Below are 56,038 nucleotides of genomic sequence, written 5' to 3'. Positions count from 1 at the left end.
CATGAGCTGCGGAGAGCCGCACGAGACGGACTGCAGTGAGGTACTCGACCACCTCTACGAGTTCCTCGACCACGAGATGCCGGACGCGGACTGCACCAAGTTCGAAGTTCACTTCGAGGAGTGCTCTCCGTGCCTGGAGAAGTACGGGCTCGAGCAGGCCGTGAAGAAGCTGGTCAAGCGGTGCTGCGGTCAGGACGATGTGCCGACCGATCTGCGCGCCAAGGTCATGGGGCGCATCGACCTGATCCGGTCGGGGCAGGTCGTGCCCGAGCATGACGTGGCAGCGACTCCGCAGGAGTCCTGAATCCCGGTCCGGGCATCCCGCAGGATCGTCCGGTTATCACCCGAACGTGCTAATCCGTGGGCTCTGAGCCCACGGATTCGGCCGTTGGCGTCCCTGTGCCGTCCCCGCCGTCCTAGGCTCCGGAATCCTGGAGTCGGGGAGGGGACGAGGAGATGGGGTCGGTGCCGGCGTCGGCCCGTGCGTACGTGGCCTGTGTCGTTCTCGGTGCCCTGGTCTGTCTCGCCCCGCTGCCGACCGTCCGGGTCCCGTGGTGGATCGTCGCTCTGCTCGCCGTGCTGTACGCCGGGTGCGAGCGGATCACCCTTCCGCGTGGTCCCAGGGCCGCGGGTGCCCCCGGCCGCGAGGTCCCCAGAGGGATGGGCACCTTCCTCCCCGTGCTGCTGGCCGGGGCCTTTCTGCTGCCGCCCCCGGCCGCCGCGCTCGTCGCGCTGCCGGGGGCGCTGCTCGCCCGGGTCGAGCAGCGGCCGCGGTGGCTGCGGCGGATCTGGCGGGCGGCGCAGCTCGCCGTCGCGGTCTGGGCGGCTTCCCGGGTGCACTGGGCGCTCGGCGGCCGGGACGCCGTGGTCGCGCCCGACTTCCCCTACGCGCTCGTGCCCGCCGGGGCCGCGGTACTGACCTTCTGCCTCGTGCAGACCGTCCTCGACGGCGGGATTCTCGCGCTGGCCGAGCGGGTGCCGGTGCGCAGCGCCTGGCGCGGGCTCTTTCCGCGCTCGCTCGCGCCCGTCGCCGTGCACGGGCTCGCCGGGCTGATGATGGCGGTGCTGTGGCGCAGTCCGTACGGGCCTGTCGCCGCGCTGCTCGTGCTGTTGCCGATGTACGTGTCCTGCTGGGTGTTCGCCCAGTACCACCGGGAACGGGCCGCCCACCAGGCCACCATTCGCGCACTCGTCCAGGCCGTCGACATCAAGGACGGGTACACGCGCGGGCACAGTGAGCGGGTCGGGCAGGCGTCGATGATGATCGCGCGTGAACTCGGCATGGACGACGAGCGCGTCGAGGTGCTGCGGTTCGCCGGGATCCTGCATGACGTGGGGAAGCTGGGGGTGCCCACCCGGCTGTTGCGGAAGGACGGGCCGCTGACTCCCGAGGAGCGGCGGGTCATCGAACTGCATCCCGAGTACGGGCACGAGATGGTGCGGGGAATCGGGTTTCTGGGCGAGGCCCGGTCGGCGATCCTGCATCACCATGAGCGGCTGGACGGGAGCGGATATCCGTACGGGCTGGTGGGGGCGCAGATCCCGGAGTTCGCCCGGGTGGTGGCTGTCGCGGACGCCTTCGACGCGATGACGTCCACGCGGTCCTATCGGCGGGCCCGGCCGGTGCCGGCCGCTCTTGAGGAGCTCGAGCGGTGTTCGGGGGCGCAGTTCGATCCGGAGATGGTGGGGGCGTTGGCGCTTGCGCTGGCTCGGTATGGGTGGCATCCCGCCGTTACGGCTGACAGCAGCCCGCCGCTTCGCGGCGGTGTTCGCCCGCCCGCTCCGCCACCCGTTTCCAGTCGGCTGGAAGGTGACCCGACAAGCGTCGTCGGTCGGAGTGGCCCATGAGTTCACCTCGCCCCCCACTCGCCCTCACCCTCGTCCGTGCCTTCGCCCTTCTCCTCGCCCTCGTTTCCCTTGCCGTCACCCTCTGGGCCGGTCTCGAAGACCGCCGTGTCGCCCTCGCCTTCGGTCTCCTCATAGCGGTGGGCGAGCTCACCCGCTGGAGCGGTGCCGAGGAGCGGGAGTCCGCTCCGCTCGGGGCCGCGGGGGCGCTGGCGTACGCGCTGCTCGGGGAGAACGCGGGGCAGGCGACGCACCACGGGGCGTTTCAGGTGGTCGCGGTGGTTGTGGCGGCCGGGCTGCTGGGGTGTGTGCCGCATGTGGCCAGGGGGCGTGGGCCGACCGTCGACCACCTCACACGGCGGGTGCTGACCGTCGGGTTCGCCGCCGTGTGTTTCCAACCTCTGTACAACCAGGGGGAGTTCCTGGAGTGGGGCGGTCCCGCGTACGCCCTGTTGCTGGTCGCGCTGCTGGTGCTCACCGCGCTGTGCGATGCCGTGCTCGCGGCGGCGATGGCGCACTCCCGGACCCGGTGGCCGTTCGGGCCGCTGCTGCGGGACGAGCTGCGGGCGTCGCTGGGCATCGGGTCGGCCGTGTGTGCGACGGGGGCCGTGATGGCGCTGGCCGTCGCGGTGGTCGGGCTCTGGGCGCTGCCCGTGTTCTCGCTGCCGTTGCTGCTCACGCAGCTGTCCTTCCGGCGGTATGCCGCCGTGCGCGTGACGTATCGGCAGACCATCGCCTCGCTGGCCCGGGCCACCGAGATAGCGGGATACACGCCTGCCGGGCATGCCCGGCGGGTGGCCGTGCTCAGCCAGGCCGTCGGGCGGGAGCTGGGCCTTTCGGAGCCGGATCTGACCGTGTTGGAGTACGCGGCGCTGATGCACGACATCGGACAGCTCAGCCTTCTCGACCCGGTTCCGGCCGGGGCCACCGCCGTACTCCCGGCGGACGAACAGCGGCGGATAGCCCTCCTCGGGGGAGCCGTCGTACGCCAGACCGGGGTCGACGCGGAGGTGGCGGTGGTGGTGGAGCGGCAGGCGGATCCGTACCGGGAGCAGCCGGTCACCGCACGGATTGTGCGGGCCGTGAACGCGTACGAGGAGATGGCCAGGGAAGCAGGGCCGGGAGGGCCGCTGACGGCACTCGAGAAGCTGCGCCTGGGGACGGCCCGCGACTATCAGCCCGAGGTCGTGGAGTCGCTGGCCAGGGTGCTGTTGCGGGGCGGCCTTAGCCTGCCCCAGGCTGGGTAACCCATGGGTAATGAGCGGCCGTCCGACGGTACGTGGTTGGATGCGAGGAAGAGGGTGTTCGGGGGCATGGGCAGGCCCAGGGCCGCGTTGTCCTCCAAGGACTCTTCAGGGAACTTTTCAAGGGACCGGCAGGCGGGAATCGCAAGGAACTGGCAGGCGGGAATCGTGAGGATCTTCGGCAAGGGACGACACCGGCCCTCCGCCTCATGGCGGCAGGCCACCGACCGTGCGTTCACGCTGATCGGCGACGGACGGTACGAGGACGCGGGCGCGCTGCTGACGCGCGCCGCGGACCTGGAGCCGTGGCTGTCCGAGTCCTGGTTCAACCTGGCGCTGCTGCACAAGTTCCGGCACGACTGGGAGCAGGCGCGGGCGGCGGGGCTCAGGGCCGTGGCTCTCCTCGACCGGGAGACCGGCGCACCTGACTGGTGGAACGTCGGGATCGCCGCCACCGCCCTCCAGGACTGGCCGCTGGCCCGCCGTTCCTGGCAGGCGTACGGGCTGCGGGTCCCCGGCGGGGCCGCTGTCTCCGGGGAGCCGGTGGGCATGGACCTCGGCAGTGCGGCCGTACGGCTGTCTCCGGAAGGTGAGGCCGAGGTCGTGTGGGGGCGGCGGCTCGACCCCGCCCGCATCGAGGTGCTGTCCATTCCGCTGCCGTCTTCGGGGCGGCGCTGGGGTGAGGTCGTACTGCACGACGGGGTGCCGCACGGGGAGCGGACCACCGCCGCCGGGCACGCCTACCCCGTGTTCGACGAGATCGAGCTGTGGGCGCCGTCGCCGGTGCCTACCTGGGTGGTCCTGCTCGAAGCGGCCACCGAGGACGACCGGGACGCGCTGGAGCAGCTCGCCGCCGACGCCGGGTTCGCCGCGGAGGACTGGTCGTCGTCCGTGCGGCTGCTGTGCCGGATGTGCTCCGAGTCGCGGATGCCGTCGGACGAGGGCGACGGGGAGCATCTTGATCCCCACGATCACAGTGAGCCCGGCCACCCGGGGCCGCTCGGCCATCGCACCGACGGGCAGCTGTGGGTGCCCGAGCGGGAGTGCGGGTTGGCTGCGCCGGCTTCGCTGGTGAGGGGGCTGCTGGACGGGTGGGTTGCGGACAGCCCTGACTCCAGGGACTGGCGGGATCTCGAAGAAGTTTGCTAGGTACGTGGACCGCTGCGGGGCGGTCGTGGCTGGTCGCACCCACGCGGCGGAGCCGCATGTCAGACACAGCCCCGCGCCGCCTGAGGCGCGTTCCCCGTACCCTGTATCAGCATCACACCCCCCGTTTTCCAGGAAGGCGTACGTCCGTCATGGCGCAGCAGGACACCGATCAGCAGCACGTGGGCGTGCTCCCCGTGGACGACGAGGGCTTCGTCATCGACATCGAGGACTGCGAGGAGCGCGAGGCCGCCTATCGCGAGCGCGGTACCTCGCGGCCGATCACCGTCGTCGGGAATCCGGTGCTGCACAAGGAGTGCAAGGACGTCACCGACTTCGGCGACGAGCTGGCGCAGTTGGTCGCCGACATGTTCGCCAGCCAGCACACCGCCGAGGGCGTGGGCCTGGCCGCCAACCAGATCGGCGTCGACCTGAAGGTCTTCGTGTACGACTGCCCCGACGACGACGGCAAGCGGCACACGGGCGTGGTCTGCAACCCCGTGCTCGTCGAGCTGCCCGCCGAGCAGCGCCGCCTGGACGACAGCAACGAGGGCTGCCTCTCCGTACCGACCGCGTACGCGCCGCTCGCCCGCCCCGACTACGCCGAGGTCACGGGGCAGGACGAGAAGGGCAATCCCATCAAGGTGCGCGGCACCGGCTACTTCTCACGCTGCCTCCAGCACGAGACGGATCACCTGTACGGCTACCTGTACATCGACCGGCTCTCCAAGCGTGAGCGCAAGGACGCGCTGCGGCAGATGGCCGAGAACGAGCCCCGCTACCCGATCGTGGCGAACGACTGACGACACGTCGTGACCGATGTCCGAGCGGGCACGTTGAACGACTGAGACAGAAAATGACAGGTGTGGCTCGCGGTCTCTCGTGAGGCACCTCCTCGAACCTCCTTGTACGGCGCCTGGTCAGGAACCTCCTGACCAGGCGCCGTTCGTATGTGCGTCGCACGTTCGATCCCATGTGCTCATTGAGTGATCCAGATTCAGTCATACAAGGGGAGATTCTCGGCATCTTAGGGTAGTGAGTGGAGCAAATCCGTTCCCAGAACGGTCAGTTGTGGTGCTGAATGGGAAGTGCGGGGATACGCAACGGCGCACGCCCGGCACAGCGGGAGGGGCGTGACGTCAACAGGCGGCTGAGAGGGGTTTGTTCGTGCATGCTTTCGCGCAGAGCACTTCTTCGACACCAACAGCGGTCGCGGTTCCACCGGCGCTCTCTCTCCCGGTGATCGAGGCTGAGTTTCCCCGTCAACTCCACCCGTATTGGCCCCGGCTACAGGAGAACACCAGGGCCTGGCTCCTCGAAAAGCGGCTTATGCCGCCCGACAAGGTCGAGGAATATGCCGACGGCCTGTGCTACACCGACCTCATGGCGGGCTACTACATTGGCGCCCCCGACGAGGTCATGCAGGCGATAGCGGACTACAGTGCGTGGTTCTTCGTCTGGGACGACCGCCACGACCGTGATGTCATCCACGGCAGGCCCGGCGCCTGGCGGAGGCTCAGGTTCCAGTTGCATGCGGCCCTCGACTCGCCGAGAAACCACCTGCACCACGAGGATCCCCTGGTCGCGGCGTTCGCGGACAGCATGGTGCGGCTGTACTCGTTCCTCGGCACGAAGTGGAACGAGCGTTTCGCACTCCACTTCCACGCGGTGATCGAGGCGTACGACCGGGAGTTCCGGAACCGGACCTCCGGCACCGTCCCGACGGTCGCGGAATATCTCGAACTCCGTCGGCTGACGTTCGCGCACTGGATCTGGACCGACCTTCTGGAACCCAGTGCGGGGTACGAACTCCCCGCCTCGGTGCGGAATCACCCCGCATATCGGAAGGCGGCGCTGCTCAGTCAGGAATTCGCCGCCTGGTACAACGATCTGTGCTCGCTCCCCAAGGAAATCGCGGGCGATGAGGTCCACAATCTCGGAATCAGTCTCATTCACCACGAGGGGCTGACTCTCGAAGAGGCCGTCACGGAAGTCCGGCGGCGCGTCGAGGAATGCATCAGTGAATTCTCGATCGCCGAAAGGGACGCATTCCGGCTCGCGGACACTCTCGCGGACGGGACGGTGCAGGGAAAGGAAACGAGCGTCGCCCTGAAGGCGTGTCTGGGCAATATGCGGAACTGGTTCAGTTCCGTGTACTGGTTCCACCACGAGTCCGGCCGGTACATGGTCGACAGCTGGGACGACCGCTCCACACCCCCGTACGTCAACAACGAAGCGGCAGGTGAGAAATGACCGTCGAGTCCGTACGATCTGACGTTCCTCAGACGCTGGAGCTGCCCACCCCGCCCCTCGCGGGAGGCGGTGTGCCCGGCCTCGGACACGGCTGGAAACTGGTCCGCGACCCGCTGGGCTTCCTGGCCCAACTGCGCGACCACGGCGACGTCGTCCGCCTGAAGATGGGCCCCAAGACGGTGTACGCGGTCACCACCCCCGATCTCAGCGGGGCTGTGGCGCTGAGCCCCGACTTCGAGATCGGCGGCCCGTTGTGGGAGTCCCTCGAGGGGCTCCTCGGCAAGAAGGGGGTCGCGACCGCCACCGGGCCGCTGCACAGGCGCCAACGGCGGACGATCCAGCCCGCGTTCCGGCTCGACATCATCCCCGAGTACGGGCCGATCATGGAGGAGGAGGCGCGTGCGTTCGCGGCTCGCTGGGAGTCCGGAGGGGCGGTCGACTGCACATCGGAGTCGTTCCGCGTCGCCGTCCGGATCGCGGCCCGCTGCCTGCTGCGCGGCCAGTTCATGGACGAGCGGGCCGAGCGCCTGAGCACCGCGCTCGCCACCGTCTTCCGCGGCATGTACCGGCGCATGGTCATTCCGGCGGGGCCGCTCTATCGGCTGCCGCTTCCGGCCCACCGCAAATTCGATCGTGCATTGGCCGATTTGCATGCACTCGTCGACGAGATCATCGACGAGCGTCGCACATCTGGTCAAAAGCCGGACGATTTGCTGACGGCATTGCTGGAGGCGAAGGACGGCAACGGCGACCCCATCGACGAACAGGAGATCCACGACCAAGTCGTCGCGATACTCACCCCCGGCAGCGAAACCATCGCGTCAACCCTCATGTGGCTGCTGCAGGTGCTCGCCGCGTATCCGGATCAGGCACGGCGCATCAGTGAGGAGGTCGAATCCGTCACGGGCGGCCGGCCGGTCGCATTCGGCGATGTCCGGAAGCTGTCGCACACGAACAATGTCGTCGTCGAGGCACTGCGCTTGCGCCCCGCCGTATGGATATTGACGCGGCGGGCGGTGACCGAAACCGAGCTGGGCGGCTATCGCATTCCGGCCGGGGCCGACATCGTCTACAGCCCGTACGCGATCCAGCGCGACCCGCGGTCGTACGAGCGGCACCTCGATTTCGACCCCGACCGCTGGCTTCCGGAAAGGTCCAAGGACCTGCCGAAGTACGCGATGCGCCCGTTCAGCGTGGGCAACCGGAAGTGTCCCAGTGACCACTTCTCGATGGCCCAGCTGACCCTCGTCACGGCCACGATCGCGTCCAGGTGGCGCTTCGAGCAGGTGTCCGGATCCAATGACGCGCCGCATGTCGGCATCACGCTGCGGCCGCACCGGCTGCGGCTGAAAGCTGTGCCGCGCTGACCCCGCGTCCGTACTGGTGCGCGTTCAGGCAGCCTGCGGGCCCCTGAACGTGCGCCGGTACGCCTGCGGGGTCGTGCCCAGACTCCGTACGAACTGGTGGCGCAGCGCCGCCGCGTTCCCGAAGCCGGTGCGGCCCGCGATCGCGTCCATCGTCTCGTCCGACGCCTCCAGCAACTCCTGCGCCAACAGCACCCGTTGGCGCAGGATCCAGCGGTACGGGGTGGTGCCCGTCTCCTGCTGGAAGCGGCGCGCGAAGGTGCGCGGGGACATGTGGGCGCGGGCCGCGAGCTGCTCGACGGTCACCTCCTCGTCGAGGTTGCGCTCCATCCAGATGAGCACCTCACCGACCGTGTCGCAGGGGGTGTTCGGCAGCGGCCGCTCGATGTACTGGGCCTGGCCGCCGTCGCGGTGCGGGGGCACCACCATGCGCCGCGCGATGGCGTTGGCGACCTCGGGACCCTGCTCCTTGCGGACGATGTGCAGGCAGGCGTCGATTCCGGAGGCGGTGCCGGCCGAGGTGATGACGGGGTCCTCGTCGACGTACAGCACATCCGGTTCGACGATCGCCCGCGGGTGGCGCCGGGCGAGCTCGTCCACCTGCTTCCAGTGCGCCGCGCAGCGCCGTCCGTCCAGCAGCCCCGCCGCGCCGAGCACGAAGACCCCGGAGCAGACGCTGAGTACGCGGGCGCCGCGCTCGGTGGCCCGGCGCAGGGCGGCGAGCAGTTCGGGCGGGTAGTTGCGCCCGATGTAGTCGTTCCCGGCCGGTACGACGACCAGGTCGGCCTCGTCGAGCCGGTCCAGGCCGTAGGGGGTGGAGACCGTGAACCCGGGGACATGGGTGGTGAGCGTCGGGCCCTCCGCCGAGACGACCGCGAAGTCGTACACGGGCAGGCCCTCGTCGCTCCGGTCGAGGCCGAACACCTCGCAGACGACGCCGAGTTCGAAAGGATGTACGCCGTCGAGCAGGGCGACGGCCACGTTCTTCAGCATGTTTACCAGTGTGCCTCAGAAGTGGCAGTAATTCGATGGTCTACGGCAGTCCTGCCACTGACCCCGGCGGGCGATCGGCGCGACAGTGGGGACATGAACGCAATCACCGACACACTCGTCGTCCTCGGAATCCTCCTGATCCTGGCCCTCCCCGCGCTGGTCGGATACGCCCACGAGCTGCGCGTCGACCGGCAGCTCCGGGCGGCCGGCCACCGGTCCGGCCAGGCCTCGGCCGGCCGGAGCCGGCGCGGCCTCACCACGCACGATGTCGTGCGTGCGGCGTGAGAACCGTCGAGTTGACCGTCCCCGCCCTTGCGGCCGGGGACGGTCACTGCGACTAGAAGTCCTCGTCCAGGTCGACGGTGCCCTCCACCGCGACCTGGTAGGCGGACGGGCGGCGCTCGAAGAAGTTGGTCAGTTCCTGGACGCCCTGCAGCTCCATGAAGGAGAACGGGTTCTCCGAGCCGTACACCGGAGCGAAGCCCAGGCGCTGGAGGCGCTGGTCGGCCACGCACTCCAGGTACTGGCGCATCGACTCGGTGTTCATGCCCGGCAGACCCTCACCGCACAGATCACGCCCGAACTGCAGCTCGGCCTCGACAGCCTCCCGCAGCATGTCCGTGACCTCCTGCTGAAGCAGGTCGTCGAAGAGCTCCGGCTCCTCCTTGCGGACGGTGTCGACCACCTCGAACGCGAAGGACATGTGCATCGTCTCGTCGCGGAACACCCAGTTGGTGCCCGTCGCCAGGCCGTGCAGCAGACCCCGACTGCGGAACCAGTAGACGTACGCGAAGGCGCCGTAGAAGAAGAGCCCCTCGATGCACGCGGCGAAGCAGATGAGGTTGAGCAGGAAGCGGCGGCGGTCGGCCTTGGTCTCCAGGCGGTCCAGCTTCTCGACCTCGTTGATCCACTTGAAGCAGAACTCTGCCTTCTCGCGGATGGAGGGGATGTTCTCCACGGCATCGAAGGCGGCCGTACGGTCCTCCGGGTCGGGGAGATAGGTGTCGAGCAGCGTCAGGTAGAACTGGACGTGGACCGCTTCCTCGAAGAGCTGACGGCTCAAGTACAGCCGCGCCTCCGGGGAGTTGATGTGCTTGTACAGCGTCAGCACCAGGTTGTTCGCCACGATCGAGTCACCCGTCGCGAAGAACGCGACCAGGCGGCCGATCATGTGCTGCTCGCCCGCCGACAGCTTCGCGAGATCGGCGACGTCCGAGTGGAGGTCGACCTCCTCGACGGTCCAGGTGTTCTTGATGGCGTCCCGGTAGCGCTCGTAGAAGTCGGGGTAGCGCATGGGGCGGAGAGTCAGCTCGAAGCCCGGGTCGAGAAGATTCTTCTGGGGGGTACTCACTGGCAGGCCTCGCAGGACTCGGGGTTCTCAAGGGAGCAGGCGACGGCGTCTTCGTCGGCGGTCGCCTGTACGGGGATGGTCTTTTCGGGCTGTGCCTGCGCCTGTGCCGCGCGGGCGATGCGGGTCGCCGGGCGGGAGCGCAGGTAGTACGTCGTCTTCAGGCCCGACTTCCAGGCGTAGGAGTACATCGAGGAGAGCTTGCCGATGGTCGGCGTCTCCAGGAAGAGGTTCAGGGACTGGGCCTGGTCGAGGAACGGGGTGCGGGCGGCGGCCATGTCGATCAGGCCGCGCTGCGGGATCTCCCATGCCGTGCGGTACAGGTCGCGGACATCCTGGGGAACCCAAGTGAAGCCTTGCACCGAGCCGTTGGACTCGCGCAGCGCCTCCCTCGTCTGCGCGTCCCACACGCCGAGCGCCTTCAGCTCGGCCACCAGGTAGGAGTTGACCTGGAGGAACTCGCCCGAAAGCGTCTCGCGCTTGAACAGGTTCGACACCTGCGGCTCGATGCACTCGTAGACGCCCGCGATCGACGCGATCGTGGCGGTGGGCGCGATGGCGAGGAGGAGCGAGTTGCGCATGCCGGTCGAGGCGATACGTTCCCGCAGGGCCGCCCAGCGCTCCGGCCAGGTGAGCTCGGTGTCGTAGTGGTCCGGGTGCAGCACGCCGCGGGCCGTACGGGTCTTCTCCCAGGCGGGGAGCGGGCCGTTGCGCTCGGCGAGGTCCGCGGAGGCCTCGTACGCGGCGAGCATGACGCGCTCGGCGATGCGGGTGGAGAGTGCCTTGGCCTCCGGCGAGTCGAAGGGGACGCGCAGCTTGAAGAAGACGTCCTGGAGGCCCATCGCGCCCAGGCCCACCGGGCGCCACTTCGCGTTCGAGCGGCCCGCCTGCTCGGTCGGGTAGAAGTTGATGTCGACCACGCGGTCCAGGAAGGTGACGGCGGTGCGGACGGTCTCGTCGAGGCGCTCCCAGTCGATGTCGCCGGCCGCCGTGTCGACGAACGCGCCGAGGTTCACCGAGCCCAGGTTGCAGACCGCCGTCTCGCCGTCGTCCGTGACCTCCAGGATCTCCGTGCAGAGGTTGGAGGAGTGGACGGTGTGGCCCGGCTCCGCCGTCTGGTTGGCGGTGCGGTTGGCGGCGTCCTTGAAGGTCATCCAGCCGTTGCCGGTCTGCGCGAGGGTGCGCATCATGCGGCCGTACAGGTCGCGGGCCGGGATGGTCTTCTTGGCGAGGCCCGCCTCCTCCGCCTTGCGGTACGCCGCGTCGAACTCGTCGCCCCACAGGTCGACCAGATCGGGGACGTCGGAGGGGGAGAACAGGGACCAGATGGCGTCCTCGTTCACCCGGCGCATGAACTCGTCCGGGATCCAGTGCGCGAGGTTCAGGTTGTGCGTACGGCGGGCGTCCTCACCGGTGTTGTCGCGCAGCTCCAGGAACTCCTCGATGTCGGAGTGCCAGGTCTCCAGGTAGACCGCGGCCGCGCCCTTGCGCCGGCCGCCCTGGTTCACCGCGGCGACCGAGGCGTCGAGGGTCTTCAGGAACGGGACGATGCCGTTGGAGTGCCCGTTCGTACCGCGGATCAGTGAACCGCGGGAGCGGATACGGGAGTACGACAGGCCGATGCCGCCCGCGTGCTTCGAGAGGCGCGCGACCTGGTGGTACCGGTCGTAGATGGAGTCCAGCTCGTCCAGCGGGGAGTCGAGGAGGTAGCAGGACGACATCTGGGGGTGGCGCGTACCGGAGTTGAAGAGGGTGGGGGAGGAGGGGAGGTAGTCGAGGCGGCTCATGAGCCGGTAGAGCGCCTCGACTTCGGTGAGGGCGCGCGTGGTGTCGTCCTCCGCCAGGCCGGACGCCACTCGGAGCATGAAGTGCTGGGGGGTCTCGATGACCCTGCGGGTGATCGGGTGGCGGAGGAGGTAGCGGCTGTGCAGGGTGCGCAGGCCGAAGTAGCCGAAGCGGTCGTCGGCCCCCTCGGCGGCGGAGGCGGCGATCAGTGCGTCGAGGCGGGGCGTGTGCAGGCGTACGAACTCCGCGGTGCGGTCCGCGATCAGGCCCTCGCGGTGGCCGACCGTGACCGATTCGGAGAAGGACCGCACGCCCTGTGAGGCCGCCTCCTCCGCGATGCTGATCGTCAGCAGACGGGCGGCCAGCTTCGAGTAGGCCGGGTCCTCGGAGATCAGGCCCGCCGCGGCCTCGGTGGCCAGCTCGCGCAACTCCGCGTCGTCCGCGCGGGCGGAGCGGCCGCGCAGCGCGGCGGCGGCCACCCTGCCGGGGTCGGCGTCGGGGAGGTCTGCGGTGAGGTCGGTCAGGGTCCGCAGCAGCGCGGCACCGGCACCGGGGCCTGCACCGGGGCCTGCACCGGGGCCTGCACCGGGGTCGGCCGTCGTGACCGGGTCCTGCTGCGTAAGGGCTGCGGCCGGATCGGCTGGCGCGATGGTCACGTGGGGGCTCTCCCTCGCTCGGCACGGGGCCTGTGGGAACGGGGGAGCGGGCGCACGCTTTTGGCAGCGGTGCGCCGCGTCCACCGGCCCATTCCGCGAGGCCCGGACGTCGTCGGCACCCGGGCCGGACGGCCGGGCGCGCTGTCGGCAGGTCCTCGGACTGGCCACGTGCGCGGTCGTGCGGGGCACGGGTGCGCATGAGTACACCGTTGCGGGACAGTTCCGGATTCGCACCGGATTCCCCTGCGGCGACAGCGAGCACGAGCATACATCTAGTGCCGGGTTGCGGTGGCACCCCCACATGTTGTGTCGTGTCGGCTTCTCAGGGTGTCAGAGGGGCAACTCGTAGGTGAGCAGCATGATGTCGAGGTGGGGGATCGGGTTCCAGTCGCGGTGGGGGGTGCGGGTGAAGCCGAGGCGTTCGTAGATGCGGTGGGCGGCGTGCATGGTTCGCTGGGTGGAGAGCACGATGCGGGCGCAGTCGTCGGTGGTGCGGGCGCGGTCCGTGCAGGCGCGGACGAGTGTCTCTCCGGCTCCTCGGCCGCGGGCGTCGGGGGCGACCGCGAGCATGCGGATCTCTGCCTCGCCGGGGCGGGCGATGTCGGCCATGGGGCCGCCGGCCGGTACGAAGGTGACACCGCCGAGTATCTGGTCGCCTTCGACGGCGACCAGAACTTCGGCCGCGGCGGCCCGCTTGGCGACGTCTCGCAGCTCGGTGAGGTATTCGTCGCTCTCCCCGAAGTCGAGCAGGCCGTCGCCGAGGTAGGCCTGTGCGGTGAGTTCGCCGACGGTCTCGTATTCGTGGGGCTGCGCCCGTCTGATGACCATGTCCATGGGAGCAGTGTGCCGCCGCCGGACATTCGTCGTGGGTCGGGGCCGTACCGGAGCATCCGTCCTCGGTCTGGCGCGGAATCGGTTGCTCACCAACGTGCCGGTGTTGACGCGCCAGCCGCTGCGGGCGGACGTTCCGGCACGTCCCCTTCGGTGATCTGGCGGGTGCGGGTGCGTGGGGGCTTGCCTCAGCCTGTCGGGTCTTGGCCCGTCTGGCGTTCGGGGGCGCGGTGGGGGCTGCGCTTTCAGCGCGGGCCAGGTATCTCCAGCCCGTCCGGCGTTTGAGGGTGGGGTGGTGCCGTCCCCCGATGCCCCGCCCGCCCGTGGCGGCTGCGTCTTCCAGCGCGGGCTAGGTGCCTCCAGCCCGTCCGGCGTTCGAGGGCGAGGCGATGCCGTCCCGATCCCCCACCCACCCGGCCGGGGGAGATCTTTCAGCCCGTCCGGCGTTTGAGGACGAGCGCGTCAGCGCGATGCGGGGGTCTGGGGGCGGCAGCCCCCAGGAAGCAAGGGACGGGTAGGGGCGGAGGGGGCGAAAAAAACCGCCTTCCCCCAGCCCCCACCGGTACCTAGTGAGTCGCCCCCGCCGTCGCCGGCGGGAGTTCTACCTGTACGCCCTTGTCGCCGGCGTCTGCCGTGTAGTCCTCGGGGGACGTTTCGTCGATGCCGTCGGGGGCGTTGACGGCTCGGAAGGCGAAGGTGAGGACGATGGTTACTACGGCGTTCAGGATGAACGCTGTGAGGCCGATGTAGCCGATCTCGCCGATGCCGGGGATTTCCTTGGCGCTGCCGCCGAAGTGTTTCTGGGTGGGGGAGGCTACGCCGTACGCGGCGAGGGTGCCGTAGAGCATGCCCACGGCCCAGCCGGTGAGCAGCGCCCAGCGGTGGAACCAGCGGGTGAAGAGGCCGCCGACCAGGGCCGGGAAGGTCTGGAGGATCCAGATGCCGCCCAGGAGCTGGAAGTTGATGGCGACCGTCTTGTCCATGGTGAGGACGAAGGCGAGGGCGCCGACCTTCACGAGGAGGGAGACCAGTTTGGAGATCTTCGTCTCCTGGGCGGGGGTCGCGTCCGGGTTGATGAAGTCCTTGTAGATGTTGCGGGTGAAGAGGTTCGCGGCCGCGATGGACATGATGGCGGCCGGGACCAGGGCGCCGATGCCGATCGCCGCGAAGGCCACGCCGGCGAACCAGGCCGGGAACATGGTCTCGAAGAGCTGGGGGATGGCCAGTTGGCCGTTCTCCACCTTGACGCCGGCCGCGATCGCCATGAAGCCGAGCAGGGCCAGGAGGCCCAGCATGAGTGAGTACAGGGGGAGGATCGTGGTGTTGCGGCGGATCACCTCGCGGCTGCGGGAGGAGAGCGTCGCGGTGATCGAGTGCGGGTACATGAACAGGGCCAGGGCTGAGCCCAGGGCGAGGGTGGCGTACGTCCATTGCCCGGCTTCGGCCGGGACGATTCCACCGGCGCCCGCTGCGGTGTACTTGTCGTTCGCCGCCTTGAAGATCTCGTCGAAACCGCCCAGCTTGATCGGGATGTAGATGATGGCCACCGCGATCACGATGTAGATCAGGGTGTCCTTCACGAACGCGATCAGGGCGGGCGCTCGCAGGCCCGAGGAGTAGGTGTACGCCGCCAGTACGCCGAAGGCGATGAGGAGGGGGAGGTCCTTGATGAACCAGTTGGTGTTCTCGCCGCCGCCTACGCCCATGACGTCCAGGACCGCCTGGATTCCTACCAGTTGGAGTGCGATGTAGGGCATTGTCGCGAGGATGCCGGTCACGGCTACGGCGAGGGACAAGCCCTTCGAGCCGAAGCGACCTCGTACGAAGTCCGACGTTGTCACGTAGCCGTGCTTGTGCGACACCGACCAGAGGCGGGGGAGGAACGTGAAGATCAGGGGGTAGACGAGGATCGTGTACGGCACGGCGAAGAAGCCGGCCGCGCCTGCCGCGTAGATCGCGGCCGGTACGGCTACGAAGGTGTAAGCCGTGTACAGGTCGCCGCCCAGCAGGAACCAGGTGACCCAGGTGCCGAACGAACGGCCGCCCAGGCCCCATTCGTCGAGGCTCTGCTCGTCCGACGCCCTGCGCCAGCGCGCGGCCAGGAAGCCCATGACCGTGACGGCCAGGAAGAAGAAGATGAAGACGGCGAGTGCCACGCCGTTCACGCCGTCGTTCATGCTCCGGCACCCCCCTTGCGGGCGCGCTGGTCACGCTGCCACAGCTTGTACGCGGTCATCGTGAGGGCGGTCGAGATGAGCACCCACAGCATCTGGTACCAGTAGAAGAACGGGATGCCGATGAAGGTCGGGTCCGTCTTCGCATACGAACCGACCCACAGCATCGTCACGAACGGGGCCAGCAGGCAGAGAGCGATCACTGCCCGGACCGGTGTGACCACCGTTGGCTTCACTTCAGGCACATCTGACATATGGCGACTCCGTCCCCTCACTGATCACCTGTGTAACGCGCAGGCAATCTAGGCGACGGAGTCACACAAGCGGAACCCCTGTCCGTATATCGGTCTGCAAACGGCTGCCGAATGTGTGTATTTGAGTCCTCAGCAGCAGCGGAAGCCTTGCCGGGGGTCCTTCTCCTGGCGGTTCGTTCGCATCCGCTCGAACTCGCGCCGGGAGGGTGTGGGGGTGTGGGGGTGGTTCGCTCCGGCGTGCGCGACATAGCGGTCGTACGCGGATTCGTCCGTCAACTCCCTTACGTACCAGCGCACTCCGTCAATGGCTTTGCGTAGCGCCGACCGCATCGAGTTCCTCTGCTTTCTCTTCCTTGGTCGGGATCAGTCCGGCCGGGGCGATGATCTTCGATTCCACGTACGGCGTCTCGGTCAAGGTGGAGAGCGCGGGACGGCGAATGTGACGGATGCAGACCCGGGTCGCGTCCGCGATCACTACGACGACGAGGATGGCGAGGACCGCTGTGAGGACGCCGTCCACCGTGGAGTTGGTGACGACCGTGTGCATGTCGTCCATGGTCTTGGCGGGCGCGAGGACCTCGCCCCTGTCGATGCCGTCCTGGTACACCGAGCGCTGCTTGAAGAAGCCCACTCGCGGATTGCTGGAGAAGACCTTCTGCCAGCTGGCGGTGAGGGTGACGACCGCGTCCCAGATCAGCGGAATCCCGGTTACCCAGGCCCACTTGAGGCGTCCGGACTTCACCAGGAGTGTCGTGCAGACCGCCAGGGCCACCGCGGCCAGCAGCTGGTTGGAGATGCCGAAGATCGGGAACAGCTGGTTGATGCCGCCGAGTGGTTCGTGGACGCCGACCCAGAGGAAGTAGCCCCACAGGGCGCACACGATGGCGCTGGTGATGAGGAGCCCGGGCTTCCAACTCACCGTCTTGAAGGGCCGGTAGACGTTGCCCAGCATGTCCTGGAGCATGAACCGGCCCACGCGCGTGCCGGCGTCCAGGGCGGTCAGGATGAACAGCGCCTCGAACATGATCGCGAAGTGGTACCAGAAGGCCCGCAGGCTCCCGCCCGTGACCTGGGAGAAGATCTCCGAGACGCCCAGGGCGAGGGTGGGTGCGCCTCCGGTGCGGGAAAGGAGGGTTGCTTCTTCTACCTGTTCGGCCGCCTTCGCCAGGTCCGCGGGCGAGATGGTGTAGCCGAAGCTCGCGACTGCTTGGGACGCGGATTCGACTGTGGTGCCGATGACTCCGGACGGCGCGTTCATCGCGAAGTACAGGCCCGGGTCGATGATGCAGGCCGCGACCATCGCCATCACGGCGACCGACGACTCCATGAGCATGGAGCCGTAGCCGATCATCCGGATCTGCGTTTCCTTCTGGATCATCTTCGGCGTCGTGCCGCTCGAGATGAGCGAGTGGAAGCCGGAGAGGGCGCCGCAGGCGATGGTGATGAACACGAACGGGAAGAGCGAGCCCGCGAAGACCGGGCCGTTGCCCTGGGAGGCGAAGTCCGTGACCGGGTCCATCTTGAGTGTCGGCAGCGCGATGACCACGCCCAGGGCGAGCAGTGCGATCGTGCCGATCTTCATGAAGGTGGAGAGGTAGTCGCGGGGGGCGAGCAGCATCCACACGGGGAGGATCGAGGCGATGAAGCCGTACGCCACCATCCAGATGACCAGCGTGGAGGGGGCGAGGGTGAAGGTGTCGGCCCAGGAGGATTCGGCGACCCAGCGGCCCGCGATCAGCGCGAGCAGCAGCAACGCGACGCCGATCAGCGACACTTCGGAGACCCGGCCCGGGCGCAACACCCGCAGGTAGAAGCCCATCAGCAGCGCGATCGGGATGGTCATCGCGATGGAGAAGGTGCCCCACGGCGACTGCGCGAGCGCGTTGACGATGACCAGGGCGAGTACGCCGAGCAGGATGATCATGATGGCGAAGGTGGCGACCAGCGCGGCGGCCCCGCCGAACGGGCCGATCTCCTCGCGGGCCATCTGGCCCAGCGAACGGCCGTCGCGGCGCGTGGAGAAGAACAGGACGACCATGTCCTGGACCGCGCCCGCGAAGATCACGCCGACGATGATCCAGATGGTGCCGGGCAAGTAGCCCATCTGCGCGGCCAGTACGGGTCCGACGAGCGGGCCCGCGCCCGCGATCGCCGCGAAGTGGTGGCCCAGCAGCACGCGCCGGTCGGTCGGATGGAAGTCGATGCCGTCGTTCAGCCGCTCCGCAGGGGTCGCCCGGGTCTTGTCGAGCTTGAGCACCTTGTAGGCGATGAACTTCGAGTAGAAGCGATAGGCGATGGCGTACGAGCCGAGCGCGGCGGCGACCATCCAGGCGGCCGACACCTCCTCGCCCCGCGACAGCGCGAGTACGGACCAGCCCGCGGCGCTCACCAGCGCGACGAGGGTCCAGATGACGATGGATCGAGTGTTCGCGGTGCGCACCGGGTCGTCCTCCCGTCCATGCGATGACGGGAGGACCGTAGAACAGGAAGAGGAGCAGCGCTACACCTCTTGCACCACGCCAATTGGTTTATTTCCGGGGGTGGTTGATATCGGTTACTCCTGCGGGCGCTTCAGTCGCGCGACGAACTTGTACCGGTCTCCCCGGTACACCGACCGCACCCACTCGACGGGCTCGCCCTGCCGGTCGATCGAGTGGCGGGAGAGCATCAGCATGGGCAGGCCGACGTCGGTGCCGAGCAGGCCGGCCTCGCGCGGGGTGGCCAGCGAGGTCTCGATGGTCTCCTCGGCCTCGGCGAGGTGGACGTCGTACACCTCGGCGAGCGCGGTGTAGAGCGAGGTGTACTTGACGAGTGACCTGCGCAGGGCGGGGAACCTCTTCGCCGACAGGTGGGTCGTCTCGATCGCCATCGGCTCGCCGCTCGCGAGGCGCAGTCGCTCGATGCGCAGGATCCGGCCGCCGGCGGTGATGTCGAGCAGGCCGGCGAGGGTCTCGTCGGCGGTGATGTAGCCGATGTCCAGGAGCTGCGAGGTGGGTTCGAGGCCCTGGGCCCGCATGTCCTCGGTGTACGAGGTGAGTTGGAGCGCCTGGGAGACCTTCGGCTTGGCGACGAAGGTGCCCTTGCCCTGGATGCGCTCGAGGCGGCCCTCGACGACCAGCTCCTGAAGGGCCTGGCGCACGGTCGTGCGGGAGGTGTCGAACTCGGCCGCCAGCGTGCGCTCGGGCGGCACCGGGGTGCCCGGCGGGAGCGTCTCCGTCATGTCGAGCAGGTGCTTCTTCAGGCGGTAGTACTTGGGCACGCGCGCGGTACGGATGGGGGCGCCACCCTCGTTCTCCGCACTGCTGACGTCGGTGCTCATGCTCTGCCTTCCCGGCTCCGGGTGCCGAAGCGACCGACATACCCGATCGGCCACGGCTCACATCGTGGCACGGCTTGCCGTGCGAGTGTCCCCCCGCACGCTCCGTGATCCCCTCTATATACCGTCGGCGTTCCTGGTTGGTCTAGTCCACCGCGCGGGTACCGGCCGCGTGCGTACGCGAACGGGGCTGCCTGTTATGCCGCTTACCTACTTAAAGGTCTCTGCATATGTCGGTCCCATAACGTCCGACTGGGCGGGCTTACACACCCTTGACACCCCTCTAGGTCTAGGCCAAGCTCCCCGTACTGGTCTACACCATTGGTCCAGGTCCCAGCCCCACGGGCAGTACTCGGCGTGTGTCACGCGGTGGGCAGGGGGGATTGTGGCATCCCTGAGGAGGATGGCGTGAAGCGCAAGCTGATAGCCGCGATCGGTATCGCGGGCATGATGGTTTCCATCGTGGCGTGTGGGGGAGACGACGGCGACAGTGGCGACAAGGCCGCTGCCGACGGTTTCAAGGGCGAGACCCTGACTGTCTGGGCGATGGACGGCTCGACGCCTCCCGGCTGGACCAAGGACCTGACGGCGGCCTTCGAGAAGCAGACCGGCGCCACGCTGAAGTTCGAGACGCAGCAGTGGAACGGCATCCAGCAGAAGATCACCACGGCGCTCTCCGAGGAGAACCCGCCGGACGTCCTTGAGGTCGGCAACACCCAGACCCCCGCCTACGCGGCCACCGGCGGTCTCGCCGACCTGAGTGACCTCAAGTCGGAGATCGGCACCGACTGGACCGAGGCCCTCAACGCCTCCTCCGTCTTCGACGGCAAGCAGTACGCGGCCCCGTGGTACTTCGCCAACCGCGTCGTCATCTACAACAAGAAGGTCTGGGCCGACGCCGGCATCACGGACACCCCGAAGACCCGCGACGAGTTCTTCAAGGACCTCGAGGCGATCGAGAGCAAGACCGACGCCGAGCCGATCTACCTGCCCGGCCAGAACTGGTACTTCTTCGACGGCCTGACCATCGGTCAGGGTGCCGACCTGGTCAAGAAGGACGGCGACAAGTACGTCTCCAACCTGGCGGACCCGAAGGTCACCGCGGCCATGGAGCTCTACAAGAAGTACCAGGCCTTCTCCAAGGCCCCCAAGGACAAGGACGAGGCGACCCCGCAGCAGGCCGAGGTCTTCGCCAAGGGCAACGTCGGCGCCTTCATCGGCATGGGCTGGGAGGCCGGCACGGCCATCACCGCCAACAAGGCCATCGAGAAGGACATCGGCTACTTCACCATCCCGGGTGAGACGGCCGACAAGCCCGAGGGTGTCTTCCTCGGTGGCTCCAACTTCGCGGTCGCCGCGGGCAGCAAGAAGCAGGAGCTCGCCCAGGAGTTCCTGAAGCTGGCCCTGTCCGACAAGTTCGAGGGCGCGCTCGCCAAGGAGAACGGCGTCATCCCGAACAAGGAGTCGCTGCAGTCCAACCTCACGGCCAACCCCGCTGCGGTGGCTGCCGCCCCGGCCGCGGCCTTCGGTGGCACCACGCCGCTGATCCCCGAGTGGGCCGCCGTGGAGAACGACCCGAACCCGATCAAGTCCTACATGACCGCCGTGCTGAACGGTAAGTCGCCCGCCGAGGCGGCCGCACAGGTCGAGGACGAGATCAACAAGCGTCTCTCGCAGACGAGCTGATCGCCCGCGCACCGGGGCGCCTCCCATCGGGGGCGCCCCGGCGCCGTGGTGCATGACCAGTAGGGCCACAGAGAGATGGCGAGCATGTCAGTGCAGACCGAACGCACGGACGCGGTCCCGGCGGCCGGGATCAGCAAGACCGATGCACCCCCTCCGGGAGAGGGACAGAACCGGACGGGTAAGCGAGGCGGCGCGTCCGCCCCCTATCTGCTCCTGCTGCCCGCGTTGGCGGCCACCGTGGTCTTCCTCGGCTGGCCCCTGGTGAAGAACGGCCTGCTGTCGTTCCAGAACCTCAACCCGCGGCAGTTGATCCTCCACCTGACCGAGTGGAACGGGATCGACAACTACCAAGAGGTCCTGTCCGGCTCCGAATTCTGGAAGGTCGTCGCACGGACGGTCGTCTTCACCGCCGTCAACGTCGTCCTCATCATGGTGCTCGGCACCCTCATCGGCCTGCTCCTGGCCCGGCTCGGCAAGCGCATGCGGCTGACGCTGCTGCTCGGCCTGGTCCTTGCCTGGGCGATGCCCATGCTCGCGGCCACCACCGTCTACCAGTGGCTCTTCGCCCAGCGCTTCGGCGTCGTCAACTGGATCCTGGACAAGCTCGGCTGGCACTCCATGGCCGACTACAACTGGTTCGGCACCCAGTTCTCCACCTTCTCCGTGGTCACCCTGCTGATCGTCTGGCAGTCCATCCCCTTCGTGGCGATCAACCTCTACGCCGCGACGACCACGATCCCCAAGGAGCTGTACGAGGCCGCCTCGCTGGACGGCGCCGGCGCCTGGACGTCCTTCACCTCGGTGACCTTCCCGTTCCTGCGGCCGTTCCTGTGGGCGACGACGTTCCTCGAGATCATCTGGGTCTTCAAGTCGTTCGCACAGCTCTTCGCGATCAACAGGGGCGGCCCCGACCGGCTCACCGAGACCCTGCCGGTCTACGCCTTCGTCGAGGGCGTCGGCAACCAGCACTTCGGCATGGGTGCGGCGATCTCGTTCCTCACCATCCTGACCCTGCTGGCCCTGACCGCGTACTACCTGCGCACCGTTATCAAGCAGGAGGAGGACGAACTGTGAAGCGTTCCCTGATCAGTCGTGTGTGGCCCAACGCGACGGCGCTCGTCCTCTTCGCGATCTGCGCGTTCCCCGTGTACTGGATGTTCGCCACGGCCTTCAAGCCGACCGGCGACATCATCTCCGAGGACCCCGTCTTCTTCCCGACCGACGCGACCCTCGAGCACTTCAAGACGGCCATGGACGCGGACCACTTCTGGACCCTGGTCGGCAACTCCCTGACGGTCACGGTGCTTTCGGTGCTGATGTCGCTCGTCATCGCGCTGCTCGCGTCCTTCGCGCTCGCACGCATGCGGTTCAAGGGGCGGCGCGGCTTCATCCTCACCTTCATGATCGCGCAGATGGCCCCCTGGGAGGTCATGGTCATCGCGATCTACATGATCGTGCGCGACGCCGACCTGCTGAACAGCCTGGTCTCGCTGACCTTCTTCTACATGATCATGGTGCTGCCCTTCACCATCCTGACGCTGCGCGGGTACGTCGCCGCAGTGCCGAAGGAGCTGGAGGAGTCGGCCATGGTCGACGGCTGCACCCGCACCCAGGCCTTCATAAAGGTGATCTTCCCGCTGCTCGCGCCCGGCCTGATGGCCACCTCGCTCTTCGGGTTCATCACCGCCTGGAACGAGTTCCCCCTGGTCCTCATTCTCAACAAGGACATCGAGTCCCAGACCCTCCCGCTGTGGCTGTCCAGCTTCCGGACGGTCTTCGGGGACGACTGGGGGGCCACGATGGCGGCGTCCTCGCTCTTCGCCATACCGATCCTGATCCTCTTCGTCTTCCTTCAGCGCAAGGCCGTCAGCGGTCTCACCTCAGGCGCTGTGAAGGGATAACGCCGCACGATGACGACAATCGCCAGTGGTACGGACACACTCACGCGCGATGCGCTGACCGTCCTCCAGCCCGGCTTCACAGGGACCACGGCCCCCGACTGGCTGCTCCGCCGCCTGGGGGAGGGCCTGGCCTCGGTCGGCCTGTTCGGCCGCAACATCGCCTCACCCGACCAACTCGCCGCCCTGACCGCCCAGTTGCGTGCCGAACGGGACGACGTGCTCGTCGCCATCGACGAGGAGGGCGGCGACGTCACCCGACTCGAGGTGCGCACCGGCTCCTCCTTCCCCGGCAATCACGCGCTGGGGGCGGTGGACGATGTCGTGTTGACACGTGACGTCGCCTTCGAGCTCGGCCGCCGCCTGGCCGCGTGCGGGGTGAACCTCAACTGGGCACCGTCGGCGGACGTGAACTCGAACCCGGACAACCCCGTGATCGGCGTACGTTCCTTCGGCGCCGACACCGACCTGGTGGCCCGGCACACGGCCGCCTACGTCACCGGCCTCCAGGCGGCGGGTGTCGCGGCCTGCACCAAGCACTTCCCCGGGCACGGTGACACGGCGGTCGACTCGCACCACGCGCTGCCGCGCATCGACGCCGACCTGTCGGTGCTCGACGCCCGCGAACTCGCCCCGTTCCGGGCCGCGATCGCCGCGGGCACACGTGCGGTGATGAGTGCGCACATCCTGGTCCCGGCGCTGGATCCCGACCTCCCGGCCACCCTCTCCCGGCGCATCCTCACCGGTCTGCTCCGCGAGGAACTCGGCTACGACGGGCTCATCGTCACCGACGGCATGGAGATGCAGGCCATCGCCGCGGTCTACGGCATCGAACGCGGCAGCGTCCTCGCCATCGCCGCCGGAGCCGACGCGATCTGCGTCGGCGGGGGCCTGGCGGACGACGACACCGTACGTCTCCTGCGCGACGCCCTCGTCTCGGCGGTCCGCACCGGCGAACTCCCCGAGGAACGCCTCGCGGACGCGGCGGCACGCGTACGGGCGCTGGCCCAATGGACCGCCTCCGCGGCTCGCGGGGCCTCGTCGGGTTCCGCCGAGTCGGGGGCGGCCGGTGACCCGGAGGGACACCGCGAGGTCGGACTCGTCGCCGCCCGCCGCGCGTTGACGGTGACGCACGCCGAGGCGTACGTCCCGATCACCGACGCGCCGTACGTCGCCGCCCTCACCCCCGTCGCGAACATCGCCGTCGGCGAAGAAACCCCCTGGGGCGTGGCCGCGGAACTCACCCGCCTGCTCCCCGGCACGGAGACCGGCAGCTTCACGGGCGAGGACGCCGGCACGGTGGCCCTCTCCGTCGCGGGCCCCCGCCGCATCGTCGCCGTCGTCCGCGACGAACACCGCCACCCCTGGATGGCGACGGCCCTCGACGCTCTCCTCGCCGCCCGCCCCGACACGATCGTGGTCGAAATGGGCGTACCTCAGGCCCCGCCGCGAGGCGCCCTCCACATCGCCACGCACGGAGCCGCAAGCGTGTGCGGCCGGGCGGCGGCCGAGGTCATCGCGGGGGAGCAGCGGGAGTAGCTGGAGCAGGCTGAGCAACTGGAGTCAGGGGACCAGCGGGGGGACGGGGTAGGGGAGTGACCTCCTACCCCGTATGCACGAAGAATGCCGGGCCGACCACAGGGGGGCGGCCCGGCATTCTTCGTGCAACTGCGTTCGTGCGGCATGCGTCCGTGCGGCCTGCGGCCGGGCAGGTGCTAAATGCCCTGCCAGTCCGGCTTGTTGGCGAACGTGTGCCGGAAGTAGTCCGCGAGCTTCAGCTTGGACGCGGCCGCCTCGTCCACGACGACGGTGGCGTGCCGGTGGAGCTGGAGCGCCGAGGCCGGGCACACCGCGGCGACCGGACCCTCCACGGTCGCGGCGACCGCGTCCGCCTTGCCCTCGCCCGTCGCGAGCAGCACCAGGTGCCGCGCCTCGAGAATCGTGCCGATGCCCTGCGTGATGACGTGGTGCGGCACCTGCTCGATGTCGCCCTCGAAGAACCGCGCGTTGTCGACCCGGGTCTGCTCGGTCAGTGTCTTGATCCGGGTCCGTGAGGCGAGTGAGGAGCACGGCTCGTTGAACCCGATGTGCCCGTCGGTCCCGATCCCCAGCAGCTGGAGATCGACCCCGCCGGCCGAGGCCAGTGCCGCGTCGTACGCCTCGCACGCGGCCCGCACGTCCTTGGCGGTGCCGTCCGGTCCCAGGAAGGCGTCCAGGCCCAGCCCGAGCGGTTCGAGCACCTCCCGGCGCAGCACCGACCGGTACGACTCGGGATGCTCGGCGGGCAGCCCCACGTACTCGTCGAGTTGTGCGATCCGCGCCCGCGAGACGTCCACCGCATTGGCGCCCGCCTTGGCCGCCAGCGCCTGGTAAATGGGCAGCGGGGTCGAGCCGGTCGCCACGCCGAGCAGGGCGTCGGGCTTGCGTCGGAGCAGCTCCGCCATGGCCTCGGCGATCAGCTCGCCGCCCGCCTTGGCGTCCGGGACGATGACAACTTCCACGCTGGGCCTGCCGATCTGGAGAGAAGAGAAGGGGACTCAACTGGGACCCGGAGGGGACACGTATGGTTTAGACCAATCTAACAGAGTTGCCTCCGAGGAGCCCGTGGGGCCGCCTTCCTTCAGAGCGACGCGCAGCCCTAGGTGAGCGAACCCCCGGTCGCGTCCACCCAGCTCCCCGTCACCCACCGCCCGGCGTCCGAGGCCAGGAACGCCACCACGTCCGCCACCGCCGCCGGTGTCCCCACCTGGCCCAGTGCCGATATCGCCGCGGCCTGCGCCCATGCCTCGTCGCTCGCGCGCAGGAACCCGGCGTTGCTTTCGGTGTCGATGATGCCCGGCGCCACCGAGTTCACCGTGATGCCCCGGGGGCCGAGGACCTTGGACAGGTCCCGGGTGAAGACATCCAGGGCGCCCTTCGTCATCGCGTACGCCATCTTGTCCGGCATCACCGCGGTCCGCGCGAGCCCCGAAGAGATGTTGATGACCCGCCCGCCGTCGCGCAGCCGGCCGAGGCCGTGCTTGACGATGAAGTGGGGCGCCTTCACGTTCACCGCGAAGACCCTGTCGTACTCCTGCTCGTCGATCTCGCCGAGCGCCCGTGACGTGCCTATCCCGGCGTTGTTCACCAGGATGTCCACGCCGTCCGCGTGCCGGTCGAAGGCCTCCCAGAGGGCCTCGGCGTCGCCCGGCCGCCCGAGCTCCACCCCGATCGTGAACGCCGATCCGCCGGCCGCCTCGATCGCGGCGACCGTCTGCTTCGCGGCTGTCTCATCGCTGCCGTAGTGCACGGCCACCCGCGCGCCGTCACCGCCCAGCCGCTCGGCGATGGCCCGCCCGATGCCCCTGCTCCCGCCCGTGACCAGTGCCGTCCTGCCCGTGAGCACACTCATGCCGACGCCCCCTTCGCATTTCACTAGTGGTCGCTACAGAAAAAACCGTACAACAGCCCGCCGACATTTCTCTAGTACCCGCTATAAAATCCATCCCATGGTGAGCAGGCAGGTGGACGCGCAGCAGACCGAGCGCGACGGCGGCACGGCCAAGGCGGCGACCAAGCAACGCGGCCGCCCCCGTTCCTTCGACCGCGAAACCGCGCTGGAGAAGGCGATCCTCGCCTTCTGGGAGCACGGGTACGAGGCGACCTCCGTCTCCGACCTCACCCGCGTCATGGGCATCGGAGCACCGAGCCTGTACGCGGCGTTCGGCGACAAGCGGTCGCTCTTCGACGAGGTCGTCCGTGTGTACGGCACGAGGTACGGCTCGTTCGGTGACCGCGCACTCGCCGAGGAACCCACGGCGCGCGCCGCGGTGGAGCGGATGCTGCGCGAGGCCGCCGCCGAGTACACCGACCCGGACCACCCGCACGGCTGCCTGGTCGTCCACGCGGCCACCAACTGCACGTCGCCCGAGGTCGAGGCCTCCCTGCGTGAGCTGCGCAACGCCAACATCGCCGCGTTCGAGACTCGTGTGAAAGCGGGGATCGCCGCAGGCGAGCTGCCCCCGGAGACCGATGCGTCCGCCCTCGCCCGGCACACCGGCGCGATGATCCAGGGGATGTCCCAGCAGGCCCGGGACGGAGCCACCAGGGAGGACCTGGAAGCCATCGCCGAACTCGCCATGGCGGTGTGGCCCCCGTCATGAACCTGGATGGCGCCAATCCGGCCCGTTCATGAACCGATGCGGGTTAGTCTGCGTGAGGGGCGATGTTGGATGTTGGACAGAAATACAACAAACATCGTCGACCCATGGACAGACGGCACCTGCACGCAGGACCATGGTCTAGTCCACAGTGCTCGGCCGTGGGTATCGTAGGCAGAGCATCGAACTGAACAAGCCTCCGTCTTCCCCGCACAGGAAGACGGACCGAGGAACCGGGCTCTCTGCCCTGACTGCTCCGGCTCCTCTCTTCGGCCGATCGGGACCGCACACCCCGTGGCCGTTGTTGCTCCGGGCTGCGGTGCCGGGAGGGCTGAGGGTCCCTCTCAGGCGCCGCGGCCCGCGGGTGTTTCCGGGCCCGGGCCGGCTCCCGGTGGTGCGTACTGGAGATGCTGGTCGCCCCCTGCGGGTGGCTGATTTCGGAGACTGTCGTATACGCCGGGTACGCTCGCACATGTGCCCTCCATGAACGACCTCGTACGCCAGCACACCGCCCTCGGTGACTCCGACCTCGAGTGGCTGCATCTGCTGGTCTCGGAGTGGCAGTTGCTCTCCGACCTCTCCTTCGCCGACCTCGTCCTGTGGGTCCCCACGCGCGACGGCACCCGCTATGTCTCCGTGGCCCAGATGCGCCCCAACACCGGCCCGACCTCGTACCAGGACGACATGGTCGGCCACCTCGTCCCCCGTGGCCGCCGCCCCCTGCTGGACGTCGCGCTCGACGAGGGCCGGATCGTGCGCGAGGGCGACCCGGAGTGGCGTGAGGAGGTTCCCGTACGGGTCGAGTCCATTCCCGTACGACGGGAAGGGCGCGTCCTCGGTGTCATCGCCCGCAACACCAACCTCCTCACCGTGCGCACCCCGAGCCGGCTGGAGCTGACGTACCTCCAGAGCGCCTCCGATCTCGCCCAGATGATCGCGGCGGGTTCCTTCCCCTTCCCCGACCAGCAGGTCGACATGGACGCCTCGCCCCGCGTCGGCGACGGGCTGATCCGCCTCGACGCGGACGGGATCGTCCAGTACGCGTCTCCGAACGCGCTGTCGGCGTACCACCGCCTCGGCCTGGCCTCCGACCTGGTGGGGCACAACCTCGGCTCGACCACGGCCGAACTCGCCCCGTCCAGGGGGCCGGTGGACGAGGCGCTGGCCAAGGTCGCCAGCGGCTGGGCGCCCCGCGAGTTCGAGATCGAGAGCGAGGACGGGGTGATCCAGCTGCGGGCGATCCCGCTCAAGCCCAAGGGCACGCGCGTCGGTTCCCTGGTGCTGCTGCGTGACGTGACCGAACTGCGGCGCCGCGAGCGCGAGTTGATCACCAAGGACGCGACCATCCGGGAGATCCACCACCGGGTGAAGAACAACCTCCAGACGGTGGCGGCCCTGCTGCGGCTCCAGGCCAGGCGGATCGAGTCGGACCGGGGCCGGGAAGCCCTGGAGGAAGCCGTACGCCGGGTCGGATCGATCGCGATCGTGCACGAGACGCTGTCCCAGAACCTGGACGAGCGGGTGGAGTTCGACGAGATCGCCGACCGGGTGCTCGCCATGGTCGCCGAGATCTCGCCCGGCAAGGTGATCGGCCGGCGCACCGGCCGCTTCGGGATCCTGGACGCCGAGGTCGCGACCCCGCTCTCCATGGTCCTCACCGAAATCCTGCAGAACGCCCTGGAGCACGGCTTCCGCGAGGGCGACCGCGGCACGGTCGAGGTCTCGGCGGTCCGCGGCGGCTCCACCAAGGACGCCCGGCTCCTGGTCACCGTCCAGGACGACGGGGTCGGACTCCCCGAGGGCTTCGACCCGCACCGCTCGGGAAACCTGGGGCTTCAGATCGTACGGACACTGGTGGAGGGCGAGTTGGGCGGAACCTTCGACATGGTCGCGGCACCGGAACGCGGTACGCAGGTGATCCTGGACATCCCGGTACGGGCGAACAAGTAGCCGACAGCGACACACAACCGACCCACACCTGCACGCAATCCACGCACACGCAAACAGGTGCAACGGCCCAGTGGCGCAAGGGCACATGACAGTGGCCCCGGACCGAAGTCCGGGGCCACTGCTTACGCTGCTATGCGCATTGGGGGTCCTGCGCGCTGCGGCTCGGGGGCGGGAGATGCGTACTCGCTGTACGCGCCGCCAAGCTCAGGCTCGTTGCGGGGTGGAACGTCAGGCGGTGGCCTGACGGGCTCGGTTGCGGGCGGCGCGGCGCTTCATCGCGCGACGCTCGTCCTCGCTGAGGCCACCCCAGACGCCGGAGTCCTGGCCGGACTCGAGCGCCCACTGCAGGCACTGCTCCATGACGGGGCAGCGGCGGCAGACGGCCTTGGCTTCCTCGATCTGCAGCAGCGCAGGACCGGTGTTGCCGATGGGGAAGAAGAGCTCGGGGTCTTCCTCGCGGCAAACGGCGTTGTGACGCCAGTCCATGGCTGCTACCTCTCCTTGGTATTACATGCACGTTGCTTGTGAATGTGAACGCTTTCACGAATCCCTCAACAAGTGAAGGGCCGACTGTCAGATGACCTGACGTGGTCCTGAGTTTTGAGGAGGGGTTCTGGCTCTCTGTGGGGCCGATGTTGCGGGCCGTCCCGAGCGCCACGTAGAGACTCGCAAACCTCAGCGGCGGATACAACCCCTTCAGGAAAGTTTTTTTTGATTCCTCGGTGTCGACTAGGTCACAGCCGTACTTCCATGGGGTGGACCCTGGTCTAAACGTTCGAGTGAAAGGACTTTGGGCCCTTCCGCTCACACAATCACACGCAGTGCACGGCGTACGCCTGTGAACGTCACGCTCGTACGCAGTCCGAGGTGGTCGCCGTCCATCTGGAGGGGGAGCGGCACCTTCGAATGCAAGGTGAAGTCCGTCAGATCGTGCAGGGACACCGCATGCCTGCCATGGGGTCCGCGCTCGGGGGACGAAGTGAGCAACTGGGTGGCATACCGGGCAACCGCGGCGGTCGACATGCGGCTGAGGCCGAGTACGTCGAGCCCGGTATCGAACGAGGCCTTAGGTGAGGCGTACACCGGACGATTGCCGAGAAACGTCCACGGTGAGGTGTTGCAGATTATGGACAGGATCAGATCGGTGACCGGGTCCTGGCCGGGACGCTCCAGGGTGATCGTGCCGTGCCTGCGGTGAGGATCGTCCAAAAACTGCCGTAGTACTTGGCGCAAATAGAGGGCGTGCGTGGAGCGCTTGCCGCGCTCGCGCTGCTGCTCGACCCTGCCGATCACACCCGCGTCGAACCCGAGCCCCGCGCAGAAGGTGAACCAGCGGGACGGTACGGACTCGTCCTCGGTGCCCGGGGTGCCGGCGGCGAGGCCCAGGCCGATCGTGCGCTCGCGCTCCTCGCGCAGCGCGTCCAGCAGGGCGCCGGTGGCTTCCACGGCGTCGTTGGGCAGGCCGAGGGCGCGGGCGAAGACGTTGGTGGAGCCGCCGGGGACCACCGCGAGGCGGGGCAGGCTCTCCGGATCGGGGCCGTTGTGCAGCAGGCCGTTCACGACCTCGTTGACCGTTCCGTCGCCGCCGAGCGCGACGACCAGGTCTATGTCCTCGCTGTCGGCTGCCTGCCTGCCGAGGTCCCTGGCATGCCCGCGGTACTCGGTGGTGACCGCCTCCAGCTTCATCTCACTGGCCAGCGCGTGGATCAAGACGTCACGCGTGCGCGCGCTTGTGGTGGTTGCTGCCGGATTGACCACGAGAAGTGCACGCATGAGTTGCAGCGTACCTACTGGGGGGTACTCGGCCCAGCCCGAGGTAGGGATCAAGTAAGAGTCCAGGCCGTGAGGCCTGCCACGTGGAGCGGGGGCGGGTCCGGGAGGGGGCTGGGGTGCGCGGAGGCCGACGGCTACTCTTCAGGGGTGAGCCGTGAGCAGAATCCGACCCCCGACGCCCCCACCGCAGACCCCCGTCCCGGGAGGCTGACCGCAGCGGCGGCGCTGGCCGCGATCGAGGGGCTCGCCCTGGCCGCGGGCGGTCTCTATGTGCTCGTACTGGGCCTCACCGGCGAATCCGAAGACCGGCAGCAGGCCGTCACCGGCGGCGTGACACTGCTCGTACTCGCTCTGCTGCCCCTGCTGGCCGCGCGCGGACTGCTGCTGCGCCGCAGCTGGAGCCGGGGCCCCGCGGTGGTCACCCAGATCATGGCGCTGCCCGTCGCCTACAACCTGCTCCAGGCCGACAGCGTCGCGATCCCCGCCGGCATCGCCCTGGCGGTCGTCGCGATCGCGGCACTGGTGCTGCTGGTGAACCCCGCGACGACCCGGGCACTGGGCATCCAGGGCCCCGGCCGCGCCCAGGAACCGAAGTAACGGACCCCTTAGGACCCCTGCCGCGGCAGGGGTAGGGGCTTTACTCCTCGACGAGCAGCTTCTCGCGGAGCTGGGCCAGGGTCCGGGCCAGCAGCCGGGAGACGTGCATCTGGGAGATGCCGACTTCCTGGGCGATCTGGGACTGGGTCATGTTTCCGAAGAAGCGCAGCAGCAGGATTCGCTTCTCGCGGGGCGGGAGGTCCTCGAGGAGGGGCTTGAGGGACTCGCGGTACTCGACGCCCTCCAGTGCCTCGTCCTCGGATCCCAGGGTGTCCGCGACCGCCGGGGACTCGTCGTCCGTGTCGGGGACGTCCAGGGACAGCGTGGAGTAGGCGTTGGCCGACTCCAGGCCCTCCAGGACCTCCTCCTCGGAGATGCCCAGCTTCTCGGCCAGCTCGTGGACCGTGGGGGAGCGGCCGTGCAGCTGCGAGAGCTCCGCGGTCGCCGTGGTCAGCGCGAGCCGCAGCTCCTGGAGCCTGCGCGGGACGCGCACCGCCCAGCCCTTGTCGCGGAAGTGCCGCTTGATCTCACCGACCACCGTCGGCGTCGCGTACGTCGAGAACTCGACGCCGCGCTCCGGGTCGAAGCGGTCCACCGACTTGATCAGGCCGATGGTGGCGACCTGTGTGAGGTCGTCCAGCGGCTCCCCGCGGTTGCGGAAGCGGCGCGCGAGGTGCTCGACGAGCGGCAGGTGCATGCGGACCAGCTGGTTGCGCAGCTCCGCATACTCGGCGCTGCCGTCCTTCAGCTTGCGCAGCTCGATGAACATCGTCCGCGCCCCGCTGCGGTCCTGGGGGTCGTGCCGGATCTGCTGGGCACTCGGCCCGTGCTGCGCGCCCTGCACGCTCTGCGCCTCCGGCTTGTCGTGCCGCTCGTGCTCGCTCATAGTCCCGCCCGTCACCATTCCCCGAGCTCCCGGCTCCGATCGGGCAGGGGAGGCCCCAAGCCGCCCGTCCGAGGACGTGCTCGGCGAGGCACCCTCCGGATCCCGTTGCCCGTCGCCCTGGCCGGAGAGCTTCTCCCGTTCGTCCTCGTCGGCCGGCGCCGCCTCGGCGGACGCCGCGCCGTCCTCCGGGTGCGGCCGGGCCTGCTCGGGGATGCCGTCGACGGCGTCCGCGGTGTGCCGCGGCCCGCCGACACGCTCGGCGGGAAGCTCCCGTGTGCCGCGCTCTTCTTCCCGCACCGGCCCGTCCCCGTTCCTCACGCCGGCCCGGGTCCCGCGCCGCGCTGTTTGTAGAGGCTGATCGTCACGGTCTTGTCCTCGGCGACAGTGGATTCGACCTTGCCCGCGAGGGCGGAGAGGACGGTCCAGGCGAAGGTGTCCCGCGCCGGGGCGTGACCGTCCGTAGTCGGCGCCGAGACAGTGACCTCCAGAGAGTCGTCGATGAGCCGGAAGACACAACTGAGCACCGAACCGGGGACGGCCTGTTGCAGCAGGATCGCGCAGGCCTCGTCCACCGCGATGCGCAAGTCCTCGATCTCGTCGAGGGTGAAGTCCAAACGGGCCGCGAGTCCGGCCGTGGCCGTACGCAGCACCGACAGGTAGGCGCCCGCGGCGGGCAGCCGGACTTCCACGAAGTCCTTGGTCGCGGGCTCGCCTGCGATCTGGGACACCCTCACCTCCATGGTGGTACAAGCTCTTTCAGGGGGCCGAGGGTCGCCCCCCGGGGTAACGCGCGATGTGGTTCAGCGGTGACGCTACCGCGCTCCCAAGTTTCCTGTCCCGGGGACCCCGCCCCTTGCTGTCACTCATAGTAAGCCTATGAGTACGGACAGTGGCTAGGGGTCTGCGGCCCCAATTAGGAAGAGCGCGCGCCGGGTTGACGTACCCAGGCGTCAGACGGTCGAACCGTCCGGATCGCGGGTCACACACGTATGTGATCCGCGAGCCCTGTCAGTATGCCGTCGACGCCGCAGTCGAGGGGTCATACGAGTACGTGGTCGACGAAGCACCAACGCCAGCTCTCACCGGGCTCGAACGTGCGCATGATCGGGTGCCCGGTGTCCTTGTAGTGCTCCGTCGCGTGCCGCAGTGGAGAGGAGTCGCAGCAGCCGAGGTGCCCGCACTCCAGACACAGGCGGAGCTGCACCGGGTGCGTGCCGGCGGCCAGGCACTCCACGCAGGTCTCGCTCAGGGGCTCGGGCTCGGGGTCCGGCAGCGCGTCGGCGTGCGTGCACTGTTTCATGATTGCCAGATTACGTCGGGTGTGCGGTAAGCCGCGCGGAAACGAGAGCGGGCGGAAAGACGATGCACATTTTGCCACTGCTTCTGCTGGTCGCCGGGAGCGCCGCCTGCGCCGCGGCAGCCCGCCGCACGCCGGTCCCGGCACCGCTGCTGCTCGTCACGGTGGGCCTGGTGATCTCGTACGTCCCCGGAGTGCCCGCGTACGAACTCGACCCCGACATCGTGCTCCCGCTGCTGCTGCCCCCGCTGCTGTACACGGCGGCCACCGACAGCTCGTACCTCGATCTGCGGGCGCAACTGCGCCCCGTCGCGCTGTTGTCGGTCGGCTATGTCCTCTTCGCGACGCTGGCCGTCGGCTGGGCCATCTATCTGATCGTGCCGAGCCTGCCGCTGACCGCGGCGCTGGTGCTTGGAGCGGTGGTGGCGCCGCCGGACGCGGTCGCGGCCACGGCGGTGGCGCGCCGGGTGGGGCTGCCCTCGCGGATCACCACGATCCTTCAGGGCGAGTCCCTGGTGAACGACGCGACCGCGATCACCGCCTTCAAGGTGGCGCTCGCCGCGGCGGTCGGCGAGGGCGCGACCTGGGCAGAGGGAATCGGCGAGTTCCTGCTCGCGGCGGTCGGCGGCGTCGCCGTCGGGCTGCTCCTGATGGTGCCGCTCCACTGGCTGCGCACCCACCTGAAGGAAGCACTTCTCCAGAACACCCTCTCCTTGCTGATCCCCTTCGTCGCGTACGGGGTCGCCGAGCAGGTGCACGCCTCCGGGGTGCTCGCCGTGGTCGTCGTCGCCCTCTACCTCGGACACCGCGCCTGGGAGGTCGATTTCGCCACCCGGCTCCAGGAGGAGGCGGTGTGGAAGATGGTCGCCTTCGTCCTGGAGTCCGCGGTGTTCGCCCTCATTGGCCTGCAACTGCCGGTCGTCCTGGAGAAGCTTGGGGCGTACGAGGGTGTCGACGCCGCCTGGTACGCGGTGGCCCTCTTCCTCGTCGTGGTCGTGACCCGGTTCGTGTGGGTGTATCCCGCGACCTTCCTGCCACGTATTTTTTCAGCACGTATTCGCAAGCGTGAGGACAACCCCACCTGGAAGGGCCCGTTCGTGATCGCCTGGGCCGGGATGCGGGGCGTGGTCTCGCTCGCCATCGCCTTCTCGATCCCGCTGACCATTGATGGCGGCGAAGACTTTCCCGATCGCAATCTGATCCTCTTCCTGACCTTCACGACGGTCATCGGGACGCTCGTCGTGCAGGGGCTGACGCTGCCTCCGCTGATCCGCCTCCTGAAGCTGCCGGGGCGCGATGTGCAGACCGAGACGCTCGCCGAGGCCAACGCCCAGGCGCAGGCCTCCAGGGCCGCCGAGAAGCGCCTCGACGAGCTCCTCGAAGACGAACGCAACGCCCTGCCCCCACCACTCGCCGACCGCCTCCGCACGGTCCTGGAGCGCCGCCGCAACGCTGTCTGGGAACGCCTCGGCGCGGTGAACCCGTTGACCGGCGAAACCGCCGACGACACCTACCGCCGGCTGTCGGGCGAGATGATCGACGCCGAGCGCGCGGTCTTCGTACGGCTGCGCGACCTCCGCTTCATCGACGACGAGATGCTGCGGACGCTGCTGCGCAGGCTGGACCTGGAGGAGGCGGCGGCGTACCGGGAGACGACGTGAGGGGCCCTCACGCCACCGTGAGCACGCGCCCCGCACATCCCGCGCATGTCATGGGGTCGGGTCGTCCGGTCGCCTGTCGCGAGGGAGCCGGATGGTGAAGACCGCCCCGTTGCCGGGCTCGCTGTCGGCGGTGATGGTTCCTTCGTGTGCCTCCACGAAGTGGCGGACGATGGACAGGCCGAGGCCGCTGCCGCCGGTGTGCCTGCTGCGGGACTTCTCGGCCCGCCAGAAGCGCTCGAAGACATGGGGCAGTTCTTCGGGTGCGATGCCGTTGCCCGTGTCCTCCACGGTGAGGACGGCCAGGTCGCCGCTCTGTCGGGCGGTGAGCGTGACCGTGCCGCCCGCGGGGGTGTGCCGGAGCGCGTTGGAGATGAGGTTGCCCAGGGCCTGGCGCATCCTCACCGGGTCGGCGTTCAGCCAGAGGCCGGGGTCGGTGTGTGTGCGCAGGTGGATGCCGGAGGTTTCGGCGCGGGTGCTGTGGGCCGACACCGCCTGGGTGAGGAGTTCGTCCGCGGGCATGGGCCGGCGGTGCAGTTTCAGGGTGCCGGCGTCGGCCGCGGCGAGGTCGCTCAGGTCGTCGATGATGTGCTGCAGGAGCAGTGCCTCGTCGTGCAGGGAGGCGATGATCTCCGGGTCCGGGGCGAGCAGCCCGTCGCGGGTGACCTCCAGCCAGCCGCGGATGTTGGTCAGCGGGGTCCGCAACTCGTGGGCGATGTCGCTGACCATGGCCTTGCGCTCGGCTTCCAGTTGTTCGCGGCGCGCGGTGAGGTCGTTGAAGGCGGCGGCCAGATAGCCGGTCTCGTCCTTGGTGGTGACGGCGACGCGGGTGTGCTGGTGCGGCGGCTGCTGGGCCGCGGCCGTCAGGGCTCGCAGGGGACGGACGAGACGGGTCGCGACCACGGCGGTCATGGCGACGGTGACGGCCAGGACCAGCGCCGTGACACCGATGATCTTGGTTTTGTTGGCGGGGGAGAGGTCGAAACCCGCGGGCTGCCCGCCCAGGTTGCCCAGGTAGAGCCTGGCCCTCGGGGCGACGTAGGGGTCGAGCTGGGTGCGGCGCGCGTTCTCGACACAGGTCGGCGCCTGCTGTCTGCCGCTGGAACGGCGGACCGCGTCACCCGCCGGCGAGCCGGGAACGAAGTCCATCCACGGTTGGAGGGCCTCGTCCCGCCCCTGGGCGAAGCAGGGCCCGGCCAGAGCGTTGAGTTCGCTCAGCGCCTTCTGCTCCGTGGGCGTGGGCGCGTCGAGCATGTCCCCGGGGCAGTCCCGCGTCGGGGATCCGTCGCCGGCGTCGGCGACGACCACCGTACGGCCGCTGGGAAGCTGTCGGAGGCTGCCTTGGAGCCCGTACATGTGCATGCACTTCTCGGCGACCGTCCTCACCTTCGCCCGTTCGATCGGGGAGAGCAGGTACGGTCCCACCACCCGCGGGTCGAGTCCGGCGAGTTGGGCCCCCGGCTCGGTGTACGTGTCGGTGGTCAGCGGGTCGATGGTGGCCGAGGCGCGGGCGGGCAGGGCGGTCTTGGGGGCGGCGGAGTCGGCGATGGTGCGGCCGGTCTCGGTCGTCAGGGCGATACGCCGTCCCGTGGTGCGGGAGAGCGAGCGCACCGAGGTCTGTACGCCCTTCCACTCGGCGTGCGTCGCGGCGAAGCCGCTGAGCCGGCGGAGGATGTCGGTGTCGTCGGAGAGCACCTGGCCGCGTTCCTCCTGGATGGCCCGTGTGGTGGTCTGTACGGCCAGCCAGGCGGTGGCGCCCACGGAGAGTACGGCGATGGTCATGGAGGTGAGGAGGAGCCGTACCAACAGGCTTTTGCGCCAGGGGATGCGGGGACCGGGCGTCATGACGGCGGTCCGGTGAGTTTGTAGCCGACGCCGAAGACGGTCAGCAGTCGGACGGGCGTGCGGGGATCGGGCTCGATCTTCTTGCGCAGGTTCATGATGTGTACGTCGATGGCGCGCTCGGTGGACGCGCGGTCGTGGCCCCGCGTGTGCTGCAGCAGTTGACGGCGTGAGAAGACCCGGTCGGGTTCCGCGGTCATGGCGTGGAGGATGGCGAATTCGCCGGGAGTGCACAGGACGGGGCTGCCGTCGCAGGTCACCTCGTGGCGTTCGGGATCGATGGTGATGCCGCCTGCGCGGAGCACGGGGGAGAGGTCCGTGGGGCGCAGGGTGCGGCGCAGCACGGTGCGGATGCGGGCCAGCAGTTCCCGTGGGCTGTACGGCTTGGTCATGTAGTCGTCCGCGCCGAGGCCCAGGCCGAGCAGCACATCGTCCTCGGTGGAGCGGGCGGTGAGCATGAGAACGGGTATGTCTCCGTTCTCCCGCAGCACCCGGCACACGCCGAGACCGTCGATCTTGGGCAGCATCAGGTCCAGGACGACCAGGTCGGGTCTGCGCCGGGCGGCTTCGTCTATCGCGGCCCGCCCGTCGTGGACGACGACGGGGGTGTGACCCTCCTGAAGCAGCAGCCGTCGTATGAGCTCGGCCTGCATTTCGTCGTCTTCCGCGACCAGGATATGTGCGCACACGCGGCCGACTCTAAGCGCGGGCAAGCGGCATTCAGGACCTTGTGCGGGCTATCCCACACCCTGACAACTTCCTGATATCCGCGAGCCAGGCTGGGCTGATGCCCTTGGGCGTGTTCGGCCCCGGCGGCGTCACGCCGGGTGACGGCCCGACCTCGTGAGTCGGCGCTGACCAGTTCCTCATATGTCCCTTCCAGGCTGAGGAACATGACTTCATCAATGCGCCGCCTGCCTCGATGGCGGTTTCTCCGTGCCCCGTTCGGGGACCGCCAGGCGGCCACTTTCGGCATCCCGGGCCGGAACCGTCTGGGGATACCGGCCGCCGTGCTGGCCCTGTCCGTCACCGTCGCCGGGTGCGCGGGCGCGGGGGCGGTGACGGGCGGCGAGGTGGCCGCCGCAGCGCCCGGTGCGTCGGCCGCCGCCCCCGGCACGACGCAGGCCATGCCCGGGCGGACATCCGCGGACAGCGAAGCGTCGTTCGCCCCGGCGGTACTGCCGGGCCTCGGTGCGCGGACGCGGGCCGAGATCCCCGCGAACGCGCGCCAGGTCCTGCTGGTCACCGGGCAGGGCAAGAACTCCTCGACCTCGCGGGTGGTGCTGTACCGGCGCACCGGCGCGGGCTGGGAGCCGGGAGCCACCTGGCCCGCTCACAACGCCCGCCGGGGCTGGACGGACGACCACCATGCCGGTGATCTCCGGTCGCCCATCGGCGTGTTCTCCCTCACCGACGCCGGCGGACTGCTCGCCGATCCCGGCGCCAGGCTGCCGTACAACCACTCGCGGGGCTTCACCATCGGCGGCACGGGCTTCGAGGGCGAGCCGCTCGAGGGCTCCTTCGACTACGTCGTCGCGATCAACTACAACCGCGAGGCCGGGACCTCACCCCTCGACTGGACCCGCCCTCTCGGCGCGGACAAGGGCGGCGGCATCTGGCTGCACGTCGACCACGGAGGGCCCACACACGGCTGCGTGAGCCTGAAGAAGGAGCACATGAAGGAACTCCTGCGCACGCTCGACCCCGGCCGGCACCCGGTGATCGTCATGGGGGACGCCGAATCCCTCGAACGGTGAAGGTGGGCTTCCCAGGTGATCAGAGGTGATCAAGGGTGATCAGGCGAGCGGTGCTCCTGTGATCACGGCCACCACCGTCGTTCCGCGGGGAAACCCGCCCTCCTCGGCCAGGGTGACAAGTCCGTACAGCATCTTGGCGACATAGAGACGTTCGACGGGCAGGCCGTGGCGGTGTTCGAAGTCCTCGGCGAATGTGTCGAGTTCGGGGGTGGTGCGGGCGTAACCGCCGAAGTGGAAGCGTTCGTCGAGGGACCAGTGGCCTTGGCGGGCGCCGAAGGCGGTGACCTGGAGGGCCTGTATGTCGGCGCTCAGGAAGGCGCCCTTGAGGACGGGTACGCCCAGGGCGCGCTGATCGGGAGCGAGCCCGGCGGCCAGGCCCGCGAGTGTGCCGCCGGTGCCGCAGGCCAGGGCGACGACGTCGGCTTGGCCGCGCAGCTCCTCGCCGAGTGCCCGGCAGCCGCGTACGGCAAGGGAGTTGCTGCCTCCCTCGGGCACGACGTACGCGTCCTCGGCGCCCAGCGTGCGCAGGATCGCGGCGAGTGTCTCCGGCTCGGTCTTGTGCCGGTACGTCGATCTGTCGACGAAGTGCAGCCGCATGCCGTCCGCCGCACACCGGGCGAGCGAGGGGTTGAGGGGGCGCCCGGACAGCTCCTGGCCGCGGACCACGCCGATGGTGGGCAGCCCGAGGAGACGGCCCGCGGCGGCCGTGGCCCGCAGGTGGTTGGAGTACGCCCCGCCGAAGGTGAGCACCGCACGGCCCGCTGCCGTCGCCAGGTTCGGGGCCAGCTTGCGCCACTTGTTGCCGACCAGCTCGGGGTGGATCAGATCGTCCCGCTTGAGCACCAGCCGGACGCCGTGACGCCCGAAGCGCTCGTCCGCGACGTCCTGCAGCGGCGACGGCAGCCGGGGCCGCAGGCCTGCGAGGTCGAGCGCTTCGGGGGCGCCGGTGATGCCGGTTCCCTCGGGGTCGTCTGTGCTGGTCACTCGGCCATTGTCGGACATACGTCCGGGACCCGGCCTCCGGAGGAGATGTCCGGAGTGGGGTGCCGCCGACCCCCGGGCGGGGCGGTCGCGGGCGTGGCTCTGCGGGGCAGGCGTGTCACTTCAGCCGGTCGCGGACGCGCTCCCTCATGGAGTCCATCGTGAAGCCGCGGGGGTCGATCTTGCCCGGCTGCCATTCCAGGTGGCCGATCACCGAGCGCTCCGTCCAGCCGTGGTGGCGGCAGATCGCGGCGGCGACCTTCTCGATGGTGCTCAGCTGGGCTTCGGGCCAGGGGTCCTCGCCGTTGCCGAGGTTCTCGCATTCGAAGCCGTAGAAGTGGCGGTTGCCGTCGGTGTTCGCCTCGTTGTCCGGGGGGAGTCTCTTCGCCGCGATCACGGCGCGCAGTACGTCGTCGTCACCGAGGCCCGCGTGGTTGACGCGGCCGTAGCCGACGAGATGGACGACACCGTCCTTGGTGATGACGCCGTGGCACAGCGGCCCGGGCAGCTCCGCGTAACCGTCCCGGCAGAGCTCGACGGTGGCCTTGCTGCCCGAGGTCACCGTGTGATGGATCATCACGCCGTACACCGGACCCCACGGGCCCTTGTGATTGCGGTTGTGACGTTCCCAGTCGCCGACCTCGACGACCGTGACGCCCGCCTCCCTGAAGCCGGTCCAGGAAACCGCCCGCGGACATGGGTGGGGCCATGACCGCCTCCTTCACGCTGCACGCCGGCCGCCTGTCGCGGCCGTCTCGTACCGCCGCTTGTACCCGGAACCCGGTGGCCGGGCCCAGTCGTTCGCACGGTGTGCGAGCCGATTCGGTCAGTGGCTCGCGGCGGTGCGCCGTGGCGCGAGGAGGAGCCCGGGATCAGCTGTGCAGGAAGCTGTCTCCGTGCGTCGCGATGTGGTTCTCCAGCGCCTGCAAGGCCTGTTGCGTCGCCTGCGGAGAGCCGCTGCCGCGCCGCTCCGCCAAGTACGCGGCGCCCAGTTTCTTCAACAGGTCGCCGCCCGCGCGCTGTGCCTGCACGTCGTCGATCTTCTGCTTGCCCTGCGTGAGCCCTCGCTGCGCCTGTTCTTTGGCGCGGTCCAGAAAGCCTGCCATGACCGTCTCCCGTCCTCGTATGTCGAAGCATCAGCCGAAGCGTCGATCGAAGCATCGGTCACAGCGTCAAACGGTTGGCTCGATCTTGGAGTTCCCGACCGCAACAACCGCGCGCTGTTCGACGAATCGGCGATTTTCGGCTGTGTGCCCACTCCGTCGTGATCCATTCCCCCTCATTCGTGTAATAGCACTGGCACGCTCCGTGATGAAAGGCTTCCTCTCGCAGATCAGTGCACGAATGGGAGGGCAATTTTCATGTCGGTAGGCGAAGAGGTCCGCGCGGGTCAGGGCAAGCCGCAGCAGAGTCTCGGCACATCCGCCGCGCGGAACCTGGCCACCACCACCAAGTCCGCACCGCAGATGCAGGAGATCAGCTCGCGCTGGCTGCTGCGGATGCTTCCGTGGGTGAATGTGCAGGGTGGTACGTACCGCGTGAACCGGCGGCTCAGCTACTCCGTGGGCGACGGCCGTGTGACATTCGTGAAGACCGGTGACCGGGTCCAGGTCATTCCGGCGGAGCTCGGCGAGCTGTCGGTGCTGCGGTCGTACGAGGATCAGGAGGTGCTGGGCGAGCTCGCGCAGCGTTGCCAGCAGCGGGAGTTCGCGCCGGGGGAGGTGCTCGTCTCCTTCGGCAGCCCGTCCGAGGAGGTGTTCCTCCTCGCCCACGGCAAGGTGGAGAAGATCGGCACGGGTCCCTACGGGGACGACGCGGTCCTCGGTGTCCTCGCCGACGGCGCGTACTTCGGCGAGCAGGCACTCATCGACCCGGACGCCATCTGGGAGTACACGGCCCGCGCCGTCACCGCGTGCACCGTGCTCACCCTGCCCCGCAACGACCTCGAACAGGTCGCGGAGCGCGCCGAGTCCCTGCGCGACCACCTCCAGGAGCTGCGCGCGATTCCGGAGCAGCGCGCCAACAAGTACGGCGAGAAGGAGATCGACCTCGCGGCCGGCCACACCGGAGAGCCGGACATCCCCGGCACCTTCGTGGACTACGAGGCCGCGCCGCGCGAGTACGAACTGAGCATCGCCCAGACCGTGCTGCGCCTCCACTCGCGCGTGGCCGATCTCTACAACCAGCCCATGAACCAGACCGAGCAGCAACTGCGGCTCACGGTCGAGGCGTTGAAGGAGCGCCAGGAGCACGAGCTCATCAACAACCGGGAGTTCGGGCTGCTCAACAACTGCGAGTACGAACAGCGGCTGCAGCCGCACGACGGTGTGCCCGGACCCGACGACCTCGACGAACTGCTCAGCCGCAGGCGCGGCACCAAGCTGCTCCTCGCCCACCCGCGCGCGATCTCCGCGATCGGCCGCGAGCTGAACAAGCGCGGACTCGTCCCGGAGACCATCGAGATGGCCGGCAACCGCATCCCGACCTGGCGCGGGGTGCCGATCTACCCGTGCAACAAGATCCCGGTCAGTGACACCCGTACGACCTCGATCATCGCCCTGCGTACGGGCGAGGCCGAACAGGGCGTCATCGGGCTTCAGCAGGCGGGCATCCCGGACGAGATCGAGCCGAGCCTGTCGGTGCGCTTCATGGGCATCAACGAACAGGCGATCATCTCCTACCTGGTGACGGCGTACTACTCGGCCGCGGTGCTCGTGCCCGACGCCCTCGGCATCCTGGAGAACGTCGAGATCGGCCGCTGGCGGTGACGACCGGTACGCCGGAGGTTGTGTCCTCGCCCGACCGGGCGGGTAGACCCGGTAGACCGGTGTCGCCGCAGAGGCCGGCCGAGAGCCTCGAAAGGCGGAGCTCCATCGGGAGGGCCATGGATGAGCAGGTCCCGCCAAGCCCGCGGTGGGGGTCTCCCCGTTCGAGCGAGACCGACAGTGGGGGAGGGCAGGAAGCGGCGGGGATCCTGGAGGGGGCCCGGGCGTCCGTCGACCCCGAGCTGCGCAGGGCCATCGACTCGCTGCCGGGCTCGATACGCCGGATCGCGCTCTACCACTTCGGCTGGGAGCACGCGGACGGTACGCCCGCGGCGGGCAACTCCGGCAAGGCGATCCGGCCCGCGCTCGTGCTCGCCGCGGTCCGCGCGCTCGGCGGACAGCATGCGAACGCCGTACGGGCGGCCGCCGCCGTGGAGTTGATACACAACTTCACGCTGCTGCACGACGACGTGATGGACCGGGACACCACCCGCAGGCACCGGCCCACCGCGTGGACCGTGTTCGGCGACGCCGACGCGATCCTCGCCGGGGACGCCTTGCAGGCGCTGGCTCAGCGGCTGCTCGCCGAGGATCCGCATCCGGCGTCCTCGGCGGCCGCCGCACGGCTCGCGTCCTGTGTCGTCGAGCTGTGTGCGGGGCAGCATGCGGACACCGACATGGAGAAGCGCGGTCCCGACGAGGTCACCCTCGACGAGTGCCTTGCCATGGCGGAGGCCAAGACCGGTGCGTTGCTCGGGTGTGCCTGTGCGCTGGGTGCGTTGTACGCGGGGGCGGGGGATGAGGACGTCGAGGCGCTTGACGCGTTCGGTCGTGAGGCCGGGCTCGCCTTTCAGCTGATCGACGATGTGATCGGGATCTGGGGGGATCCGAGCCGTACCGGCAAGGCTGCCGGGGCGGACCTCATCGCCCGTAAGAAGTCGCTGCCCGTGGTGGCCGCGCTCGCCTCGGGTACGCCTGCGGCGGTCGAGCTGGCCTCGTTGTACAGGGTTCCTTACGAGGAGGGGGAGTTGGAGCGGACGGTGCTGGCCGTCGAGCGGGCGGGGGGTCGGGACTGGGCGCAGGTCCAGGCGGCCGACCGGATGGCTCGGGCGATGCATGAGCTGTCTCGGGCGGTGCCTGATCCGGAGGCGGCGGGTGGGCTGCTGGCGCTGGCGGAGTTCGTGACGCGGCGCAGCAACTGACTCCGTCGGTGGGGTGGTTGATGCCCCCGGTGTCTCCGGGGTTCTTGGTTCTGTACGGCACCTGACCTCCGTACGGTTACTGGGCTCCGGTTGGTCCCGCACATCCCCACGGTGTGCGGGGCCTGTTTTTTCGCCCCCTCCGCCCCTACCCGTCCCTTGTTCCTGGGGGCTCCGCCCCCAGACCCCCGTTCGCCCGAAGGGCTCGTCCTCAAACGCCGGACGGGCTGAAGATTCCTCCCCCGGCCGGGCTGAAAGGTGCGGCCCCCACGGGTGGGTGGGGGATCGGGACGGCACCACCTCGTCCTCAGACGCCGGACGGGCTGGATTGTCCTCCCCGGGCAGAAGGGTGCAAGATCTCAACCGCCGTACGATCAGCGGCGGTTGAGGCTAAGGGGCTGAGGGCGTGGGCGTGGTGATCCGGACCGCGGGTGAAGGGGACCGGGAGTTTGTCATCCGGTTGTTGGACGAGGCGTTTCAGGATGACCCTGTGAGCAGTTGGGTTTTTCCGGACAAGGCGCATCGGATGGGTACGCATCACAAGCTGATGGGTGCCTTTGCTGATGTCGTGCTTGCCGAGGGGCGTGTCGATGTCACCGAGGACGGGGCGGCGTGTGCGCTGTGGCTGTCCGTGCCTGCCGATGAGCATGGCGACGAGGACGGGCCCGGGCAGTTGCGTGAGGCCGTCGACCCGGAGAATGAGCGGGTGGAGCTCATCGGCCGGTTGACCGCGGGGATCCACCCGGCGGGCCGGGCCCACGAGTACCTGTGGATGATCGCCGTGGCGCCGGGGCGCCAGGGTGAGGGGCTCGGCACCGCGCTCATCGAGACGGTCCTCGACCGTTGCGACCGCGAGGGGACGCCCGCGTACCTGGAAGCGAGCAGTGCCCGCAGCCGCAAGCTGTACGAGCGGCTCGGCTTCGAGCTGACCGACCGCCCCCTCGACCTGCCCTACGGCCCGCAGATGTGGCCCATGTGGCGCGAGCCGCAGGCCTAGGGCAGCCCTAGTCCTTCTCGGGAGCGCCGTCCGGCACGATCGTCGCCACGATCCGTTCCACCAGGCCGTCCGGGACGGTGACCTCGGGCAGGACGCCGTCCAGGACGCCCGGGAGTGTCAGGTGCTCCAGGAGCAGGCCGAGCATGGCGAGGTAGAGGACGGTCACGGTCTCGTCGCCGCCGGGCAGGCCGGCGGTGCGGTGGAAGTCCATGCCGTCCACCAGGTCGCCGCGTACCGACTTGGTGTACGAGGCACGCAGGGCGGGGCGGCGGGTGGCCTCCAGGCGCATTTCGAAGAGGGCGAGGTAGCCCGTGCGGTCGCGGATGGCGCGGGCCATTACGTCGCGCATGAACTCCAGGACCAGTGAGCGGTCCTTCGGGCCCTTCAGCAGCTCGGCGATCACCGACGGGTCGGGTGCGAGGCGCTGGTGGATGCGGGCGTCGACCTGGGCCAGCAGGTCGTCGCGGTCGGTGAAGTAGTTCGACGAGGTGCCCACCGGCACGCCCGCCCCGGCGTCCACCGCGCGGAACGTCAGTCCCCGCGCGCCCTCCCGTGCCAGCACCTCGACGGCCGCATCGACGAGAGCCGCCCTGCGCTCCGGGTTCCTTGCCATCCGGGTTTCCTCCCAAAATCTCGCCGGTGCCACCAAAACGCTTGCAACCACTACAGGTGAAGCACTATAACTGCAGTGGTTCAAGGGTGACCACCGGAGTCGCCATGAACGCCGACCACGAAAAGAGACCCGCTTGCGCAAGCTCACCTACTTCATCGCGTGTTCGATCGACGGCTTCATCGGAGCCCCGGACGGCGACGCGCAGTCCTTCATGCCGTTCGTCGACGCGGAGTACATCGAGGACTTCCTGAAGGCGGAGTACCCGGAGACCCTGCCGACCCACGCCCGCCGCCCGCTCGGCATCGACGACCTGGAGAACCGCAACTTCGACACGATCATCCAGGGCCGCGCCAGCTACGACCTCGCACTGGACCTCGGCGTCACCAGCCCGTACGCGCATCTGCGTGAGTACGTCGCCTCGCGGAGCCTCAAGGAGTCGCCCGACCCGCACGTCGAGATCGTCGCGGACGACGTCGTCGGGAAGGTCCGCGAACTCAAGGCGGAGGACGGCGAGTTCGGCATCTATCTGTGCGGCGGCTCGCAGCTCGCGGGCGCGTTGATCGACGAAGTGGACGAACTGGTCATCAAGACGTACCCGGTGGTCCTCGGCTCCGGTATGCCGATGTTCGGCTCCGGTTTCGACGTTGCCGAGTTCGCGCTCGACCAAGTGCGTGTGTTCAAGAACGGGGTGCTCGTGAGGACGTACAGCAGGAAGCGCTGAACGCCCTTCCGCAATACCCTGAAGGCATGGGCACCGATGAGTATGTTTGTTCCGCTTGCGGGCAGCCGGTCGCCACGGTCGTGAAGCGACACAAGACCTTGGGCGCATGGGTCCCCGTGTGGGTACCAGGACCCTGCCGGAACCCGGAGTGCAAGACGTATGCCGAGGAAGCCGAGGAGGAGCCCCGGGCCGCAGTTCGGCCCGAGGAGCCCGTCACGAAAAAAACCTGAGCGAGAGCGCGCGGCCGTGTAGAGAAACGCGGGCCGGCTCCGACGTCTCCTGCGAGAGCCGCCCGAAGCGGGCGGTCCGAACCGAGGAAACCCAGGAGCGGACTCATGAAGTACCTGGTGATGGTGCAGGGAACGCAGGCCGACCACGAGGGTATGCGGGGCAACCCCTCCCCCGGCTCCCCGGTCTGGAGCGAGCAGGAGATTCAGGCCATGTACGCCTTCATGGGCGCGATCAACAATGACCTCTCCGAGTCCGGGGAACTGCTCGACGTGCAGGGTCTGGCCGAGTACGACCGGACCCGGCTGGTCACGGCCGACAAGGACGGCAAGCCCGTCATCACCGACGGGCCGTACGGCGAGACCAAGGAGCAGATGGCCGGCTTCTGGATCCTGGAGTGCGAGAGTCTGGAGCGGGTCACGGAGATCGCCGCGCGCGTCGCCCAGTGCCCCGTTCCCGAGGGATCCACCGAGTACCCGGTGGTCATCCGGCCGATCCCGGACGGCTCCGGGGACATCTGAGGCGGATGAGCCGCCCGAGTCGTACGACCGAGGTCGAGGACCTGCTGCGCCTGCACGCGCCGGGGGCCCTCGGCGCGCTACTGCGGCGTTATGGGCACTTCGACGCCGCCGAGGACGCCGTACAGGAGGCGCTGCTCGCGGCTGCCGGGCAGTGGCCCGGCACAGGCGTGCCCGACAATCCGCGCGGCTGGCTGATCAAGGTCGCCTCGCGGCGGCTGACCGATGCCCTGCGCAGTGAGGAGGCGCGGCGGCTGCGGGAGGAGAAGGTGGCGGCGCTGACACCCCGGGACGCGTTCGTGGCCCCGCCACCGGGCGCGGCCCGGGCACCGAGCGAGGACGACACTCTCTCCCTGCTCTTCCTCTGCTGCCATCCGGAGCTGACCCCGTCCGGCCAGATCGCGCTCACCCTGCGGGCCGTCGGCGGTCTGACGACGGCGGAGATCGCGAGGGCCTATCTGGTGCCCGAGGCGACGATGGCGCAGCGGATCAGCCGGGCGAAGCAGCGGGTACGGGGGACGGCATTCGGGCGCCCGGAGGACTGGGAGGAACGGCTGCCCGCCGTCCTCCACACCCTCTACCTGATCTTCAACGAGGGGTACACGGCGACCTCGGGTGCGGCCCTCCAGCGGGCCGAACTCGCGGGCGAGGCCATCCGGTTGACCCGCTCGGTGCACCGTCTCCTCCCCGAGGACCGCGAGGTGGCGGGGCTGCTGGCGCTGATGCTGCTGACCGACGCCCGGCGCCTTGCCCGCACCGGCCCGCACGGCGAACTGGTCCCCCTCGACGAGCAGGACCGCGGCCTGTGGGACAAGGCGGCGGTGGAGGAGGGCGTGGCGCTGGTGACGGAGGCATTGTCGGTGTCGCGGGGGAGGGCGGGGCCCTATCAGCTGAGGGCTGCCATCGCCGCGGTGCATGACGAGTCGCCGTCGGCGGACGCCACGGACTGGCGCGAGATCCTCGGCCTCTACGACATCCTGGTCCGCCGGGTCCCAGGGCCCGTCGAGCGGCTCAACCGCGCGGTGGCGGTGGCCATGGTGCACGGGCCCCGGGCGGGCCTTGCCGAACTGGACCTGCTGGAGGGCGAGTCGGCGCTCGGGCATCGGCTCGACGCGGTACGCGGTCATCTGCTGGAGCGCGCGGGGGACGCGGCGGGGGCCCGTGCCGCCTACGAGTCGGCGGCCGGCAAGACCCTCAGCCTTCCCGAACAGCGGTATTTGCACGCGCGCGCCGCCCGCCTCAGGCCTTAGCGTTCGGGTATGCCCGAACCTCTCCTTCACATCACCGAGCGCTCCCTGTGGGACGCGGCGCGCGCGTCCGGCGCCTACCAGATGTCCACCCGTGGCCGGACCCTCCAGGAGGAGGGCTTCATCCACTGCTCTCTGCGCCACCAACTCCCCAAGGTGGCCGCCTTCTTGTACGGCTCGTACGCCGGCCCCGACGAGCTGGTGGTCCTGGTGATCGACGCCGAACGGCTGGGCGTCCCCTTGCGGTACGAGGCCGTGGAGGCCGGGGGCGAGGAGTTCCCGCACATCTACGGACCGATTCCGGTGGAAGCTGTCGTGGACGTCGAGGTGTGGGACTCGGGCGAGGCGGCGATCGGCTAGCGCAGGAGGCCGCCCGTTTCGGGGTCGCGGGGCGTCAGGCAGTACGTGCCGCCCGACGGGTCCCGCATCACCGCCCAGCGGGCGCCCCGGCCGATGAGCGTGGCGCCGAGGAGTTCGTGGCGGATGCGGACCGCGTCGATGTCGGAGCAGGCGATGTCGAGATGGGCGGAGGTGGGGCGCGCGGTGCCGAGGCGTTGCAGGAGGATGCGGATCGGGAGCGCGGCCGGCGGCTTGACCACATGGAACTCCTCGAGCGCGCCGGGCTGGGACTCCCATCCGGTGAGGGTGCTCCAGAAGGCGATCTCCGCCTCGTACGCGGAGGGCGCCAGGTCGATGCACACCTGGTCGAGGCGGCTGGTGACACCGGACGGCCCCTTGACCACCGGGGGCCGCGTCGACTCCCCGTGCCACGGCACCGCGCAGAACAACTGCCCACCGGGGGAACGCAGCACGGCCCACCCCGCGTGACCCGCGACGAGCTCGGCGCCCAGCAGCAGTGCCGACTCCACCATTCCCCGTACGTCCTCGACGGCGAGGTCGAGATGCGCGCCCCCGGAGACCGCCCCCACGACGCCCTGAACCTTCACACAGGCGTCGGCGCCCCCGTCGGGCAGCAGGGTCACGAACTCGCCGCGTGCGCCGCGTCGTTCGGACAGCTTGGTGCGCGTGACCGCGGTCCAGAAGTCGCAGGCGGGCCCGAACTTCTTCATCGGCCGGTCGACAAAGGCGTAAGTCCACCGGATCGGCCCCGTCATTGGGTCGCTCATGGGGGCTGTCATGGGGTCTTTTCTCCGATCAGGGCGTGCAACGAGGTCTTCACGCGCGCGACGAACGCGTCCCGAGCGGTGGGGGAGAGGACGTCCAGGGACAGATACGGGTTGAGATCCTCCAGCTCGACGAGGAGGAGCTCACCGCCGGGCGCCCGACAGGCGTCCACGCGCTGGATCCCGTACGCGATGTCGTTCCAGTCGACGAAGCGCTGCGCGAACTCCCGGTCCTGCTCGGTCGGTTCGTAGTGTTCCAGGGCCCACCGCTCGTCGGGGCGCGGCGCGTACAGGGCGTACTGGAAGGTGTGGTCCACGAAGTAGAAGGACACCTCGTAGCGGAAGTCGATGCGCGGCTGGACGAGGACGTCGCCGTACGCCGCCGGGTCGGTGAGCCGCTCGCGGGGCACGAACTCGAGGCCTATGGAGTCCGCCCCCAGCTTCGGCTTCACCACGTACGTGTCGACGTCGGGGAGCTTGCCGAGGTCCTCCGCGCGGTCGATGGTGGGGATGACCGGATATCCCGCGGCCGTGAGCTCCAGCAGGTATCCCTTCCCCGCCATGTCGCCCTTGCCCGACAGCTGGTTGTAGACGCGTACGCCGTCCGCGACCGCCTGCTCGCGGAAGGCGTCGTACCGCGCCTGGTAGTTCAGGACAGGGCCGCTGTTGCGTACGACCACCGCGTCGAAGGAGTGCATCAGCGCGGCCGCGTCCAGCGGATGGCACACGGCGAGGTCGAACTCCTCGCGCAGCCGGGAGGTGAGGAAGATGTCCTCGTCGCAGTACCGGCGGCCCTTGGCGGGGTAGGCCAGGTCGCTGACGTACAGGATGCTGCGGCGCGTGGACGTCATGAGGTCTCCCGGTGATCGTGACCAGCCGATGGTAGGCCCGGTGCGTCCGGAGGGGCCGAGGGGCCGTCCGCGGCGCGGTCAGGCGCGGGGGGACCGTTCGTTGAAGCGGAGGAGGTTGCCCGCCGGGTCGCGGAAGGCGCAGTCGCGGACGCCGTACGGCTGGTCCGTCGGTTCCTGGAGGACTTCGGCGCCGGCGGCCTCGACGCGGGCGAAGAGGGCGTCGCAGTCCGTCGTCGAGAAGATCACGCCGCGGAGCATGCCCTTGGCCAGCAGCTCGGCCATGGCCTGCCGGTCGGCCGGGGACGCGTTCGGGTCCGCCCCCGGCGGTTCCAGGACGATCTCCACATCCGGCTGGAGCGGCGAGCCGACGGTGACCCATCGCATGCCCTCGAAGCCGACGTCATTGCGGACCTCCAGCCCCAGGACGTCACGGTAGAAGGCGAGCGCCTTGTCGTGGTCGTCGACGGCGATGAAGCACTGGGACAGCTTTACGTCATCCATGGGTCCAATCATGGGTCCACGCTAGGGCCTGTCCGGCAGGATCCGCCCGACGGGCGTCAGAGGCGTGTGCCCGGTTCCGCTTCCGGGTTGCGGTGGCGGGACGGGCGGGTGAGGCGCTGGGCCACGCAGGACGGGATGGGGGCGCCGTGGTCGTGCGGCCGGGCGCGGTAGGCGCTGGGGGTCTCGCCGACAAGCTCCGTGAAGCGGGAGCTGAAGGAACCGAGCGATGTGCAGCCCACGGCGAAGCACACCTCCGTGACCGTCAGGTCGCCGCGGCGCAGCAGGGCCTTGGCGCGCTCGATCCTGCGGGTCATGAGATAGGTGTACGGGGTCTCGCCGAAGGCGGCCCGGAAGCTCCGCTGGAAATGGCCGGGCGACATCAGCGCGGTGCGCGCGAGCTCCGCCATCTCCAGCGGCTCGGCGTACTCACGGTCCATCCGGTCGCGGGCCCGGCGCAGCCGGACCAAGTCCTCCACCACAGTCACCCCACCAGGATGGCACGGGGCACTGACAGCCAGGCCGGCGGACAGCTCGTTAACCTACTCGGATGACGGCCGAGCTGATCTTCCTCTCGCGGGTGTCCCATCGCGGACGAGAGGTCGCAGGACCCCGGCTGCGCGGCCTGCTCGCGCTGCTGGCGGACGACCTGCGCACCGGATGCAGCACCGCCCGGCTCGTGGACGGGCTGTGGCCCGACGAGCAGCCGGAGAATCCGACGAAGGCGCTTCAGGTGCTCGTCTCACGGGCCCGTTCCCAGCTCGGCGCCGAGCTGATCGCCAGCACCGCCACCGGGTACCGGCTCACGCTCGGCGAGGACCAGGTCGACAGCTCCGCCGTCGTGCTCGCCGCCGGGGACAGCTCCCGGGCGGTCCAGGACGGCGACCACACCGCCGCCCTCGCACACGCCGAGGCCGGCCTCGCGCTCTGGGACGGCGCCGCCGACGACCTGGCGGCCGACCCGGTCTCCGCGCTGCGCGCGGCGCGCGTCCCGGCGTACACGGCTCTGGTGCGCGCCCGCGCGCTGTCCCTGGCCCGCCTCGGACGCCGCGCCGAGGCCACCGAGGCCCTCACCGCCCTCGTACGACAACATCCCCGCGACGAGGAGGTGCTCGCCGAGCTGCTGCGCTGCGAGGCCGCCACCGTCGGACCGGCCGCCGCCCTCGCCCGCTACGACACCTACCGCCGCACCCTGCGCGAAGACCTCGGCACCGAACCCGGCGCGGCCCTGCGCGCCCTGCACCAGGAGCTGCTGCGCGAAGAGGCGCCCGCCGTCCGGCGCGGTGTCCCGCACGAGCCCAACCCGCTGCTCGGGCGGGCCGAGGACATCGCGGCGGTCACGGACCTGCTCCGCGCCTCCCGGGTCACCTCGATCGTCGGCGCGGGCGGTCTCGGCAAGACGCGCCTCGCGCATGTCGTGAGCCGTGCCGCCGAGCAGAAGTCCGTGCACTTCGTGGCGCTCGCCGGTGTCACCACCGACGCCGACGTGGCCGCCGAGGTCGCCTCCGCACTCGGCGTCAGCGAGCCCCGGCTCGCCTCCGCCGGCCACCTCGCCGTCTCCGCGGACGTCCTCGCCGGCATAGCCGGGGCCCTCGGTCCTGCCGCCCTGCTGGTCCTGGACAACTGCGAGCACGTCGTACGCGGCGCCGCCGACCTCGTACAGGCCCTCGTGTCCACCACCCGCGACCTGCGCGTCCTCACCACCAGCCGGGCCCCGCTCGGCCTCAGCTCCGAATCGGTGTACCTGCTCCCGGAGTTGAGCCTCGCGACGACCGTCGAGCTGTTCGGACAGCGGGCCCGGTCCGCGCGGCCCGGCGTCGAACTGCCGACGGCCACCGTCGAGGAACTCTGCCGTCACCTGGACGGGCTGCCGCTCGCGACGGAGCTGGCGGCGGCCCGCGTCCGCGTCATGTCGGTCACCGAGATCGCCCGCCGTCTCGACGACCGCTTCGCCCTGCTCAAGGGCGGCGCGCGCGACGCCCCGGAGCGGCACCGCACCCTGCTCGCCGTCGTCGACTGGAGCTGGAACCTGCTCGACACCGAAGGGCGGGCGGCGCTGCGCGGGTTGTCGGTCTTCCCGGACGGCTTCACGGCGGAGGCGGCGCGGCATCTCGTGGGTGAGGGCGACGTACTCGACGTACTGGACGTCTTGGAGAACCTCGTCGACCAGTCGCTGCTCAAGGTCACGGACACCGCGTCCGGCGTGCGCTTCCGAATGCTGGAGACCGTACGGGAGTTCAGTGCCGCCCGTCGGGAGGAGGCGGGCGAGACGGACCGCGCGACCGGCCAACTCCTGGCGTGGGCGCGCGACTTCGGGCGGACGCGGCACGAGGCGGTCCTCGACGCCGACTCGGTCGCGGACCTGGACCGGATCCGCGCGGAGCAGGACAACCTCGTTCACGCGCTGCGGCTCGCGCAGGCCCGCGCCGACATGCCCACCGTCGCGGCGGTCACCGCGGTGCTCGCCGGTGCCTGGAACCTGGAGTCCAACTACGCCCGCACGGTCACGCTGTTCGAGGAGATCGGCCCGCTGCTGTCGCGTTTCCGGCCCGGGCCCGACGACGTCGAGGTCACCCGGACGGCGGCCGTGCTGTTCACGGCGAACCAGTTCATGCTGCACGGGCCGCGGACGCCCGCGGTGCGTTCCCTGGTCACCGTGCTCAGACTGCCCCCGGCCCCGCCGGACACCCTGGTCCGGGCCGCGGCGACGGTGCTGGGCGCCCTGCCGCAGGCGCTGCGCGGGGACCGCGTGGGGCTACGGGAGCTGTGCGACAGCCACGAGCCGCTGGTGGCCGGTGTCGCCAACGCCGTCGCGAGCTTCCTGGCGGAGAACGAGAACGACCCGGGGCAGGCCCTGGCGGCGGCCCGGCGGATGCTCGCCGCGCTCGACGGGCGGGGCGGCCCCTGGACCCTGACCCAGGCGCACGCCCGGATCAGCGAACTCTGCCTCCAACTGGAGCGGGGCGAGGAGGCGCTGAGCCACATCCAGGCGGCGCTGCGGCTCCAGGAACAGCTGCTCGGCCCCTCGGTCGACGCGCTGGGCGTCCGCTGGGCCATGGTCCTCGCCCATCTCCTGCTCGGCGCCTTCGACGAGGCGGAACACTGGCTGGAGCAGACGGCGCTGAACCAAGCGGAGGACCCGTTCGGCATGCTGATGTTCGGCCACGGGGTGCGCGCGGAGATCCTGCTCGCGCGCGGGCGGACCGAGGAGGGGCTGCGGCTGTGGCGGCTGGCCGCCGATCCGGGGCACAGTCCGGAAGGGCCGCTCTTCGAGAAGGACCCGTCCGGCGTGGCCGGCGTGGACGACGTCGAGGCGTGGAACCTGGAGGCCCGGGCCGTCGCCGTGATCGCCCACGCCCAGCACGGCCGCCTCGACCTGGTGGAGCAGCTCGCAGGTGAACTCCCCGGCAAACTCGGGGTGTTGCTCACCCACCCGACCGTCACGCAGCCGGCGTACGTGATGGATCTGCCGGTGTGCGGGGCGTTTCTGGTGGCGCTCGCGATGGTCGATCTGGAGCGGGGTTCGACGAAGACGGCGGCGCGGCTGTTCGCCCTGGCCGAGCGTTTCCGCTACCTCCGCGGTTTCCAGCCGACGATGTCCTCCGCCCGCGTACGGGAGGCGGCCGGACACGCCGACCGGGCGGCCTACGACGACGCGGTGTCGGCGTATGCCGCCCTGGGGCGTGTGGAGTTGCGGGGTGCGGCGCTGGAGGTGCTGCGTACCCGGGGTGACTGACCCGGTCACTTGCGGGCGCGGTCGTACGCCGACCGGGCCCAGAGGTAGCCCAGGACGCTGAGGCCGACGCACCAGGCGACCGCGATGAGCGCGCTGTTGCCGATCTCCGTGCCCATCAGCAGCCCTCGCAGCGTCTCGATGACCGGCGTGAAGGGCTGGTACTCGGCGAACCAGCGCACGCCGGTCGGCATCGAGTCGGTCGGCACGATCGCGCTGCCGAGGAAGGGCAGGAAGGTCAGCGGAGTCGGCGCGTTGCTCGCGGACTCGACGGTCTTGCTCACCAGGCCCAGGGCCGCCGAGACCCATGTGAGCGCGAGGACCACCATGGCGAGGACGGCGATGGTCGCGAGCCACTCGACGGGCGTGGCGTTCGGCCGGAACCCGGTCAGCAGCGCGGCACCGATGACAAGGACGACGCTCGCCATCGTCTGGATCACGCCGCCGACGACATGGCCGTTCAGTACGGCGGCCCGGGAGATGGACATCGTGCGGAACCGGTTGACGATGCCCTCGGTCATGTCGACGCAGACGGACACCGCGACGGCGATGGCTCCGGAGGTCGCGGCCATCAGGATGATGCCGGGGGCCACGTAGTCGACGTACTCGCCGCCGCCCTCCGAAGCCGGGCCGATGCCCGCACCGAGGGCGTTGCCGAAGACGTACACGAACAGCAGCAGCATGATGATGGGGATCGCGGCGCTGGTGAGCGTCATGGACGGGTAGCGCAGCGCGTGCCTCAGGTTGCGGCGGAGCATGGTCGCCGAGTCGGCGAGGGCGTAGGAGAGGGTGCTCATCGGACGGTCTCCTTGCGGGAGTCGGGGAGTTCGGCGGAGGCGCTCGTCGGGTTCGTGAGCGCGAAGAAGACGTCGTCGAGGTCGGGGGTGTGCACGGTGAGGCTCTCGGCCTCGATGGACTCGGCGTCCAACCAGTCGAGCAGGGCGCGCAGTTCGCGACTGCTGCCGTCGCTGGGCACGTGGAGGGTGAGCGCGGTGTCGTCGCGGGACATCTCGCGCAGGGCGGCGGCGGCCCGCTGGTAGGCGGCCGGGTCGGCGAACCTGAGCCGTACGTGCCCGCCGGGGACGAGCCGCTTCAGCTCGTCGGGGGTTCCCTCGGCGACGACCTTCCCGCCGTTCAGCACGGCGATCCGGTCGGCCAACTGGTCGGCCTCTTCCAGGTATTGGGTCGTCAGGAACACCGTGACCCCGTCCGCGACGAGGTCCCGCACGATCTGCCACATGGAGTGCCGGCTGCGCGGGTCGAGACCGGTCGTCGGTTCGTCGAGGAAGAGGATGCGGGGGTCGCCGACCAGCGTCATCGCGATGTCGAGCCGCCGCCGCATCCCGCCGGAGTACGCGGCGGGCAGCTTCTTCGCCGCGCCGGTCAGCTCGAACCGCTCGAGCAACTCGGCGGCCCGCCGCCTGCCCTCCCGCCGGCCCAGATGGTGCAGGTCCGCCATCAGGACCAGGTTCTCCTCGCCGGTGAGCATGGCGTCCACGGCGGCGAACTGCCCGGTCACACCGATCTGTCCGCGCACCGCCTCCGCATCGCGTGACAGGTCGTGCCCGCCGACCCGCACCTCCCCGGCGTCCGCCTCGATGAGCGTCGAGAGGATCTGCACGGCCGTGGTCTTGCCCGCGCCGTTCGGCCCGAGCAGCGAGAAGACGGTCCCCGCGGGCACGGCCAGGTCGATCCCGTCGAGGACGACGTGATCGCCGTACGCCTTGCGCAGGCCGCTCGCGGTGATGGCCTGCGCCGCCTGCCCCGCTGTGGTTGTGGTGGTGCGTGTCGTGGTCATGGGAGGAGCGTGCGGGGCGGCGGCTTTACGGCGGTTTCACCGCGGTTTCACGGGTGGCTTCAGGCGAACCTCC

At 69.5% G+C, this 56,038-nt stretch carries 54 protein-coding genes, 1 pseudogene and 1 riboswitch (2 of these 56 running past the window's edge); of the genes and pseudogenes, 26 read left to right on the top strand and 29 right to left on the bottom strand.

What is annotated here, in order from left to right; all coding sequences use genetic code 11:
* From sigR to OG266_RS14500, 8 genes are all read left to right on the top strand, one after another.
* Positions 1-5, top strand: the final stretch of a protein-coding gene (sigR, locus tag OG266_RS14535; RefSeq protein WP_266454537.1) for an RNA polymerase sigma factor SigR. Its footprint begins 679 nt before the window's first position; 5 of the gene's 684 nt are visible here — the last part of the coding sequence; the start codon falls outside the window, past its left edge; its stop codon occupies positions 3-5.
* A complete protein-coding gene (rsrA, locus tag OG266_RS14530; RefSeq protein ID WP_266454534.1) occupies positions 2-304 on the top strand; it encodes a mycothiol system anti-sigma-R factor in 303 nt (100 codons plus the stop codon). Before sigR ends, rsrA begins: the two co-directional genes overlap by 4 nt.
* Positions 305-456: 152 nt before the next feature.
* Entirely contained in the window at positions 457-1,848 is a 1,392-nt protein-coding gene (locus OG266_RS14525) for an HD domain-containing phosphohydrolase (protein ID WP_371546027.1), read from the top strand.
* Positions 1,845-3,092, top strand: a complete 1,248-nt coding sequence (locus tag OG266_RS14520) for an HD-GYP domain-containing protein (RefSeq protein ID WP_371546025.1) — start codon at positions 1,845-1,847, stop codon at positions 3,090-3,092. Before OG266_RS14525 ends, OG266_RS14520 begins: the two co-directional genes overlap by 4 nt.
* Positions 3,093-3,257: 165 nt before the next feature.
* Positions 3,258-4,238, top strand: a complete 981-nt coding sequence (locus OG266_RS14515; RefSeq protein WP_266454525.1) for a hypothetical protein — start codon at positions 3,258-3,260, stop codon at positions 4,236-4,238.
* 149 nt (positions 4,239-4,387) lie between these two features.
* Complete coding sequence (def, locus tag OG266_RS14510; protein WP_266454522.1) at positions 4,388-5,038, top strand: peptide deformylase; 651 nt, start codon at positions 4,388-4,390, stop codon at positions 5,036-5,038.
* Between the two features lie 364 nt (positions 5,039-5,402).
* Entirely contained in the window at positions 5,403-6,488 is a 1,086-nt protein-coding gene (gene cyc1 / locus OG266_RS14505) for an epi-isozizaene synthase (protein WP_326720766.1), read from the top strand.
* Positions 6,485-7,855 (top strand): cytochrome P450, encoded by a 1,371-nt coding sequence (locus OG266_RS14500; RefSeq protein ID WP_266454516.1) that lies wholly within the window; start codon positions 6,485-6,487, stop codon positions 7,853-7,855. Before cyc1 ends, OG266_RS14500 begins: the two co-directional genes overlap by 4 nt.
* Positions 7,856-7,879: 24 nt before the next feature.
* Here OG266_RS14500 and OG266_RS14495 read toward each other — a convergent pair whose 3' ends face one another.
* Entirely contained in the window at positions 7,880-8,845 is a 966-nt protein-coding gene (locus tag OG266_RS14495) for a GlxA family transcriptional regulator (RefSeq protein ID WP_371546022.1), read from the bottom strand.
* 93 nt (positions 8,846-8,938) lie between these two features.
* On the opposite strand from OG266_RS14495, the gene OG266_RS14490 reads away from it, so the two are divergent.
* Positions 8,939-9,130 (top strand): hypothetical protein, encoded by a 192-nt coding sequence (locus OG266_RS14490; RefSeq protein ID WP_329545615.1) that lies wholly within the window; start codon positions 8,939-8,941, stop codon positions 9,128-9,130.
* 52 nt (positions 9,131-9,182) lie between these two features.
* On the opposite strand, the gene OG266_RS14485 is transcribed toward OG266_RS14490, so the two are convergent.
* From OG266_RS14485 to OG266_RS14450, 8 genes are all read right to left on the bottom strand, one after another.
* Positions 9,183-10,139 carry a ribonucleotide-diphosphate reductase subunit beta gene (locus tag OG266_RS14485; protein ID WP_371552789.1) on the bottom strand — a complete coding sequence of 319 codons (957 nt, stop codon included), beginning with the start codon at positions 10,137-10,139 and terminating at the stop codon, positions 9,183-9,185.
* Positions 10,140-10,192: 53 nt separating this feature from the next.
* Positions 10,193-12,634, bottom strand: a complete 2,442-nt coding sequence (locus OG266_RS14480) for a ribonucleoside-diphosphate reductase subunit alpha (RefSeq protein WP_371546020.1) — start codon at positions 12,632-12,634, stop codon at positions 10,193-10,195.
* Positions 12,635-12,784: 150 nt separating this feature from the next.
* Positions 12,785-12,877: riboswitch (cobalamin riboswitch) on the bottom strand.
* Between the two features lie 87 nt (positions 12,878-12,964).
* Positions 12,965-13,468 carry a GNAT family N-acetyltransferase gene (locus OG266_RS14475; RefSeq protein ID WP_371546019.1) on the bottom strand — a complete coding sequence of 168 codons (504 nt, stop codon included), beginning with the start codon at positions 13,466-13,468 and terminating at the stop codon, positions 12,965-12,967.
* Positions 13,469-14,031: 563 nt separating this feature from the next.
* Positions 14,032-15,642, bottom strand: coding sequence for a monocarboxylate uptake permease MctP (mctP, locus tag OG266_RS14470; RefSeq protein WP_371546018.1), 1,611 nt, complete (start codon positions 15,640-15,642; stop codon positions 14,032-14,034).
* Positions 15,639-15,893: a DUF3311 domain-containing protein gene (locus OG266_RS14465; protein ID WP_371546017.1), complete on the bottom strand. Its 255-nt coding sequence runs from the start codon at positions 15,891-15,893 to the stop codon at positions 15,639-15,641. The genes mctP and OG266_RS14465 overlap by 4 nt, the downstream gene beginning before the upstream one ends.
* 129 nt (positions 15,894-16,022) lie before the next feature.
* Positions 16,023-16,223, bottom strand: coding sequence for a YbdD/YjiX family protein (locus OG266_RS14460; protein WP_266454501.1), 201 nt, complete (start codon positions 16,221-16,223; stop codon positions 16,023-16,025).
* Positions 16,195-18,333 carry a carbon starvation CstA family protein gene (locus OG266_RS14455; RefSeq protein ID WP_266454500.1) on the bottom strand — a complete coding sequence of 713 codons (2,139 nt, stop codon included), beginning with the start codon at positions 18,331-18,333 and terminating at the stop codon, positions 16,195-16,197. The genes OG266_RS14460 and OG266_RS14455 overlap by 29 nt, the downstream gene beginning before the upstream one ends.
* 114 nt (positions 18,334-18,447) lie before the next feature.
* Positions 18,448-19,212, bottom strand: coding sequence for a GntR family transcriptional regulator (locus OG266_RS14450; protein ID WP_266454498.1), 765 nt, complete (start codon positions 19,210-19,212; stop codon positions 18,448-18,450).
* Between the two features lie 405 nt (positions 19,213-19,617).
* Here OG266_RS14450 and OG266_RS14445 point away from each other — a divergent pair, with 405 nt between their 5' ends.
* The 4 genes from OG266_RS14445 to OG266_RS14430 all read left to right on the top strand — a co-directional run bounded on the left by OG266_RS14445 (position 19,618) and on the right by OG266_RS14430 (position 24,332).
* On the top strand, positions 19,618-20,895 hold the full coding sequence (locus OG266_RS14445) for an extracellular solute-binding protein (RefSeq protein ID WP_371546015.1): 1,278 nt from the start codon (positions 19,618-19,620) through the stop codon (positions 20,893-20,895).
* Positions 20,896-20,979: 84 nt separating this feature from the next.
* A complete protein-coding gene (locus OG266_RS14440; protein WP_266454495.1) occupies positions 20,980-21,969 on the top strand; it encodes a carbohydrate ABC transporter permease in 990 nt (329 codons plus the stop codon).
* The gene (locus OG266_RS14435; protein WP_266454493.1) at positions 21,966-22,796 is read left to right on the top strand and encodes a carbohydrate ABC transporter permease; all 831 of its coding nucleotides are present in this window, start codon (positions 21,966-21,968) and stop codon (positions 22,794-22,796) included. The genes OG266_RS14440 and OG266_RS14435 overlap by 4 nt, the downstream gene beginning before the upstream one ends.
* A gap of 9 nt (positions 22,797-22,805) precedes the next feature.
* Positions 22,806-24,332 (top strand): glycoside hydrolase family 3 protein, encoded by a 1,527-nt coding sequence (locus tag OG266_RS14430; RefSeq protein WP_371546014.1) that lies wholly within the window; start codon positions 22,806-22,808, stop codon positions 24,330-24,332.
* Between the two features lie 176 nt (positions 24,333-24,508).
* Here the strand turns inward: OG266_RS14430 and nagB are convergent, their stop codons facing one another.
* Complete coding sequence (gene nagB / locus OG266_RS14425) at positions 24,509-25,294, bottom strand: glucosamine-6-phosphate deaminase (RefSeq protein WP_266454489.1); 786 nt, start codon at positions 25,292-25,294, stop codon at positions 24,509-24,511.
* Between the two features lie 137 nt (positions 25,295-25,431).
* Entirely contained in the window at positions 25,432-26,184 is a 753-nt protein-coding gene (locus OG266_RS14420; RefSeq protein WP_371546013.1) for an SDR family oxidoreductase, read from the bottom strand.
* 97 nt (positions 26,185-26,281) lie between these two features.
* Here OG266_RS14420 and OG266_RS14415 point away from each other — a divergent pair, with 97 nt between their 5' ends.
* Both OG266_RS14415 and OG266_RS14410 read left to right on the top strand, forming a co-directional pair.
* On the top strand, positions 26,282-26,935 hold the full coding sequence (locus OG266_RS14415; RefSeq protein WP_371546011.1) for a TetR/AcrR family transcriptional regulator: 654 nt from the start codon (positions 26,282-26,284) through the stop codon (positions 26,933-26,935).
* 480 nt (positions 26,936-27,415) lie between these two features.
* The gene (locus OG266_RS14410; RefSeq protein WP_266463751.1) at positions 27,416-28,882 is read left to right on the top strand and encodes a PAS domain-containing sensor histidine kinase; all 1,467 of its coding nucleotides are present in this window, start codon (positions 27,416-27,418) and stop codon (positions 28,880-28,882) included.
* A 228-nt stretch (positions 28,883-29,110) separates the two neighbouring features.
* Here OG266_RS14410 and OG266_RS14405 read toward each other — a convergent pair whose 3' ends face one another.
* Together OG266_RS14405 and OG266_RS14400 are read right to left on the bottom strand one after the other, a co-directional pair.
* On the bottom strand, positions 29,111-29,368 hold the full coding sequence (locus OG266_RS14405) for a WhiB family transcriptional regulator (RefSeq protein ID WP_006380970.1): 258 nt from the start codon (positions 29,366-29,368) through the stop codon (positions 29,111-29,113).
* A gap of 318 nt (positions 29,369-29,686) precedes the next feature.
* Positions 29,687-30,655 carry a diacylglycerol kinase family protein gene (locus tag OG266_RS14400; RefSeq protein ID WP_266454483.1) on the bottom strand — a complete coding sequence of 323 codons (969 nt, stop codon included), beginning with the start codon at positions 30,653-30,655 and terminating at the stop codon, positions 29,687-29,689.
* Between the two features lie 147 nt (positions 30,656-30,802).
* Here OG266_RS14400 and OG266_RS14395 point away from each other — a divergent pair, with 147 nt between their 5' ends.
* Positions 30,803-31,252 carry a hypothetical protein gene (locus OG266_RS14395; protein WP_371546007.1) on the top strand — a complete coding sequence of 150 codons (450 nt, stop codon included), beginning with the start codon at positions 30,803-30,805 and terminating at the stop codon, positions 31,250-31,252.
* Between the two features lie 40 nt (positions 31,253-31,292).
* Here OG266_RS14395 and OG266_RS14390 read toward each other — a convergent pair whose 3' ends face one another.
* The 3 genes from OG266_RS14390 to OG266_RS14380 form a co-directional block, all read right to left on the bottom strand.
* Complete coding sequence (locus tag OG266_RS14390; RefSeq protein ID WP_371546005.1) at positions 31,293-32,456, bottom strand: RNA polymerase sigma factor SigF; 1,164 nt, start codon at positions 32,454-32,456, stop codon at positions 31,293-31,295.
* A complete protein-coding gene (locus tag OG266_RS14385) occupies positions 32,453-32,866 on the bottom strand; it encodes an anti-sigma regulatory factor (protein WP_266454474.1) in 414 nt (137 codons plus the stop codon). Before OG266_RS14385 ends, OG266_RS14390 begins: the two co-directional genes overlap by 4 nt.
* Before the next feature lie 311 nt (positions 32,867-33,177).
* Positions 33,178-33,438, bottom strand: a complete 261-nt coding sequence (locus OG266_RS14380; protein WP_266454473.1) for a UBP-type zinc finger domain-containing protein — start codon at positions 33,436-33,438, stop codon at positions 33,178-33,180.
* Positions 33,439-33,500: 62 nt separating this feature from the next.
* Here OG266_RS14380 and OG266_RS14375 point away from each other — a divergent pair, with 62 nt between their 5' ends.
* Positions 33,501-35,096, top strand: a complete 1,596-nt coding sequence (locus OG266_RS14375) for a Na+/H+ antiporter (RefSeq protein WP_371546002.1) — start codon at positions 33,501-33,503, stop codon at positions 35,094-35,096.
* Positions 35,097-35,144: 48 nt separating this feature from the next.
* Here the strand turns inward: OG266_RS14375 and OG266_RS14370 are convergent, their stop codons facing one another.
* Both OG266_RS14370 and OG266_RS14365 read right to left on the bottom strand, forming a co-directional pair.
* A complete protein-coding gene (locus tag OG266_RS14370) occupies positions 35,145-36,938 on the bottom strand; it encodes a sensor histidine kinase (protein WP_371546000.1) in 1,794 nt (597 codons plus the stop codon).
* Positions 36,935-37,624 (bottom strand): response regulator transcription factor, encoded by a 690-nt coding sequence (locus OG266_RS14365; RefSeq protein ID WP_371545998.1) that lies wholly within the window; start codon positions 37,622-37,624, stop codon positions 36,935-36,937. Before OG266_RS14365 ends, OG266_RS14370 begins: the two co-directional genes overlap by 4 nt.
* Positions 37,625-37,828: 204 nt before the next feature.
* Here OG266_RS14365 and OG266_RS14360 point away from each other — a divergent pair, with 204 nt between their 5' ends.
* Positions 37,829-38,692 carry a L,D-transpeptidase family protein gene (locus OG266_RS14360; RefSeq protein ID WP_371545996.1) on the top strand — a complete coding sequence of 288 codons (864 nt, stop codon included), beginning with the start codon at positions 37,829-37,831 and terminating at the stop codon, positions 38,690-38,692.
* A 39-nt stretch (positions 38,693-38,731) separates the two neighbouring features.
* On the opposite strand, the gene OG266_RS14355 is transcribed toward OG266_RS14360, so the two are convergent.
* The 3 genes and pseudogenes from OG266_RS14355 to OG266_RS14345 all read right to left on the bottom strand — a co-directional run bounded on the left by OG266_RS14355 (position 38,732) and on the right by OG266_RS14345 (position 40,779).
* Positions 38,732-39,676, bottom strand: a complete 945-nt coding sequence (locus OG266_RS14355) for a 1-aminocyclopropane-1-carboxylate deaminase/D-cysteine desulfhydrase (protein ID WP_371545995.1) — start codon at positions 39,674-39,676, stop codon at positions 38,732-38,734.
* Between the two features lie 115 nt (positions 39,677-39,791).
* Positions 39,792-40,383 (bottom strand): annotated as a pseudogene (locus OG266_RS14350) (N-acetylmuramoyl-L-alanine amidase).
* A gap of 162 nt (positions 40,384-40,545) precedes the next feature.
* The gene (locus tag OG266_RS14345; RefSeq protein ID WP_266454455.1) at positions 40,546-40,779 is read right to left on the bottom strand and encodes a hypothetical protein; all 234 of its coding nucleotides are present in this window, start codon (positions 40,777-40,779) and stop codon (positions 40,546-40,548) included.
* A 255-nt stretch (positions 40,780-41,034) separates the two neighbouring features.
* On the opposite strand from OG266_RS14345, the gene OG266_RS14340 reads away from it, so the two are divergent.
* The 3 genes from OG266_RS14340 (at position 41,035) to OG266_RS14330 (ending at position 44,634) form a co-directional block, all read left to right on the top strand.
* A complete protein-coding gene (locus OG266_RS14340) occupies positions 41,035-42,441 on the top strand; it encodes a family 2B encapsulin nanocompartment shell protein (protein ID WP_266454453.1) in 1,407 nt (468 codons plus the stop codon).
* Between the two features lie 116 nt (positions 42,442-42,557).
* Complete coding sequence (locus OG266_RS14335; protein WP_371545992.1) at positions 42,558-43,640, top strand: family 2 encapsulin nanocompartment cargo protein polyprenyl transferase; 1,083 nt, start codon at positions 42,558-42,560, stop codon at positions 43,638-43,640.
* Between the two features lie 403 nt (positions 43,641-44,043).
* The gene (locus OG266_RS14330) at positions 44,044-44,634 is read left to right on the top strand and encodes a GNAT family N-acetyltransferase (protein WP_371545991.1); all 591 of its coding nucleotides are present in this window, start codon (positions 44,044-44,046) and stop codon (positions 44,632-44,634) included.
* A gap of 7 nt (positions 44,635-44,641) precedes the next feature.
* Here the strand turns inward: OG266_RS14330 and OG266_RS14325 are convergent, their stop codons facing one another.
* A complete protein-coding gene (locus tag OG266_RS14325; RefSeq protein WP_371545989.1) occupies positions 44,642-45,247 on the bottom strand; it encodes a TetR/AcrR family transcriptional regulator in 606 nt (201 codons plus the stop codon).
* Between the two features lie 133 nt (positions 45,248-45,380).
* Between OG266_RS14325 and OG266_RS14320 the strand changes: the two genes are divergently transcribed.
* From OG266_RS14320 to OG266_RS14305, 4 genes are all read left to right on the top strand, one after another.
* Complete coding sequence (locus tag OG266_RS14320) at positions 45,381-45,968, top strand: dihydrofolate reductase family protein (RefSeq protein ID WP_329545596.1); 588 nt, start codon at positions 45,381-45,383, stop codon at positions 45,966-45,968.
* 335 nt (positions 45,969-46,303) lie between these two features.
* A complete protein-coding gene (locus OG266_RS14315; protein ID WP_266454442.1) occupies positions 46,304-46,717 on the top strand; it encodes a YciI family protein in 414 nt (137 codons plus the stop codon).
* Between the two features lie 5 nt (positions 46,718-46,722).
* The gene (locus tag OG266_RS14310; protein WP_371545988.1) at positions 46,723-47,964 is read left to right on the top strand and encodes an RNA polymerase sigma factor; all 1,242 of its coding nucleotides are present in this window, start codon (positions 46,723-46,725) and stop codon (positions 47,962-47,964) included.
* Positions 47,965-47,973: 9 nt separating this feature from the next.
* Positions 47,974-48,321: a DUF952 domain-containing protein gene (locus OG266_RS14305; RefSeq protein ID WP_329545592.1), complete on the top strand. Its 348-nt coding sequence runs from the start codon at positions 47,974-47,976 to the stop codon at positions 48,319-48,321.
* Here the strand turns inward: OG266_RS14305 and OG266_RS14300 are convergent.
* From OG266_RS14300 to OG266_RS14285, 4 genes are all read right to left on the bottom strand, one after another.
* Entirely contained in the window at positions 48,318-49,088 is a 771-nt protein-coding gene (locus OG266_RS14300; protein WP_371545986.1) for a VOC family protein, read from the bottom strand. The two genes, OG266_RS14305 and OG266_RS14300, sit on opposite strands and share 4 nt — an antisense overlap.
* An 8-nt stretch (positions 49,089-49,096) precedes the next feature.
* On the bottom strand, positions 49,097-49,936 hold the full coding sequence (locus OG266_RS14295; protein WP_371545984.1) for a hypothetical protein: 840 nt from the start codon (positions 49,934-49,936) through the stop codon (positions 49,097-49,099).
* A 78-nt stretch (positions 49,937-50,014) separates the two neighbouring features.
* On the bottom strand, positions 50,015-50,437 hold the full coding sequence (locus tag OG266_RS14290) for a VOC family protein (RefSeq protein ID WP_266454434.1): 423 nt from the start codon (positions 50,435-50,437) through the stop codon (positions 50,015-50,017).
* 56 nt (positions 50,438-50,493) lie between these two features.
* The gene (locus tag OG266_RS14285) at positions 50,494-50,874 is read right to left on the bottom strand and encodes a helix-turn-helix transcriptional regulator (RefSeq protein WP_266463749.1); all 381 of its coding nucleotides are present in this window, start codon (positions 50,872-50,874) and stop codon (positions 50,494-50,496) included.
* Between the two features lie 110 nt (positions 50,875-50,984).
* Between OG266_RS14285 and OG266_RS14280 the strand changes: the two genes are divergently transcribed.
* A complete protein-coding gene (locus tag OG266_RS14280) occupies positions 50,985-54,170 on the top strand; it encodes a BTAD domain-containing putative transcriptional regulator (RefSeq protein WP_371545982.1) in 3,186 nt (1,061 codons plus the stop codon).
* Positions 54,171-54,175: 5 nt separating this feature from the next.
* Here the strand turns inward: OG266_RS14280 and OG266_RS14275 are convergent, their stop codons facing one another.
* The 3 genes in view from OG266_RS14275 to OG266_RS14265 are tightly spaced (at most 59 nt apart) and all read right to left on the bottom strand, a layout consistent with a single transcriptional unit that may run on beyond the window.
* A complete protein-coding gene (locus OG266_RS14275) occupies positions 54,176-54,964 on the bottom strand; it encodes an ABC transporter permease (protein ID WP_371545980.1) in 789 nt (262 codons plus the stop codon).
* Positions 54,961-55,965 (bottom strand): ATP-binding cassette domain-containing protein, encoded by a 1,005-nt coding sequence (locus OG266_RS14270; protein WP_371545979.1) that lies wholly within the window; start codon positions 55,963-55,965, stop codon positions 54,961-54,963. Before OG266_RS14270 ends, OG266_RS14275 begins: the two co-directional genes overlap by 4 nt.
* Before the next feature lie 59 nt (positions 55,966-56,024).
* Positions 56,025-56,038, bottom strand: the 3' portion of a protein-coding gene (locus tag OG266_RS14265) for a hypothetical protein (RefSeq protein ID WP_371545977.1). The gene runs 415 nt beyond the window's last position; 14 of the gene's 429 nt are visible here — the last part of the coding sequence; its start codon lies beyond the right edge, outside the window — the gene reads right to left on this strand; it ends in the stop codon at positions 56,025-56,027.

It is taken from the genome of Streptomyces sp. NBC_00554 (assembly GCF_041431135.1).
Classification (GTDB): domain Bacteria; phylum Actinomycetota; class Actinomycetes; order Streptomycetales; family Streptomycetaceae; genus Streptomyces.
Note: the sequence above shows the minus strand (reverse complement) of the source record. Positions and strands in the feature narration are given on the sequence as shown.

Bases quoted from the DNA above. Each gene is read 5' to 3' on its own strand.
- OG266_RS14335 (WP_371545992.1), top strand. From the start codon at position 42,558: ATGGATGAGCAGGTCCCGCCAAGCCCGCGGTGGGGGTCTCCCCGTTCG.
- rsrA (WP_266454534.1), top strand. From the start codon at position 2: ATGAGCTGCGGAGAGCCGCACGAGACGGACTGCAGTGAGGTACTCGAC.
- OG266_RS14430 (WP_371546014.1), top strand. From the start codon at position 22,806: ATGACGACAATCGCCAGTGGTACGGACACACTCACGCGCGATGCGCTG.
- OG266_RS14465 (WP_371546017.1), bottom strand. From the start codon at position 15,893: ATGTCAGATGTGCCTGAAGTGAAGCCAACGGTGGTCACACCGGTCCGG.
- OG266_RS14275 (WP_371545980.1), bottom strand. From the start codon at position 54,964: ATGAGCACCCTCTCCTACGCCCTCGCCGACTCGGCGACCATGCTCCGC.
- OG266_RS14375 (WP_371546002.1), top strand. From the start codon at position 33,501: ATGCACATTTTGCCACTGCTTCTGCTGGTCGCCGGGAGCGCCGCCTGC.
- OG266_RS14420 (WP_371546013.1), bottom strand. From the start codon at position 26,184: ATGAGTGTGCTCACGGGCAGGACGGCACTGGTCACGGGCGGGAGCAGG.
- OG266_RS14490 (WP_329545615.1), top strand. From the start codon at position 8,939: ATGAACGCAATCACCGACACACTCGTCGTCCTCGGAATCCTCCTGATC.
- OG266_RS14415 (WP_371546011.1), top strand. From the start codon at position 26,282: ATGGTGAGCAGGCAGGTGGACGCGCAGCAGACCGAGCGCGACGGCGGC.
- OG266_RS14400 (WP_266454483.1), bottom strand. From the start codon at position 30,655: ATGCGTGCACTTCTCGTGGTCAATCCGGCAGCAACCACCACAAGCGCG.
- OG266_RS14325 (WP_371545989.1), bottom strand. From the start codon at position 45,247: ATGGCAAGGAACCCGGAGCGCAGGGCGGCTCTCGTCGATGCGGCCGTC.
- mctP (WP_371546018.1), bottom strand. From the start codon at position 15,642: ATGAACGACGGCGTGAACGGCGTGGCACTCGCCGTCTTCATCTTCTTC.
- OG266_RS14440 (WP_266454495.1), top strand. From the start codon at position 20,980: ATGTCAGTGCAGACCGAACGCACGGACGCGGTCCCGGCGGCCGGGATC.
- OG266_RS14300 (WP_371545986.1), bottom strand. From the start codon at position 49,088: ATGAGCGACCCAATGACGGGGCCGATCCGGTGGACTTACGCCTTTGTC.
- OG266_RS14305 (WP_329545592.1), top strand. From the start codon at position 47,974: ATGCCCGAACCTCTCCTTCACATCACCGAGCGCTCCCTGTGGGACGCG.
- OG266_RS14525 (WP_371546027.1), top strand. From the start codon at position 457: ATGGGGTCGGTGCCGGCGTCGGCCCGTGCGTACGTGGCCTGTGTCGTT.
- OG266_RS14315 (WP_266454442.1), top strand. From the start codon at position 46,304: ATGAAGTACCTGGTGATGGTGCAGGGAACGCAGGCCGACCACGAGGGT.
- OG266_RS14280 (WP_371545982.1), top strand. From the start codon at position 50,985: ATGACGGCCGAGCTGATCTTCCTCTCGCGGGTGTCCCATCGCGGACGA.
- OG266_RS14370 (WP_371546000.1), bottom strand. From the start codon at position 36,938: ATGACGCCCGGTCCCCGCATCCCCTGGCGCAAAAGCCTGTTGGTACGG.
- OG266_RS14475 (WP_371546019.1), bottom strand. From the start codon at position 13,468: ATGGACATGGTCATCAGACGGGCGCAGCCCCACGAATACGAGACCGTC.
- OG266_RS14360 (WP_371545996.1), top strand. From the start codon at position 37,829: ATGACTTCATCAATGCGCCGCCTGCCTCGATGGCGGTTTCTCCGTGCC.
- OG266_RS14290 (WP_266454434.1), bottom strand. From the start codon at position 50,437: ATGGATGACGTAAAGCTGTCCCAGTGCTTCATCGCCGTCGACGACCAC.
- OG266_RS14500 (WP_266454516.1), top strand. From the start codon at position 6,485: ATGACCGTCGAGTCCGTACGATCTGACGTTCCTCAGACGCTGGAGCTG.
- OG266_RS14345 (WP_266454455.1), bottom strand. From the start codon at position 40,779: ATGGCAGGCTTTCTGGACCGCGCCAAAGAACAGGCGCAGCGAGGGCTC.
- OG266_RS14310 (WP_371545988.1), top strand. From the start codon at position 46,723: ATGAGCCGCCCGAGTCGTACGACCGAGGTCGAGGACCTGCTGCGCCTG.
- OG266_RS14460 (WP_266454501.1), bottom strand. From the start codon at position 16,223: ATGCGGTCGGCGCTACGCAAAGCCATTGACGGAGTGCGCTGGTACGTA.
- OG266_RS14450 (WP_266454498.1), bottom strand. From the start codon at position 19,212: ATGAGCACCGACGTCAGCAGTGCGGAGAACGAGGGTGGCGCCCCCATC.
- OG266_RS14485 (WP_371552789.1), bottom strand. From the start codon at position 10,139: ATGCGCTACCCCGACTTCTACGAGCGCTACCGGGACGCCATCAAGAAC.
- OG266_RS14340 (WP_266454453.1), top strand. From the start codon at position 41,035: ATGTCGGTAGGCGAAGAGGTCCGCGCGGGTCAGGGCAAGCCGCAGCAG.
- OG266_RS14495 (WP_371546022.1), bottom strand. From the start codon at position 8,845: ATGCTGAAGAACGTGGCCGTCGCCCTGCTCGACGGCGTACATCCTTTC.
- def (WP_266454522.1), top strand. From the start codon at position 4,388: ATGGCGCAGCAGGACACCGATCAGCAGCACGTGGGCGTGCTCCCCGTG.
- OG266_RS14380 (WP_266454473.1), bottom strand. From the start codon at position 33,438: ATGAAACAGTGCACGCACGCCGACGCGCTGCCGGACCCCGAGCCCGAG.
- OG266_RS14410 (WP_266463751.1), top strand. From the start codon at position 27,416: ATGAACGACCTCGTACGCCAGCACACCGCCCTCGGTGACTCCGACCTC.
- OG266_RS14285 (WP_266463749.1), bottom strand. From the start codon at position 50,874: ATGGACCGTGAGTACGCCGAGCCGCTGGAGATGGCGGAGCTCGCGCGC.
- OG266_RS14270 (WP_371545979.1), bottom strand. From the start codon at position 55,965: ATGACCACGACACGCACCACCACAACCACAGCGGGGCAGGCGGCGCAG.
- OG266_RS14520 (WP_371546025.1), top strand. From the start codon at position 1,845: ATGAGTTCACCTCGCCCCCCACTCGCCCTCACCCTCGTCCGTGCCTTC.
- OG266_RS14405 (WP_006380970.1), bottom strand. From the start codon at position 29,368: ATGGACTGGCGTCACAACGCCGTTTGCCGCGAGGAAGACCCCGAGCTC.
- OG266_RS14295 (WP_371545984.1), bottom strand. From the start codon at position 49,936: ATGACGTCCACGCGCCGCAGCATCCTGTACGTCAGCGACCTGGCCTAC.